The organism is Niabella hirudinis (assembly GCF_051201075.1).
Classification (GTDB): domain Bacteria; phylum Bacteroidota; class Bacteroidia; order Chitinophagales; family Chitinophagaceae; genus Niabella; species Niabella hirudinis.
Window position 1 is genome coordinate 230686 of the sequence record NZ_JBPEHJ010000002.1, and the last position, 57671, is coordinate 288356.

Below are 57671 nucleotides of genomic sequence, written 5' to 3' on the forward strand. Positions count from 1 at the left end.
ACGAAAAACAGGGGCTCTGGGATGCCTCTATCAACATCCACGAACGCAAGCTGCTCAATGACTCGGTAAGCATCATTGCCTATTCCAACTCTTATTATAAAAACAACCGCGATACACTTAAAGTGGTAAAAAAGGACGGAGCCTGGCTGGTAGATTTCAAATACCTGTTTGACACCCATAAATAAAACGCTGCTGATAAGGAGCCCGATAGAGAAACCTATTACTTTTAAAAAATTAATGAATACGATGGCAACAATTACACACCCATGGCACGGCGTTAGTTATGGAGCAGGAGCCCCCGAAATTGTAAATACAATTATTGAAATACCCGAAGGATCGCGCGCCAAATATGAAATCGACAAGGAAACCGGGCTATTAAAGCTGGACCGGGTCATCTATTCCTCCTTTCACTACCCCGTTAACTACGGATTTATTCCAAAAACGCTGGGGCAGGATCATGACCCCCTGGATATACTGGTGCTTTGTTCCCAGCCCATCCGTTCCCTATGCCTGGTAAGAGCCAAGGTTATCGGCAATATGCAAATGATCGACAGCGGCGAGCGGGATGATAAAATCATTGCCGTAGCCATCGATGACCCATCGGTGAACCATTACGAAAACATCGATGAACTGCCCCACCATTTTTTGTTGGAAATGCGCAATTTCTTTGAACAATACAAAGTGCTCGAAAGCAAAAAAGTAGAGATCGATACCTTCCAGGATAAGGAAACCGCTTTATCCATTATATCCGAAGCTATCGACTATTACAAAAAGAAATTTAAAGACATGGCTTAAAAGCTGCTGTTTAGGCATGAGATACCTGCTCATATTTCTATTTCTTTCAGGGCCGGCAAATCGCGCTGCCGCCCAGGAAGATTTTTATACGGTGGTGAAGGATTACTTCCGGGTAAACCCCTTTGCCGGGCAATTCTCAGCCTTTATAAACGCTGTTAAAACCGACCCCGGGTTAATCATTACCCGAAGTGCCGACAAAACCGACACCAGCCTGTTTACCATAGAAGGCGAATACCGGTCTTTTAACCCTTTCAGTATCCGGGCCAACAAAGTGGAGATGGCACTTGGCGAAAAGCAGCGGGTATATGGCGCCCGGCGGCAGGTAGCAGACACCATCATACTCTACCAGATAACCGGCTTTTTCGACAGCACTGCACAAACAGTAAAAGCGCTCAAAAAAGAATATAAACGCATCAATAACAAAATAAAAAGAGGGCTCGCCGTACAAAGCGAAGTCCCGCTAACCGGAATCAACGGCATCCGGGAAGGGGCCATTACCAATCATGCAAGACACGAGCGCCTGAGCGCCCCCATTTCCGTGGTATGGTTTATACGGGAAGATGGCAAGCTGGGGCTGCTGGTTGCCCTTCGCATGAAATATGCCAATAACCGGGCCATTCCAAGCGGACTGCTAACAGAATACTATTACCTCAATCGCGTGCTCCGGTAGCCGTGAGCTGCGGCATCCGTTTAATGAGCTTGAGCCGGTGTGTACGCTTGCCCGTATCGCCATTAACGATTCCCTTTTTATCGATGGTATCTATACGCACACAGCCCGAAGCATGAATAATCTGATCGGGTCCAAGCAGGATTCCTACATGCACGATCTCCTCCTGATCATCAAAAAAAGCAAGGTCGCCGGGTTGGGCATCCTGCAGGTTTTTGATCACCGCTCCATGCTGGGCCTGCTGCCAGGCATCCCGCAGCAGCGGAATCCCCGCCATTTTAAATATGGTTTGTGCAAAACCACTGCAATCAACGCCCAGTATGGTTTTGCCACCCCACAAATAAGGCGCATTGAGCCATTGCCGGGCATATTGTTCAATGGCCGCCCGGATTGCCGCCGGTTCCCCAATGTCTTCCGCCAGGGTACCGGTATAGTGGTACTCCCGGCCTCCCGTCACCATTACACCATTTTCTGCCGGCCAAATAAAAGAGCCCATAGGTATATGCATGGGCAGGCCATCTACCAGCAGGGTATTTAATAATGCCCCTGCCAGCTCCGGACGGGCATTTTTTGGAGTTTCTTTACCCTCTTCCAGGATCATGTGCCGGGTAACCCATCCCTTGTAACCATCGTACAGACTTTTTACTTTATACCAGCCCTTTTTTTTAACCGAAAGGATGGTCACTTTTTCTCCAAACAACAGCTGGTTAACCATTTCATATTTATGATGCGGTTTTTTTCGAACCGGTACCGCCGGCATCACCGCCATTCCCTGCTTCATAGCCATACTTTAAAAAAGAATAAAGATAATACCCCTGCGGGGAATGAAAAATGAGAAATGTAAAATATTAAATGCAGAAGTCAAAGATATCATTTCCTAAGGCCGGGGACCCGTTCTCTAACAACGACTCAACATTTTTATATTCCCTGCAGGGGCTATGGAATCCTTAGTGTTTTGCGTCTTAAATCAAAACGTTTTCAAACTTTTTAAGAAAGTTCAAACGGATCTATAGTTTTAAATATCTTTATTTGTGTGAACAACGGCCGTCATGACCATATCGATGACCAGGAATTACTCCGGCGCTACCTGCAGGAACAGGATCGTTTATGGCTGGGCATTCTTCTGGAACGCTATACGCTCCTGCTTTTTGGGGTGTGTATGAAGTACCTGAAAGATGAAACACAGGCGCAGGATGCCGTTCAGCAGGTGTTCCTGAAAGTAATCCAGGAAGTACACAAGTACCGGATCGATTATTTTAAATCCTGGTTGTACACAGTAGCAAAAAATCATTGTCTTACGGTGCTGCGCGATAAAAAGCGGGCAATACCGGTGGAGTTAACAGATCACAGTCCCATTGCTGCCGTACAGGAAGAAGCGGAACCGGAGGAGGAAGCGGTAAGCCCCGAACTTTTAAAAGATGCGCTGGATGCATTGAGCGCGGAGCAACGGCAATCTGTAATTTTGTTTTATCTGCAGAAAAAAAGTTACCAGGAAATCAGCGCATCAGAAGGCTATAGCCTGTTGCAGGTAAAAAGCTATATCCAGAACGGGAAAAGAAATCTCAAATTGCTGATTCAGAAAATGCTTAAAAAAGCAAAAAACGAGAATGGCTGAAGATTTAAAAGACATATTATCCCATTTAAATAAAGAGGTAAGCCAGGAAACCCTGCTTCGGTATCTCCGGCAGCAACTGGATAAAGATACCGCGCATGAAGTAGAACGTAAATTATTGGAAGATCCTTTTTATAATGATGCACTGGAAGGCTTACAGGATATGGAGCATCCGGACCGTCTGATGCTGATTGCAGAAGCCCTGAACCGGGATCTGAAAAAACGCACCGAAAAGAAAAGAAAGGAGCGCAGCAAACATCATTTAAAGCCCCAGTGGTGGCTCTATTTTTCCGTACTTATACTCCTGCTGCTGATGGTATTGGTATTCCTGCTGCTTCACGGCAGGATGGCTCCTTAACAGCTTCTCAAAAAAACTTCACCCCGTGAAAACCCAGCCCATCCAACTAAAAATATGAAAATCAACAAATTAGAAGATTTCTATTTACATTGTGCATCAATTGTGCAAAAAACAACCCCTGGATTAAGTTTATATTAAGTTTACATTAATTCTTTATGAACGATACCGGATCCCCGCCGGTGCGTGTACCTTTGCAAAATAAATTTTTTGTTATGCAATGGAAGACTATTACATCCAGCATTGGCAACACCGCGTTTGGATTGTGGTACAATGGTCAAAAAATGCTAACCCTCGCATACAAACCGAAGTCCGATTCGGTTTATCTGGAATCAAAAGACGGGGAAAAGCGGCTGTTTCATTATAAAAAGAAAGGCCTTTTTAAAAACAAACAGGTATTAGAAAATGAGTATGGTGCGGAACTCGGAAAAATTACCCGTGAAGGGCGCCAGCAATACATTGAGGTGGACGACAAACGCTTTTACCTGAATTTCAAAAACGACAATAACAACCTTATTGAAATTATTGATGAGGCTGGTCAAAATCCGGTGGCTGTTTGCTCAGTTGAAGGCGACAACCCCAATGATGCCACCAACTATAGCCTGCTGATGGTTATGTGCTTTTATCTTTTTCAACCAAAGAATTACAGCCAGGTTCTTACAGCTACAGCAGGGGCAGCCATCTAAAGCGCGCGATAGATCTCCCGGGCAAACTGCTCCAGCGAGGGATCCCGCGCACCCATCAACAGCAGGGTAACACCGGCTTGCAGATGGGCTTTCACCTCTTTAAGTAATTGCCCCCTGTCTTCCACAAAATAGGCATTCTTACCCAGGGCCCTCAGATCATTGACGAGGTCGCCGGCCGAGATATCTTTTGTAGTGGTTCCTCCTGCATAAAATATCTCGCTCATCCAGATCTCATCCTGCAGTCTTAAGGCCTTGCCAATCTCTTCTACAAATTCTTTACGCAAAAACTTGGTAGGTGTATACCCGTGCGGCTGAAACCAGGCGATCACTTTTTCAGACACTGGCTGACAGGAACGGATGGCGGCTGCGCATTTCACAGGGTTGTGAGCAAAATCGTCCACTACCCAAACTCCGTTCTTTTCTCCCAGCACCTGGCTCCTGCGGTAAATGCCTTCATAATTTGCTAAAGCAACAGCAGCATCTTCCAGCGAAGCACCTGCAACGGCTGCAGCAGCTGCAGCAGCCACGGCATTCTCCATATTATGTTGCCCCAGTATCCGGATCCCAAAGGGCTGACCATTTATTTTAAATGCAATGTGGAACCCGTTCTGCACAAATTCCGTAGCCTGGAACCCCGCACCCGCACAGGCTCCGTCCACACAAAAATCATACGCCGGGTTAACGGATAATCCGGCCGAATGTGTGTTGGAACGGTTCACACAAAACAGCCTGCTGTTGTTCCGGAAAGTTTCAAATACCCGCATCAGTTCATCCAGCTCTTTATGATCCTTTTCAATATTCAGCAGCACACCGATTTCGGGCCTGTATTGCACAATAGAACCATCGCTTTCATCCGCTTCAATCACCAGCCATTCACCGGAGCCAACAAAAGCATTGCCGATCTTTCCTTTTTTGATGAGGCTTACCAGGCCTGCCCCGCTGATCACGGAAGGATGCATACCCGCCTGCTGCAGGATGTCGAACAACATACCGGTAGTGGTACTTTTACCACTGGTACCGCCAATGGCGATGGTTTTTTTGCTGGCGGCTATGAGGGCCAGCAATTCAGAGCGGCGGATAACCGGGATATTCAGCTCCCTTGCCCGCTTTATTTCACCAACAGTTTCCTCAATGGCCGTGGATGCCACTACCAGGTCTGTTCCCGGTGTGATCCCCTCCCCGTTTTGTAAAAAACACCGGATCCCCTCCGCTTCCAGTTTTTCTTTAATGTCGCCGGCCTTTCCCTCATTAAAAAAACGGTCACTTCCGGAAACATTTTTCCCGGTACCCTGTAAATACTGCGCAATGGCACTCATGCCGGCACCGGCAATACCAATAAAAAAAGGGTTGTTGATTTTTTGCAAATCAATATTCATGTTGTTTGGCTTAGTTGGTACAAATGTCGGTAAAGCAGGTGTTCTGACAAAAGAGAATTATCGGGGCCGGTTGTCAAATTTATACAAGCACATTCCAAATTCTCATTATGATTTCAACCGCTGGGAACGCAAGGGTTTCGCTCAGTTCGCAAGGAAATTCAACAGCAGGACTCACCATTGCGATCGTTGCGGATCCATCGCGCACTTTGCGTTAAAATAAAGAATAAAAAAAGCGGATAGCATGGTGGAAGCGCTATTTAACCAGATCATAAAAGAGTATAGCGGAGATCCGGACTTTGTGCAGCAAATAACAAAGTCGCAGCACCTATGGCTCGAAATGCGGGCGGCCGATTTAAATACCATCTTCATCAGTAAAGAACGGACGGCATACGGCGGCGCAGCAACTGCCTGCAAGTGCGATATGCTGGCAGATGCAGCCAGGGAACGGATCAGATTTTTGAGCGGATGGACGGATGGTATTCCGGAAGGCGATGTTTGTATTGGATCAAGAAAGATAAAACGATAATATTTTGATCAGGAGGATACTTCTGTCAAATGACTTAGCGAACCTGGCGAAACCTTAGCGGGCCTTACGGTTAAGATTCTGCAGGAAATAAAAGCCAATATGATCATTGCTCCTTAAAATACCGCATCATCAGCCCATAATCCCATTTACGCTGTAAGCTATAAATACATCTTGCTATGCGGGTTGCTTTTGTGGCATCCGTTTTTGCGGCATCCACCCATTTGCTGAAATAATTCTGGCGCGATGGCGGCAGGGACCGGAGATAAGCAAGCGCCTCCGGCTCTTCGGCCAAACAGTCCAGCAGGTCTTTATTAAGCTCATATCTTTGGGTGTCCAATTGTAACTGCAGTTCAACCATTGCTCCTTCTTTTTTACGAATACCCTTTCGCATGGCAGCATTTACCGGCAGGATAAACATACCGTTCCCCACGGGCAGCAGCGAAGCTCCGGCGATCTTATGATCGTCGATAGCACCCTTTACATGAAAGGTTTTTTTATTGCCCGGCAACAATTCCTGCGCAAGATCGGCCGGCACCTCAATATAGGTCCAGCCGGTTTTATCCCCATTTTCCGCAAACTTCAGCAACCGCGCGGTTAAAGAAACAGCAACCTGCTTTTTCATAGGCATAAAGTTCCGGCATCTGCCGTAAAAATTTCATTTCTTTGTAAAAATTTTCCGGATAAAAATCGGACATTATGCAGCAGACCATCACCCTTCGCGTTCAGCCCGAAGAGGCCGGGGACGCAGAACGGCTTCAACCCCATATCGCCCGGGCCCTGGGTACAAACCCCGGTTCCATTTCGGGTTATACCATTTTAAAAAGTTCTATTGATGCCCGGGGGCGCCAGCCCATGATCCAATTACAATTACTGGTTTATGTAAACGAGCCGGCAAAGGAGCGCAAACGGATCCTACCGGCTTATAAAGACGTGCACACCGCCGCTAAAAAAGTGATCATTGTAGGAGCTGGCCCCGCCGGGCTTTTTGCCGCCTTGCAGCTCATCGAAAAAGGCGTCCGCCCCATCCTGCTGGAGCGTGGCAAAGATGTACGCACCCGCAGGCGCGACCTGGCAGCCATCAATAAACAGGGCGTTATGAACCCGGAAAGTAATTATTGTTTCGGGGAAGGCGGAGCGGGTACTTACAGTGACGGAAAACTGTATACGCGCAGCAATAAACGGGGTGATATCAACAAAATACTAAACACTTTTGTACGCTTTGGTGCCGAGGAAAAAATATTATACCAGGCGCATCCGCATATTGGCACCAATAAACTGCCGCAGATCATTACCGCCATGCGCGAGCAGATCCTTGCAAGCGGGGGCGCCGTTCATTTTAATAAAAAAGTAACCGGATTTATCACTGATAAAAACGGGCTTAAAGGTGTAACCACCGCCGATGGTGATGCTTTTACAGCCGCTGCCGTTATACTGGCAACAGGCCATTCGGCCCGCGATATTTTTCACCTGCTGCACAATGAAGGGTTGCTGATTGAGGCCAAACCCTTTGCCCTGGGAGTACGGGCCGAGCATCCGCAAACCCTGATCGATCAGGCGCAGTACAAATGCGCATCCCGCGGTGAATGGCTTCCCCCCGCTTCCTATAGCCTGGTACAGCAGGTGGGCGATCGCGGCGTGTTCTCCTTCTGTATGTGCCCCGGCGGCATCATTGCCCCGGCAGCAACCGGCCAGGGGGAGATTGTAGTTAACGGATGGTCGCCCTCCAAACGCAATAATCCCTATGCCAACTCCGGCATTGTGGTACAGGTAGCCGAAAAAGATGTGCATGCAGTTCCCGCATTTAAAAAAGAATATGGCGCAACCCTCAACAGCCCCCTGTTCCTTCTTTATTTTCAGCAATGGGTAGAGCAGCTTGCCTTTAATGCCGGCGGCGGCAAGCTGGTGGCACCTGCCCAGCGGATGGTGGACTTTTGCGAGGGCAGGCAGTCCCGCTCGCTTCCGGATTGTTCCTATTTGCCCGGAATTCATTCTGCGCCCCTATGGGAGGTATTGCCGCCATTTGCAACCACCGCCCTGCAAAAGGGTTTTCAACATTTTGGTAATAAAATAAAGGGCTACTACTCCAATGACGCGGTAATTGTAGCCACGGAGTCCCGCACTTCCTCACCGGTACGGATCCCCCGAAACAAGGAAACCCTGGAGCATCCCCAGCTTAACAATCTTTATCCCTGCGGTGAGGGGGCCGGCTATGCAGGTGGCATTGTAAGCGCCGCAATGGACGGCGAGCGGGTTGCGGACAGCATTTGTTCCAGGTTCAAGGTTTAAAGTTCCAGCTTGGATCCTGTTTCATTCTCGCAGATCCATTGATTGCCAAATCTTCAAATTGCGGAATTATAGATTTGTCCTTTTGTATTGAGTATTAGGACGGAATCCAACCTGAAACCAGGAACATGAAACATGGAACTTGAAACAGCGTTCAACTTCCAGTTATCAGCATTGCGCATCAAGTATAAAAACAGGATCTAACGTTGAACCTTGAACTTTAAACCTTGAACTGATCTGCCCCCGAACCTGGCCCCTGAAACAAATTTTCCCCATAGTGTTTCCTGTACGCAAACGATTCGTTAACTTGCGCCCACAAATCAAATTTTAAAAAATTTTTCAATTTTTTCCAATGAGTTACATTTCAGAGGTATTTGCAAGACAAATTTTGGACAGCCGCGGTAATCCGACTATCGAGGTGGATGTACTAACCGATGAAGGCGCCCTGGGCCGCGCCGCTGTTCCAAGCGGAGCCAGCACCGGCATCCACGAAGCCGTGGAACTACGCGATGGCGACAAGAAAAAATACCTGGGAAAAGGAACATTAAAAGCCGTTAAAAACGTAAATAATACCATTGCCCCCACATTGCTGGGCTATGATGTAGCGGACCAAACCGGTATTGATCAGCTGATGATTGAACTGGATGGTACGCCCAATAAAGGAAAACTAGGCGCCAACGCCCTGCTGGCGGTAAGTATGGCTGCTGCCAAAGCTGCTGCCGAAGAAGCCGGCCTGCCTCTGTACCGTTATGTAGGTGGCACCAATGCCAAAACCCTGCCCATCCCCATGATGAACATCCTCAATGGTGGTGCACATGCGGATAACAAGATCGACTTCCAGGAGTTTATGGTAATGCCCATCGGCGCTTCTACTTTCAGCGAAGGACTGCGCTGGGGTGTGGAGATTTTCCACGCACTGAAATCAGTTCTGAAGAAAAAAGGCTTCAGCACCAATGTGGGTGATGAAGGTGGCTTTGCCCCCAATATCCAAAGCAATGAAGAAGCTATCGAAACCGTACTGGCAGCTATCAACGCCGCAGGTTACAAAGCCGGCTCACAGATCGTAATTGCCATGGATGCCGCCAACAGCGAACTCTGGGATGCCAAAAAGAAAAAATACGTATTCCATAAAAGCAGCGGCAAAGCTGTAAGCAGCGATGAGCTCGTAAAATTTTGGGAAAGCTGGGTAAAGCAATACCCTATTGCCAGCATTGAAGATGGCATGGCTGAAGACGACTGGAAAGGATGGGCAGCCCTTACACAAGCGGTGGGCGACAAATGCCAGCTGGTAGGCGATGATCTGTTTGTAACCAACGTAACCCGCTTACAGCAGGGCATCGACAAAAGCATTGCCAACGGCCTGCTGGTAAAAGTAAACCAGATCGGTACCATTACCGAAACCATCAACGCGGTAACCCTGGCACAGCACAACGGATATAACACTATTATGAGCCACAGAAGCGGTGAAACTGAAGATACGACCATCGCCGACCTGGCGGTAGCGCTGAATTGCGGACAGATCAAAACCGGTTCTGCAAGCCGTACGGACCGGATCGCAAAATACAACCAGCTGATCCGCATCGAAGAACAACTGGGCGAAAGCGCGGTTTATCCAAGAGGAAGTATTAAATTTGGTAAGAAATAGAATTGTCAGATCATGCTTATGGCCCCCGGCCTTGTGTCACACCCTTAAACAGTGTGCAGCTATCTGCTGGTTTTCATTAGCATATTTTCAAATTTTCAAATTACCACATTTCCATGGAAGAATTTGTTGACTTTGTCCCGGAAAAGGAACCCGTGCAGGAAGCTACCCCGCAAAAGCCCCGTAAGGCGCTGGGTAAAATTTCCCGGTTCCTGACCAATAAATTTTTTCTGGCTACGGTTGGTTTTTTTGTGATCATGCTCTTCCTCGACAAGAATGACCTGTTCTCCATTATAGAGCGCCGCAAGGAGCTTAACGACCTGGAGCTAAGCAAGGATCACTACAACAAAGAACTGATTGAGCTGCGCAAGATCAGGACCGACCTGGAAACAGATCCCGCTATTATCGAAAAACTGGCCCGGGAGAAGTACCTGATGAAGCGGAGCAACGAGGATATTTTTCTTACAGAAGATCAAACCAAATTAAAACAGGCTGAATAATCTTTCAGACTTTATATAAACACCCGGAGCCTCAACTCCGGGTGTTTTTTTATGGAGTTACGTTACCCAACAACCCCTCGCCATTTTTGGCTACCTGCAATCTTTCCCCGTTTTGTAACTTTACTTGCAAGCAGTATGTACACCAGCTTGCAGTTGTACCCGTGCCTTGCCATTATTTTTTAAGCCTACAAAATTATCAGCATGAATTATCCTGTTTTTCTATTTGCCATACTACTATTGTTGATTGCAGGTTGCAAAGAACCCGGGAAAAAAGCGGATACTACCACCGTTACCCCGGAGAAAGAGCGGATCGGGTGTGCACCAGCTACCACGGATAAGGCATGGTATACGGCAGGCACCAAAGCGCCCCTGTTTAAGGGATTGGAGGGCATCCGGTTCAAGATCTCCACATCCAGCAAAGAGGCCCAGGACTACTTCAACCAGGGTATGATGCTGGCTTACGGGTTCAACCATGCAGAAGCTGCCCGTTCTTTTTTTGAGGCAGCAAGACTTGATTCTAATTGTGCTATGGCCTACTGGGGTTTTGCCTATGTATTGGGGCCCAACTATAATGCCGGAATGGAAGACGACAACTATCAGCGGGCCTACGAGGCAGCTCAAAAAGCAATTTCACTAGCCCCTGGTTGTACACCAAAAGAGCAGGCCCTCATCCGGGCCCTGAGCCACCGGTACACGGAACAGGCGCCTAAAGAGCGAGGGCACCTCGACAGTGCCTTTTCCGCGGCCATGAAGAACGTTTATAACGCCTACTCCAACGATCCGGATATTGGCGCGCTTTACGTCGAGTCGCTGATGGACCTGCACCCATGGGACCTGTACGATAAAAAAACAGGAATGCCCCGGCCCTGGACCCCGGAGATCGTAACCATACTGGAAAAACTGATACAGCAATATCCCAAACATCCCGGAGCGCCCCATTTTTACATCCATGCTGTGGAAGCTTCAAAAACACCCGAAAGAGGATTGGCACAAGCCGGCCTCCTGATGCAACTGGTACCCGGCTCCGGCCATTTACTGCACATGCCTTCCCACATCTACATCCGAACGGGCAACTACCACCTGGGCTCACTGGCCAATCTCAATGCTGTAAAAATGGACAGTGCATATATAACCGCCTGCCATGCCCAGGGAGCCTACCCGCTGTCCTATTATCCCCATAACTATCATTACCTGGCTGCTACCGCTACTTTTGAGGGCAACTCCAAACTAGCCTGGATGGCCGCCAAAAAAGTACAGGAAAAAACAGCCCGGGATATTATGACACAGCCCGGCTGGGGCACGCTGCAGCACTATTATACGATCCCTTATTTTGTGGCGGTCAAATTTGGATTATGGGATAGCATCCTGGCTATCCGGCAACCGGTAAAGGAGCTTGTATACCCCTGCGCCGTACTGCATTATGCCAGGGGCATGGCACTCCTTGGAAAAAACAATATCGCAGGTGCCGGGCAGGAACTTACTCAGCTGAACACGCTTATTACCAACCCGGCATTGAAAGATATGACCATCTGGGATATTAACCCTGTTACCGACATTCTGCAGATTGCGGCACAGGTACTCACTGCAGAAATATACCGGAATAAAAAGGATTACAACAAGGCTATCATTTCCTTTAATAAAGCCGTTGCGATCGAAGATGACCTCAATTATAATGAGCCTCCCGATTGGTTTTTTTCTGTGCGGCACCATTTAGGAGCAACACTGCTGCAGGCCGGAAAATACAGCCAGGCAGAAACTACATACCGCGAGGACCTGGAAACCTGGAAGGAAAACGGATGGGCATTGGCGGGATTGCAACAGGCATTGCAAAAGCAGGGAAAAGCACAGGATGCACAGCTCGCGGGTCAGCGGCTGGCCAGGGCATGGCAGTATGCCGATTTTGACCTGGCGGCATCATTCAACCCTTAGCCGGCCTCTGTTTCGGGTTTCATGTTTCACGCTTAATATTGGATCCGTTTTCATCTTCAATGGATTGTCAACTACCCCTATTTTATCGTTGGACGTTCGGAGTTTTATGTCAGAACAGGCCTTACAGATGGTGCTCCATTGACCATTGACTATTCACAATTTCAGTTTGATGTTGGATGTTAGACCATTAACCGAACCTCTCTATCGTAGTAAGTTTGCCGGAAATCAGACAAATTACCGCCACACTACCTGCAGCGCGCTGCGCTTTTTTACCCGGTTATTTTTAAATACCGAACGGGTTACAAAATACCCCAGACTGGCACCAACCCATACATCGCTGGACCAATGCCGGTTGTGATAGATGCGTGAAACACCGGTAAGCCCGGCAATACTATAAGCCACCCAGGGAATCCACCGGTATTGTTTGCCATAGGCTTCGGAAACGGCTGTGGCCAATGTCATTACCGTTAAGGTATGGCCGGAGGGAAATGAGGTATGATAGCGATCGCCTGAAAAGGGCGGATAAAAATCCAGGCTATTATCGGTATAAGCAGGCCGGTTACGCCGGATCACCGATTTTGTAAGCAAATACAGGGAAGTTGAAATAGCATAGGACTTAAAAGTAAGCAACGCTGTATTCTTTAATCCCGGGTTCTTTATGGCAGCCCCGGCTACATACATTCCAGCCATGATGTAGGGGGAATAGCGGTTCCCGAAAGGCTCCACGATATTGGCCACCCTGCCGGTAAACGGGTTTTGATTTCGCTGAGCAATCCGTTTGATCCCTTTATCAGCCAGCAACAGCGCCCCGGTTGTTCCCATTACAATACCCAGGGTTCTGAAATCGCGTCCCTGCCAGTAAGCCGGCCGGGTAACCACATACTGCGCGTCTGAAAAGATACTTTTTAAAAAAGTGCCATTCAGCTTGTATTGGACCAGACTGTCGCTCTCCGGGGTTCCGGCACCTGCCGGCGCTGCTGCCGCATTATCAGCACTATCTGCAGGGGAAATCGCTACCACAGCCTGTGCTCCACACCGGGCCGCCAACGCCAGAAAAAGCCAACAGCAGAAAAAGTACTTTACAGCTTGCAGATAAAATTCCTTTCTTACAAAAATAGGGGAATGAGGCCTGTTATACGATGAGTACCAATAACGGTGCGGCACAGCCGGGGAACGTTTACCCCAAAAGCGGCCAGCGTTTCAGGTGGAGCACTTCCTTCCGGAATCGCGCAATTTCATCTGCAACATTGATAACCAATGGCTCCCTGTGCCCGGGACAAATGCCCTTAATACTCCTTCCGGATAATAGCTTAATAATGGATGCCCGTGCGCGCTCCTTATCCGGCGTAACAGGCCCCGCCATTAAACGCAGTCTTTGACGGATAACCGCCAGCGCATCACCGGCAAAAAGGAATCCGGAACTGTGGTCATAGATCGCAATATGCCCATTTGTATGCCCGGGTGTTTTTATGATCTCCAGGTCATCCAGGATCCTGTCGCCATCTGCTACAAAATGATCGATCTTCACTCGTTTTGGCACCACATCCCCGATCAGCCCTTTAAATAAAACCAGGATGCCTCTCTCGGGTATGAAATCCGCAAGCCTTCTGAACCCGGAGCCAGGCTCTTTCTGAAAATAACCCGCTTCATCTACATGACAAAACGTTTGGCAACCCGAAAGTTCCTTTAGTGCTGCCGTACCGGCAGAATGATCATTGTGCCAATGCGTTAAAACAATTGCTGTAATGCACTGTACAGAAATCCCCACCTGCTCCAGCGCGCTCCGGATATCAGAGGCATCCGATCGCATCCCTGCGTCAATCAGGATCGTATCTGCTCCTCTTTTTAAAATATACGTGCAGTTATAATAGGATGGTGTATACACCCAAAAAATATCCTTATGGATCTCCTTTACGATAACACTCATAAGATTAAATTAAAAATAACGCGGGGTCAACAAAACAGCTCCGGACTACTCAAATTCCAGTGAGAACAATCGCTCCTTCTCTGCCCTGCCCTTCAGTTCCATTTCACCGATCCCTGTTATCTTATAGGCAAAGGGTTGATGAAAATCATTCATAAAACCCCCTGATAAAATAAAAGATTGCTGCAGCTCATGGCACTTTCCCCGAAGCCGCGCGGCAGTATTGAGTGTATCGCCGCTGTAAACAAGGTCTTTTTTTACAATGCCCACCAACCCTGACGTTACTTCCCCGCTGTGGATCCCCGCTTTAAATGTGGGTGCCGCTGTATATTGCCGGGTGTAATATCGTTCTCTCCGTTTTAAAATGTAGAAGGTCTGCCGGATAAACCGCAATGCGTAGATCTTGTTTTCCGGGGACTCCTTCCATGAAAGAACCACCTCATCGCCCACATACTGGTAAATTTCCCCGCCATTGGCCAGCACCGGGTTGGTAATATCCGAAAAAAAATCTTTGAGTAGCAAAAAATACCGTTCATGCCCGATCCTCTCTGCAATGGTGGTAGCATTATTAATATCCAGGAAAATAAAGATCCGGCGTTCCTTCCTGGGCCGGTGATATTCGCCCCGCATCATACTCCAGAACCCACCGGGTCCGTATTTATCGGTAACTTCCAGCAACACCAGCGAAATGAGGGTTAGCAGCCCAAGGTCTGCCATCAGGATCAAAAACCCCTTTGTAAAAAAAACATCCCTGAAAAACCGGGTAGCAAACTGCGGCAGGCTTCCGTGATAACCGAAAACAAAATAGGCGGCCAGCATGGAAAAAGCCACCAGCACAAACAATCCAAAAGCCAGGGCCAGTTTCAGCAGGAATGCCAGCCATAACGGATACTTCCGGAAAGCCGCCTTTAAATAGAAGGTCAGCGCCGAAGCGATCACCAGCCCCATTACCGCAAACGTAAAACAGAAAATAGCGGGAGACCGGTTACTCAGCAATTGCTTTTCTATTTCCAGGATATTGAACAAAAAGAGAAATCCAAACAGGATCCAGATCATCGAAAGGGTCAACAGCATCTTCAGCCGGAAGTATAGGATACGTTTGGAAAGCATGATCGTTACGGCCTGTTAAATACGCCTATACAAAATTAAGGCGAAACAAGATGCAACGCCCCTCCTGTATGATCAGTCCCTCCTTCACTTAATTTCTTTGCCGCCTCCACGATAACCTGTTTCAGATCTTTATTGATACCGGTCAGCGATGGCAAGCCATCCTTCATTTTGCTGCAGGGCAGTGCGAGGAATCGCTTCCATCCCTCCAGCCCGTTCTTTTCATAGATCAGTTTTGCAAGGATACCACCGGTTGCATACAACCGCGATACATCATCATCTGTACGCACATCCTTAAACAACAGATCATCTACAGGTATATCGGGATATTTCAAAAGATACCGGTAAAGTGACCGGACTGTTTCTTTAAAGGATTTTGGATCGCTTCCGCCAAAATACGTAGCGATCCCCTCGGAGGCAATGGTGCAGGCGGCACTGCTGCCCTCGAGCTCCGGAATATAAAAATGAGCGATCTCGTGCGGATAATATTCCGCATTCCGGGCCGAATACAGCCCGTTGCCAATGCGCATTCCTCCCGTCCTGGATAAAAACATTTCATACCGGAAATCATAACCCATCAGGTTGAACATCTGTACCGGATCCTTACAGGAATAATAAATGATTTTTTTAGGAGGCACCTTAAAAAACGTCGCAATGCTGTCATTGTATCGATTACAGGCTGTTGCCTGCTGCAGATCAAACGCGTCCTTACTTTCTTTATAAAACAGGATGCTACCGATTTTCTGTTTGTACCAGTCACGGATAAAATAATTGGTATACCGCTCAAATGTAAATGCATCATTGCCTTTATGGTAGTTGGCAATCAGATTGAGGACCCAGCCCATATTCCCTTTTAAAGAATCCGCTGCTGGCAAAAAGGCCATTTTTACCAGATATTTCTGCTGTGGCATAACGTCGATGGCGCCCAGAAAAACGGGCGTCAGAAAACTTACTCCTTTTCCATTGTACCCATACGTTCCAAGATCGAAGGGATAGCCGAAAAGTTTCAGATCGTCCCTATCCCAGTATTTACCGCATCGTTGCTCATCCCACCCGTAAGTAAAAAAAGAATCCAGGGTCCGGATCAACAGGTCTTTTTTATAAAGCGGATTGATATTGTATTGATCCGAAAGATTAACGGTTAGCCGCTGGGCATTCACAAAATAAGTGAAGCTCAAAAGAAACAATAGCAGAAGTGGGCGATTCATAAACTAAATATATTCAAAAACGAGCAATCTTAAAAGATAACGAAAATCGCTGCCTTTGTTGGTGTTGCGTGCAGAACTGCGCGGTGGCCCTACACCAACAAAGTCTCCCACCTGCAGCAACACCGCTACTAGATACCAAACAGACCGTTCATAAATGATATTTATCCTGCTGCACAAGCGAGCGTGGCAAGGATGCTGATAGAAGCACACCGGATGACCCAGTAATAAACCGTTATATTATGGTTCTTAATTCCGCACCGGCTTCCCTGTTTTGATCACACTTTGCAAGCGCTCCAGCGTTTTACGTTCACCACAAAGCGATAAAAAATTTTGCCGCTCCAGGTCCAGCAGGTATTGTTCAGAAACCAGTGTAGGCTCACTCAGGTCGCCACCACACATCACATAAGCCAGTTTTTTAGCTACGAGGGCATCGTGATCCGTGGCATAGTTTCCTTTCTGCATGCCGTTAATGCCCGCCAGCAACGCACCCAGCGCACTGCGGCCCAGCACTTTGATATCTGTTCTGGGAACCGGCGCCACGTAGCCACTGTCGTATAACTCAATTACACTTCGCTTTGCTTCTGCAATACGGCGGTTCTGGTTGGCAACCACCTCATCAAGCCCCCTCCGGTAGATACCCAGTTCAAGGGCTTCCGCTGCCGAAGTGCCCACTTTTGCCGTAGCGATGGTCAGAAACCGATTTTGTAATGGAATATTTTCCGGCTCCCCATTCTGTACCTCATCCGCAGCCCGCAATGTAAACTCCTTGGTTCCGCCGCCTCCCGGAATAAGGCCTACCCCCAGTTCCACCAGCCCGGTATAGGTTTCCGCTGCTGCACATACCTTATCTGCATGCAAGCTCAGTTCGCAACCTCCACCCAGGGCCAGGCCGTGCGGGGCCAGAACCACAGGTACTGAAGCATAACGCACACGCATGGAAGTATTCTGGAAGAGACGCACCGCCATATCCAGTTCATCGTACTCCTGCTCTATCGCCAGCATAAAGATCAGCCCCACATTAGCCCCTGCCGAAAAATTGGCGCCCTCATTGGCAATCACGAGGCCTTTAAAATCCTGTTCCGCTTTTTCAACAGCGGTCTGGATGCCACCCAGCACATCTCCGCCGATGGTTCCCATTTTGGTATTCCATTGCAGGGCCAGCACATCATCGCCAATATCATACAACCGGCAACTGCTGTTTTTCCATACGGTCTTGTCGCTATAATTACTTAAAATAATAAATGCATCGCTTCCGGGTAATAATTTATAGGTTTTGGTTGCAGGATCATACGCCTTACGCTTTCCATTTTCAATGGAATAAAACGTCTGGTTGCCCGCTGCCAGCATCTCTTCCACCCAGGCGGCCACAGTAAAACCCGCTGCCTTCATAGCCTCCACGGTTTTGGCTACGCCCACTGCGTCCCAGCTTTCAAAAGGACCGATCTCCCAGCCAAAACCGGCTTTCATCGCATCATCAATGCGATACAGCTCATCAGCGATCTCCGGTATGCGGTGACTTACATACGCAAACAACCGGTAATGAAATTGCCGGTAAAATTCACCCGCCTTATCCTGGCCGGTCATCAGCATCTTCAATTTTGCAGGCAATGTTTCAATCAGCTTTGCCGTTTCAAGACTTGCATACTTTGACTTTACCCGGGGGCCATATTCAAAGGTCTTCAGATCGAGTACCAGGATCTCGGAAGCACCCTTATCATTCTTTATCTTCTTAAAAAAGCCCTGGCCGGTCTTATCTCCCAGCCATTTGTTTGCAACTATTTTATCCAGCCATGCGGGAATCACAAACAGCTGTTTTGCCTCATCCTCCGGGCAATTCTCAAACACGCCATTGGCCACTTTTACCAGGGTGTCGATCCCCACTACATCTGCGGTACGGAAAGTAGCAGATTTGGGCCTCCCGATCATGGGGCCCGTCAGTGCTTCGATCTCATCAATGCCCAGTCCCAACTGGTCCATCAATGAAAAGATGGCCATGATACTGAATACGCCCACCCGGTTGGCAATAAAAGCCGGCGTATCCTTGCAAAGCACTGTTGTTTTCCCCAGTATATGATCGCCAAACTCCATCAGGTAATCAATAACCGCCGGATCCGTATCCGGAGTAGGAGTGATTTCCAGCAGCCGCAGATAACGGGGGGGATTGAAAAAATGCGTCCCGCAGAAGTGTTTCTTAAAATCTTCACTTCGCCCCTGGCTCATCAGGTGGATGGGTATGCCGGAGGTATTTGAAGTAACAAGAGTACCGGGCTTCCTGTATTGCTCTACCTTTTCAAATAATTGTTGCTTGATGTCCAACCGCTCCACCACCACTTCAATTACCCAATCGCAGGATGCGATCTTCCTGAGGTCATCATCAAAATTACCGGTGGTAATCTTCTTTACCACGTCTTTAGTATACACCGGGGAAGGGCTGCTCTTAACGGCCGTTGTCAACGCCTCTTTTACGATTTTATTCCTGTCGGGTCCCTCTGCCGCTATATCCAGCAACAATACAGGAATGCCTACCCCTGCAAAATGACAGGCGATCCTCGACCCCATAACCCCGCTTCCCAAAACAGCAACTTTCTTTATGATCCTTTTCATGCCTAAGATATTTTAGCAGCAATTTTTTATCAACATTACACGAACGATAATTAGTTAGATAAACAACTATTTACTGTGAAGGTAAGGAGAAAAAAAGCAAAATTCAAAAAACAAAACACCGGCAGGATCGCTTCCCTGCAGGACCGGATCTGCTTTGTCTGCATATCTTTGATGGTAGTATTCCGCCCCTCTTTCGGGCAACAGGCGTTGCCGGCCGGTTACAGCGTCCCCCGCATGGCGGCACCGGGCGTTCACCTGTATCAGACGTGGTTTCGCCGATTTTATTTCTTGTGCAGAATCAATTAATGATACTTTTGAGTCCGACAAACCAAACCAGGTATGCATATATTATCAACCAACGGGCTTTCCAAGACCTACGGTACCATACAGGCGCTGAACCATGTAAACATTGAAGTGCCGGAGGGGGCTGTATATGGGATCCTGGGGCCAAACGGCAGCGGGAAAACCACGTTGCTGGGGATTGTAATGGATGTGCTCAAAGCCAGTTCAGGCAGTTATTTATGGAACGGCAAAGCCGGCGATGAAGCGCAGCGAAAACGGATCGGTACCCTGCTGGAAACCCCCAATTTTTATCCTTACCTAAGCGCAGAGCGGAACCTCGAAGTTACGGCAGCAATTAAGGGCCGTGGTATTGATGATATTCCAAGAGTACTGAGAAGGGTGAACCTGTTTGAACGCCGGCATTCCGCCTTCAGCACTTATTCTCTTGGGATGAAACAGCGCCTGGCCATTGCAGCAGCACTGCTGGGCGATCCTGAAATACTGGTGCTGGACGAACCTACCAATGGCCTGGACCCTGCAGGGATCGCAGAGATCCGTGAGCTGATCCGGCAACTGCATACATCGGGCAAAACGATTATAATGGCCAGTCATATACTGGATGAAGTGGAAAAAGTATGCACCCATGTAACCATTATCCAAAAAGGAACCATAAAAGCAAGTGGTACCGTAAACGACGTGCTGCATACCGACGGGCCAAAAGGATCTGTGACCATTGAAATAGCCTCCAGCAATCTGCAGGAGCTGCAAAATGTTATCGGCAAAAGAAAGGAGGTAAAAGAAAGCGAGCTGAAAGCGGGTCTGCTCCAACTCACCGGAGATTCCTCATTAGACCCACAGCTGATAAACCGGTATTGTTTTGAAAACGGGATCACGCTTACCCATCTGGCGCTCAAAAAGCAAAGCCTCGAATCCCGGTTCCTCGAGATCACCGGTTCCACCAGTGATCGCTGATCTGCTTTATAACCATCCGCATTATCCCAATAACTACTCCCTGTATGCTACAACTTTTTAAAACCGAGTGGCTGAAAATAAAGAACTACCGCACATTCTGGATCCTCTTTGGCTCCTTTTTTATCTTTCTTCCATCGATGTTCCTGATGACGGCAAACCAGTTTATGCGCCAGTTTGACCAAATTGGCGATAAAAGTATTGAAGCAGCCATGCTGAAACGGATGTTCAGCTCTCCCTTTGTATTTCCCAATACCTGGCACGGTGCAGCGTGGTTTGGCGGTATGTTTTTTATCATCATCGGCATGCTCTTTATCCTGCTGATCACAAACGAAGTGCAATACAGAACACACCGGCAAAACATCATTAATGGCTGGAGCCGGATGGATTATATCAAAGCTAAAATAACCCTGCTGCTCTTCTTTGTGATCACCACAACCATCATGGTCTTCCTGTGCGGGCTGGTTTGCGGGCTGCTGTTTACACCCGACCTTTCATCCATATCCTTTTTTGAGAACGTTTACTATGTGGGTTATTATGCTGTAATGGCGACCCTGTACCTGTTAGTAGCCCTCCTGGTGGCAGTACTTGTTAAACGTACGGGGCTGGCAATTGTTCTTTATTTTGGGTATGTATTCATTATTGATAACCTGCTGTGGCTGGCATTAACCTTTCGCAAAGGCCAGGCAGGTTACTTTCTTCCACTGGAGAGCAGCGATTCGCTGGTGCCCAACCCGTTTAAGCCGGGTATGGTAGAAACCCGCACCGTGTCCGATGGCAGCCTGCTGGTAACGGTTGTTATCTATGGAGCATTAATGACCTACGGCATTATCCGCTATTACCGGCATACAGATCTGAAAAACTGATTTGGAGACTCTTTTGCCTATTTCTTCCCGGAGTCTCCTAATGGCTTCTTTGGCAAATGCGTGTTCGATCCTTTCAGCGGCGTAGCAGCATGGCGCGCATCCTTATCAATATCAGCAACCTCACTCAATTCGGAGGGCTCCATAACAGGGGCGGCAATGATGGGTTCGCCCAGCGTTGAGAAGATTGTTTTTACCATGTGAAGATCCCTGTGCGCTGGTTTCAATGGCTTTCGCACCTTTTTAGAAGCGCTCTTTTTTGCTGCCGGTTTTGCGGTTTTTTTTGCGGGCACCTTTTTTACCGGCTTTTTCGGAGCAGCAGTTCCCGTGGCTGCCTTTTCATTTGTTTTTAATTTTTTCGCCGTTTTTTTCAACTCCCCATTTTTTTGTCGGGGTTTGCCGGTCGTTTTTGAGTGGGCCCTTTTAGTGTTCTCGCCGGAAGACCTTCCTTCTGCTGATGCGGATGCCATACTCATTTATTTTATAATGAATATTAAAGAGCCCCAACAATTATACCATTAAAAAAATCCCCATTCTTTCGAATGGGGATCTATAATCCAATTAAGTTTAGCCTCGTTGTAGCGATCGGTTATTCACTTACCTGGAAGGTGATGGGCTGTTTCCGGTATGCTTTTACCTCACGTCCGTTCTGGATAGCAGGTTTCCATTTACCAGATCTTTTAATTACACGCACTGCTTCTGCACCCATTCCAAATCCGGGATCCTTAATTACTTTTACATCGCTTACATTACCTTGTACGTCCACAACAAACTGTACCACCACCTGGTAATTACCGGTAGTTGCACCGTTTTCCACGGGTACTTCACCGCGCAGGTTGGTTTCCAGGTACCTTGGCCAGTTACCATTGTACTCGGCATCTTTTTCAACTTTGGTAAAAATTTCCGGTTCCTTTTCTACGGGTTTGGTTTCCACAATCCCTTTACCTCCATCAACGCCTGCAGGAGGTACAACAATACCCAGGTCTTTTACACCTTCCTGGTTAATGGTACCGATTTTTGTATCCTTTAACTCTTCCTGTACCGGAGGCGGTTCTTTTACTTCCTCATCTTTTACGATCTTAGGAGGAGTAAACGCTTTGGTTTCAATTTTGGGAGGTGGCTCCTGCTTGGGAGGAGGAGGAGGCGGCGGCGGCAGTGGCTCTTCCTTCTTCTCCTCCGGTTTAATTTCCTGGATGGTTACTTCCTCCATTTTTACTTTTTCCTTAACAGTGGACTTCATCTGGCTTTTTAAGACCACCAGACCAGCAATAACCACCGCGGCTACCACTGTTATACCCAGTGCTTTCCAGACACGTTTATTGTAGGTGCGGCGAAGCTCGTATGCCCCGTATTCTTTGTTCCGCCCATCAAACACGATATCCAGAAAATCGGAGGATAAAATTTTATTGGCTTCCATTATCTAATTACTTTTTTAATATGATGCATGATTATAAAAATTCCACAAAGAATTTTTATTTAGCAGGCGGTGTCGTTGCAGCACCACTGCCCAATGACAGCTTTGCAAATTCCAGGTCGGCATCAAAGGGTTTTACCAGTGCATACCTCGACACTTTGTTGATGGTCATTTCATCCAGCATATCCACTACATCTTTATATGTAGCATCATCTGTGGGCTTGATCACCACAAAAAAATCTTTTTGCTTACAATCATCGATCGATTTTCCTTTTTGCCGGGCCTCGTTTTCGCAGGCTGGATCCGTTACGTAACGGGAAATAACTTCCCGTTTTTTGCGGATGATCTCATTGCGGATCTCCTTAAAGGTTGCGCTCTTAAAGTTTGCACCGTCAGTAGCCAAATCCCCTTCATACCAAAACACGGTATGGTCCTTTGCCAGGATAACGCTCAGCGAGCCCGATTGCTTGATCTTTGTTTCCTCATCCTTCTTATCGGTATCCTTCGGCATATTCAGATCCATCGTTGTTGGATTGCTCATTGTAGCCGTAAAAATAAAGAAGGTAATCAGCAGGAAGCCGAGATCCACCATTGGCGTCATATCTACCCGGGTATTCAGCTTCTTGGCCTTCTTGACCCCCGGGCCTTTTTTCCCTTCTTCGCCGCCAGTATCTAAACTTGCCATAATTTTTTCTTTTTACTGGTTATAGTAAATAATTGAATTTAATTTCCTTTTAACCGATCCTGGTACAGATCCGTTCCCACAGGGGCATCCTGTGGCATGGTTACCAGGTTGTACTTCTGCTCATCATTACGCTTCATTGCATCGATAATCGCACCGAAGGTTGGGTACTTGGAGTCGTTATCTCCTTTTACCAGGTACTTCAGCGACTCACCGGAGAAAACATATTTTGCAGCGCCAATCCAGTTCACCAGTTCACTGGTTGCCGAATCCTTAACAGGGATACCATCCTGGGCTACTTTTGCCCGCTGGGCTGGAGGAAGCGCCAGGTATCCTTTTATTTTAGTAAAAGGCATCCCGATCATTTCTCCATCCTGGTAATTCTTCAGATCTGCATCCGAAAGTTCAACCCCTGCTCTTTTAGCGGCTTCCTTTATGATATCCTTGCCCTTTTGAATGTCAGACTTGGACATGATCGAAAAATAGACCTTGTTGTCCTTGTCAATGCTCATCATAACAGCATTGTTATCAGGCATTACCTGCGATGCAACAGAGTTCGGCGTTTTGATGGGAACCGGCTCAGTAGGCTTGAACTTTGTAGCCATGATAAAGAAGGACAGAATCAGGAATGCCACATCCACAAAGGGTGTCATATCCGTATCCGTTGACTTCTTTTGTATTTTTGCTTTTGCCATTATTGACTCTATTTTGATATAAGACGAAAAATCTGCTTTATTCCATAAAAATCTCCTGTTCCTGTATAAAATTATTTATACAGGGAAGCAAAGGATTGAGTCAGGGTAAAACCAGATTCATCGATACCATGTGTAATGCTGTCAATACGGGTTGTAAGCATGTTATAGATGATGAGCGCCAGGGCAGAAGTACCGATACCCAATGCGGTGTTATAAAGGGCCTCAGAGATACCGATCGCCAGTTCTGATGCGTTACCGCCGCCGCCTTCACCCAGGTTAGAGAAGGATTTGATCATACCCATTACCGTACCTAATAACGCGATCAGCGTACCGGTAGATACGATAGTTGATAAGAACACGAGGTTTTTTTGAAGCATCGGAAGTTCCAGAGCAGTTGCTTCTTCTACTTCTTTTTGAATAGCTGCAATCTTTTGCTCGGTTTCTAAACCGGTTTCGCTAACCATTTCTTTGTAGCGACGCAGACCTGCTTTCATTACATTACCTACAGAACCTTTCTGTTTGTCGCACTCAGCCAATGCTGCATCCACATTTTTATTAGCCAGGTGATACTGTACTTTGCGGATAAAATTGCTGTTGTTTCCTTTACCCAGCGCTTTAGCAATAGTAAGGAACCTTTCGATAGCAAAAACGATTACCATTAACAACATACCGATCAGTAACGGTACGATAATACCACCTTCATAAATACGGTGGAATGCACCTTTGGGGCCTTTATGGCCGGGCCAGAAGCCTCCCGCTTTGTCAGGCTGGTCAAACCCACTGTCTGCACCAATTACAAAACGCCAAATGCAATACCCGGCAACAATACACAAAATGGGCGCAACCCACGAAATCAAATTACTGCTTTTTTTAGGTTGAACAGAAGTAGTAGCCGTTACGGGCTTCGCTTGATTTGTCTCAGCCATGATCTTAGTTTTTTAGTTTTTTAAATATTGAACAAGTTTATTTGAGTGTACAATTCTAACAAAAAAAATCAAACAACAAGGTTTTTCATCATTATTTTTTTTTAATCGTTGGAAGATAATCTTTTTTCACAATTCATCAAAAAAAACAAAAAATTGTTGACATAATTTTATTTAAACCCATTATTATTTTCACAGCATTCAATGAAATTGGCTCAGGATTATTTTTTTTATTCATAGCGCAAAGCCTCTATCGGATTCAGCCGGCCCGCTTTTATCGCCGGGTAGATCCCTGCACCCAATCCAACAATTGTGCAAATGACAATTCCATACACCACCCAATCCCACGGAACCACAAACCCCGTATGCAATACCAATGAAAACAGGTTGCCGATAATAATCCCCAACAGGATCCCCAGTAAGGCGCCCAGCACGCTGATAATAATGGCTTCCAGCAGAAACTGGGTTTTTATCGCCCCCCTTTTCCCCCCTAATGCTTTTACCAGTCCTACCTCCTTTGTTCGCTCAGACACAGCAACCAGCATAATATTCATCAGCCCGATGGCGGCTCCCAGCAAGGTAATAATGCCAATCACAATGGCCGCCCACCGGATATAACGCAATACGTTCATCGCCGTTTGTACAGCACTGTCGCTTTTATCCATCGCAAAGTTGCTGGCTTCCGTAATACCGTTCTTTCGCACCGACCGGAAAAAGCTTTCCGCCTCTCCCATGGCGGCATCCAATTGTTTGAGCGCTGCTACTTTTACAGCAATCACGTAGGAAGTTCCGGGGTTGCCGAAATTGCGTGCCCAGTTCTGGTAGCCGGTTACTACCATATTATCCCGGCTAAAGCCAAAGGTTGACCCCTTGCCTTCCAGGATACCCAATACCCGGTAGGGCAGGTTATTGATGCGCACTGTGGTATTAATTCCCTTGTTCATGCCCTCTCCAAAAAAACTTTTGGCTACATCAAATCCCAGGATACAAAGGTTTTGTCCGCCATTAACCTCCCCCGCAGTAAAATTGCGGCCATACAGGAGCTTATAGGCATTCAGATCCAGGTAGTTTTCATCACCCGCGAGGAGTATTACATTCGGGCTGGTTTTTTTATCGCTAAATGAGAGGATATTACTTCTGCCGCCAAACACGGAGATGCCGGCAACCGCTCCGGGAAACCGGTAATGCCGGATAAAATATTCGGCCTGTTCCCGTGTAATGGGCTTGTTGAGATTGGATTGCTTTTCTTTTTTTCCTTTTTTTGAAACAGCAAGATCCCCTCCTCTTCCGCCGCCAAAGTTCATATTCCGCTCCTTGAACCGGATGGTAAAACCATTGGCGCCCATGGAAGAAAAACTTTCGGAAAACTTCTGGTTCATGGCCTTTATAGCGGTAATAATTCCCACCAACGCCATAATACCAAATGCGATAATGGTAACGGTAAGCCCCGTCCGCAGCTTATTGCTTTTAACGGTTCGGAACGACAGCAGCAATGTGTCTGTAAATTTCACCTGGCTAAGTTACAGGTTTAAGGGAAGTTTAAAGTTTAAGGTTAAAGCTGGATGCTGGATACTGGATACTGGATGCTCGATGCTCGATGCTGGATGCTCGATACCATTATTAACCATGAACTATTGACTATTCAATGTCGTTTCCTTTAGCACATAAACGTCTGATGTATTGCTCACTCCCGATCGCTATCGGGACACAGATTTTCACAAAACCGCTGCATCATTTAGCTGGAGATTTTTGGGTCCCCTTCTTAAGGAAACGGTATTAAAGGCTGAATGCTGGATACCATTATTAACCATGAACCATTGACATTTTCACAACCTGTCCCGCTCTGCGGGATTCCCACATTCCCACATTTCCAAATTATCAAATTGTTCTAAAAATACAGCCAGCCGAAAATCACATTGGGAAACAAGCCTGTAAAAATGATCAGCACGCAGATTCCAACCAGCACGTATTTTTCAAAACTGCTGATACCAGCGAAATGGTTGGGGCCTTCTTTAAAATACATGGCCTGAATAACACGGAAATAATAATAGGCGCTCACAGCAGCCATGAGCACACCCAGTATTACAAGCCACATATACCCGCCCCCCTGGATTACGGCCTTCAACATGTAAAATTTAGCCAGGAAGCCAGCGGAAAGCGGTATGCCCGCCAGTGACAGCATGAAGATAGTTACACATAATGCCACCAGCGGCTGATGATTGGCCAGGCCATTGAACCCATCAAAAGAATAATCCGACATTTTGCTGATAACCCCAAATATGCCGATGGTTGCCAGGGAATAGGCGATTGAATACAGTAATAACCCCTCATGGGCCGTTTCATTCATGGCAACCAGGGCAAACATCATAAAGCCGGCCTGGGATATACTGGAATAAGCCAGCATACGCTTTACACTTTGCTGAAATACCGCCGTAACGTTTCCAACCAGCAGGGTAAGCGCCGCTAATATGGCCATCCACAATTTCCATTGAACGGACACCGGCTCAAAGGCGCTGTAAAACAAATGAAGGAACCCGACAAAAATCCCCACCTTAACAATGGTGGCCATAAAAGAGGTAAATACGTTGGGTGCGCCGTCATATACATCCGGCGTCCAGAAATGAAAGGGAGCCACCGAAACTTTAAAACACATGGAGAACAATAACATCAGCATGCCGCCGGTAAGCAGGTTCGACTTCTGCAGTGCGGCCACATTCATTTTCCCGATCTCAAAAGTACCGGTGGCGCCGTAAATCAGCGCTATGCCCATTAGCATAATACCGGTTGAAAAAGCACCCATCAAAAAATATTTCAGCGCCGCCTCATTGCTTTTCAGATCTTTTTTTGCAGAACCGGTAAGGATATACAACGGGATGGAAATGATCTCAATCCCGATAAAAAGAATCAGCAAATTGGTAAACGCCGTTACCAGGAAGATGCCGGTGAGAATAAAGAAGATCAGTGCGAAATACTCTGCATAGTGATTTCCGACCCGCTGCATGTCTTTTGAGGAAATAAGGAAAAAGACCAGCGTACAAGCGATAGCAATGGAATTAAAAAACAATGCATAGTTGCTAAAAGAAAGAAAGGCGGCGGTATCTATATGAAAAAAATGGATGCCCTTTGTTTCGAGGACATTGGCAACCAGCAGCACCGCTGTACCCAAAATAGCCAATATCCGCACCGGGGCCTTTGTCCGGAACAAAAAGCTGGCGAACATCATCACCACACCTAACAAACCTGATAATAATACTGCGTTCATATTGTTTCTCTTAATGCTTCTGCTTCATCAACATCGGAAGCACATCTGAATTTTTTAAAATGGATTGACTGATCTTATCGAATGCATCCAGGAACGGCTGGGGGTAAATACCGACAATTAAGATAGCCCCTACAATAATGGCCAGGATCGCTTTCTCATGAAAAACAATATCGGTTCCCTTTTCAGTAAGTGCATTGGTTGCCCCAAAAAACACTTTACGTCCCATACGCAGGGTGTATACGGCCCCGAGGATAATTCCGAGTCCGGCGGTTGCCATAATCAGCACCCCGTTCTGCGAAACTTTTGAGCTTACAATACCTTTAAACATCAGGAACTCTCCTATAAAAGCATTGGTGAGCGGCAAGGCAATATTGGCAAAGGCAATGATCACGAAAAAGAAGGTGAGCGCCGGCGCCTTCTGTGCAATTCCTCCCAGTGCGGATATTTTTACCGTTCCAAACTTGCGTTCGATGATCTCTACCACGATCCACATACCCAGGATATTGATCCCGTGAGAGAACATCTGTATCATGGTGCCTTCCATGGCACTTTTATCTTCAGCAAAAACAGCGGCGCACATCAGCCCGATGTGGGCTATAGAGGAATAGGCCACCAGCCGTTTCATATCATCCTGCCGCATAGCAATCAGGGAGGCATAAACAATGCCCGTAACGGCCAGCAGGGAAATGGTATCGCCATTCATATAAGAAGCAATCGGGAACACCGGCAGCAACCAGCGCAACAATCCCAACACCCCCATTTTCACCATCAGCGCGCTCAATACCATTGTTGCGGCGGTGGGCGATTGCTGATAGGTATCCGGTTGCCAGCTATGAAAAGGAAACACCGGCATTTTGACTGCAAATGCCACAAAAAACAGCCAGAACAGCCAGGCTTGCTCTTTAGGAGAAAGGCCTGCCTGGTAAAACGCCGAAATGTCGAAGGAATGATCCGGGGTGCGGGTATACACATAAAGAATACCTACCAGCATCAGCAAAGAGCCTATAAAGGTATAGACGAAAAATTTGAACGTAACCGCAATCCGCTTTTCCCCGCCCCATTGAGAGCAGATAAAATAAACGGGAATAAGCGCCAGCTCCCAGAAAAAATAAAAAAGCAGTGCATCCATTGCCAGAAACACTCCCATAAGACCGGCCTGGGTCAGCAGCATCAATCCAAAAAAATTGTGCACCTTCCGGTAAGCGGTAGTCCAGGTGGAAAGGAAAATAACGGGGTAGGCCAGGGCTGTCAGCAGGCATAGCATGATGCCCATCCCATCGCCTTTTAAGGAGAAACTGCTATTCAGCAATCCCATCCAGCCAGCCCGGAATGTCCAGCAATCAGGGGCGGTACAAACCGCTACACCGAGGATGGCAATGATAAATGTGATGATGGCTGCCAGTAACGACCAGGTTCTTACCTGTTCCTCCTTTTTTATTAAAAAGGTAGCCAACCCACTCACTAAAGGCACCAGTATCAACAACAATGCGATCATATTTCAAATTTCAAGTTCCAAGTTTCAGATTTCACGTTCGGGTTGCAGGTTATTTTCTCAAAAAGAACTGCACAATAAAGATCAGCACCATCCCTAACACCATCATTAAAATATAGGAGCCGGTTTGTCCACTCTGCAACCAGCGCAGCTGGCGGCTGCCATAGCTTACCAGCCGTCCTACACCATTCACTGCCCCGTCCACAATTTTCCGGTCCACCACATTACCTAAGAAGGAGCCGAGGGCATTGAGCGGCCTTACAATTATTGCATCGTACAGCTCATCAACATACCATTTGTTCTCCAGTACTTTTCCCAGGCCGGTTGCCGGCTGCAGGTCCGGTTTTTTGGCAAACCGGCTCCAGGCAACGACAACCACAACGATCACCAGTATGGAAGAAAGGCCGGCCAGCGTCCATTCGGTATTATGAGATACCTCATGTGCCGGCAGCACTGCATAGGAATCTTTGAAGATAGGCTGCAGGAAATCCGATAAGGTATGTGCCCCGTGTGCCATAAATTCCGGCACCCCTACAAATCCCCCCACAACCGAAAGAATAGCCAGAACGATGAGCGGTACGGTTATTGCCGCAGGGCTTTCGTGCAGATGATGTTCCTGCTCCTGTGTGCCCCGGAAGCTGCCTTTAAAAGTGGTAGCATACAAGCGGAACATGTAAAAAGCGGTTAATAAGGCTCCCAGCAGCCCCAGTGCATACAACACCGGGGATTTGGCAAAGGCCCCGGCCAGGATCTCGTCTTTTGAGAAAAAACCGGAGAAGCCCGGGATACCGGCAATAGCCAGACAGCCCAGCAGGAAGGTGATATTGGTCACTTTCATGTATCTGGATAATCCGCCCATCTTACGCATATCCTGTTCCCCTCCCATAGCATGGATTACACTGCCGCTACCCAGGAAGAGCAGGGCCTTAAAGAAGGCGTGGGTCATCACATGGAACACGGCTGCTACATAAGCACCGCTTCCCAGGGCCAGGAACATGTAGCCCAGCTGGCTTACGGTAGAATAGGCCAGTACTTTTTTAATATCGTTCTGTTTCAATGCAATGGTAGCTGCCAACAGGGCGGTGGCAATACCAATAATGGCAATCACATTCAATGTTGCCGGCGCCATGGAGAACAGCAGGTTGGCTCTTGCGATCATGTAAATACCGGCAGTAACCATGGTAGCCGCATGGATCAGCGCCGATACCGGTGTAGGACCTGCCATCGCATCCGGAAGCCAGGTGTACAGGGGAATCTGCGCGCTTTTGCCGGTGGCGCCTACAAACAACAACAGGGTAATGGCTGTAATTTCCCCGCCTGATAATTTTGCCAGCGAAGCACTGGTAAAGATTTCGCTAAAAGTAGTGGTACCCAGTCTATTGATCAGCATGAACAGTGCGATCAGGAATGCAAGGTCCCCGATGCGGTTCATAATGAAAGCTTTGTTGGCCGCCTTACTGTACTCTTTTTTCTTAAACCAGAAGCCGATCAGCAGGTAGGAGCACAGACCAACGCCTTCCCAGCCAATGAACATGATCACAAAATTGGCGCCCATCACCAGCAGCAGCATCGAAAAAACGAAGAGATTCAGATAGGCAAAATACCTTCCGAAATGTTCCGCCTTTTCATCATGCATATAAGAAGTGGAATACACGTGGATCAGAAAACCTACGCCGGTAATGACCAGCAGCCATATAGCTGATAACTGATCGATCTGGAAGGCAAAGGGTATTTTCAGGTTTCCTACATTAATAAACGGGAAATACTCCGCCGTGTGCACATTCCCCGCCCGAACCTGGAAAAATGCCCACAGACTTAGTATAAAAGAGGCCAGGATCACACCGCTTCCAATAACTCCGATAGCTCCTTTTGATAAGCTTTTTCTTCCCAGCCCGTTTATGATACAACCCAGCAATGGCAGCAGCGGGATCCAATAAACGATATCTAACACATTATTCATAATAAAAAGAATGCCGGCGCAATTAATGTTTCAGCCTGTTTAAAAAATTAATATTTATGGAGTGTACGTTCCGGTACATCATCACAATAATGGCCAGTCCTACGCTCACTTCTGCGGCGGCAACCACCATAATAAAGAATACAAACAACTGCCCGTCTGTTCCCGCCGTAGCGGCCGCCCCTTTGGCAATATGGTGCATTTTTGAAAAAGCAACCAGCAGCAGGTTCACAGAATTCAGCATCAATTCAACGCACATAAAAACAATAATGGCGTTTCTGCGTGTTAATACCCCTACCACGCCAATGGCAAATAAGCAAAGCGCAAGGGTGATGTAGTAATTTATTGGCATGTAAAAAGTTTCAAGTTTAAGGTTCAATGTTTCAAGTCCCGGGTACCTGTAAGATGCACCCGCTCCGGCCGAAAGAAAAAGCTATTCTTTTTTACCGATCACCACGGAGCCGATCATGGCGCTTAAGAACAGCACGCTGCTGATCTCAAACGGGATCACAAATGTGGTGAACAACTCGCGCCCCAGGCTTTTTACCAGGCCGATATCGCCGGTTCCCATTTCCACCAGGTTCTTCTTTATTTCCGTATTTTTTAAAGCAGCAATCAATACCAGAAACAGGCAGCTTCCGGCAATGGCCCCCACAATCTGCAGCCATTTGTTCTTAAGGGTTTCTGTGGCCTTGCTCAGGTTCATTAACATGATCACAAAAAGGAACAACACCATAATGGCTCCCGCGTAAACAATAATGTTTACAATGGCCAGAAACTGCGCATTCATCAAAATATAATGTCCCGAAATAGCAAAAAAGGTTACGATCAACCCAAGCACACTGTACACGGGGTTTTTGCTGGTAACAATCGTCAGTGCGCTTCCTATTGCGATCACTGTTAATATCCAGAAGAGTAGTTGCGTAATATTCATTTCGTTTCTTAATTAACCCTTAAACACCTTCTTTTTCCCTGCTGATGGTTCCCAATGCTTTTTTGTAACCCTCCGGATCGGTCACCGGGTTGGGGATCAGCAGATCCTCTTTTTTATAAATAAAGCCTTTGCGCTGGTAGTTGGCCGGCGTAAAGGTTTGTGAAAGATAAATGGCGTCCTTGGGACAGGCTTCTTCGCAATAACCGCAAAAAATACAACGCAGCATGTTGATCTCGTACTTTGCAGCATATTTTTCCTCGCGGTACAACTGCTCTTCTCCCTCCTGGCGTTCGGCGGCTTCCATCGTTATTGCCTCAGCAGGGCAGGCCACAGCACAAAGCCCGCAGGCGGTGCACCGTTCACGCCCCTCCTCATCCCGGTTGAGGATGTGCAATCCACGAAACACTTTGCTAAACGGCCGCGTTTCCTCCGGGTATTTGATGGTTACCTTCTTTTTAAAAAAATGCTTTAATGTGATCAGCATTCCTTTAAAAATATTCACCATATATAACCGCTCCACCCAGTTCATCGGTCTGCGATCAACGGGCTTACTCCTGTTTGTTATTTGCACACTCATGTTTCTTCTACAGCGTTTTACTTTTTTATTTTTTTTGTGCCGGCCTTCGCCTATATCCCGGCATTGTTGCGTCGCACTCCTGTACGCCTGCACTCCTGTCATCCACCCCTGATAATGATCAGGGACTACATCTGCTTCTTACATACGCCATCAACTTCTCACTAACCACTATCCACTTCTCACTATTTTTCATCATTTCTTCAACCACAATATCACCAGGGCCGTTATCACCATATTGAGCAATGCCAGCGGAATCAGCCGTTTCCATCCAAGATGCATCAGCTGGTCGAAGCGGAAACGCGGAACGGTCCAGCGGATCCACATAAATACAAATACAAAGAACAGGGCCTTTGCCATCAGGGTAAGAAAAGTAAGCAGGGCTACCCAGTTTTCTCCTATATGCTGTGCCAGGCTGGCCTCGTTTACAAACGGAATATCATAGCCTCCAAAGTAGAGGGTAGCCATGATGACGCCGCTTATAAACATATTGATATATTCCGCAAACAGGTAAAATCCCAGTTTCATACTGGAATATTCCTGGTGGTATCCAAAATTGAGCTCGTTTTCTGCCTCCGGAAGGTCAAAAGGTGTGCGGTTGGTTTCTGCCAGCGCACAGATAAAAAAGATGATGAAACCGATGGGCTGGTAAGCGATGTTCCAGATGCCATTATACTGCTCACCCACAATAACGCTCATCTGTAAGGAGCCTGTAAGCATCAGTACCGCGATCAGCGACAGCCCCATCGCCAGCTCATAGGAAACCATCTGGGAAGCCCCGCGGACAGCCGCCAGCAGTGAAAATTTATTATTAGAAGCCCACCCACCCAGCATGATCCCATACACGCCGAGGCTCACCACGCCAAATACATAGAGGATACCAATATTTACATCCGCCACCTGCAGGGGAACCACCCGGTCGCCGATATTCATGGAAGCCCCCCAGGGAATAACGGCGCTGGTCAGCAACGCAGTTACCATTGCCAGCAGGGGACCCAGGATAAACAGGAACCTGGATGATGCCAGGGGAATGATCTCTTCTTTAAAAAAGAGTTTACCCCCATCAGCCAGCGGCTGCAGCAGCCCAAAAGGTCCCGCCCTGTTGGGGCCGATCCGGTCCTGGATAAAAGCCGCTACCTTCCGCTCCCCATAAGTAGCATACATGGCTACTACCATTGATAAGGTGACAATGGCTGCGATCAGCACCAGTTTCTCAATAATAAAAATCCAATCTATAGCCAGTAAATACATGTTATAAAATAATATAGCTTGTTAATCTTTCTTTTCTTCTGTTAATTTTTTCCGGTTAAACACCTCACCTGTTGCAGGGCCGGGGATCTTGCTCAGATCAACCCCCGGATCATTTACCTCACTGATGCTGTGGATATCCATGAGCAGTTTGGGTGCTCTTCCCCCCATTACCGCACTGATCGTTTCTTTTGGACGGTCCAGTACTTCATAGTGATTGGCGCCGATCACGGAATGCCGGGCCACTTTCATCGGTCCCTCTATTACCCAGTCATTGATATCTTTCTTCTCAAAGCGGCATTCATTGCAGATCCAGCCGGTCTTGCCATCTTCCGCGGGCAGTATCTCTCCCCATTGATCTTTACGCGCTGTAACACGCAACACTTCATTGCCCCGCTCCCATAAGGTCACTTTACCGCAGCAATTCGGACAATCACGGTGCGCATCTACCGGTTTGGTAAACCATACCCGGTTCTTAAAACGGAAGGTTTTATCAGTCAGCGCCCCCACCGGACAAACATCGATCACGTTACCTATAAATTCGTTGTCCAGCGATTTTTCAATATAAGTGGCTATCTCCGCATGATCGCCCCGGTCCAGTATCCCATGCTGCCGTTTATTAGTGAGCTGATCGGCAGTAAATACGCAACGATAGCACAGGATGCAGCGTGTCATGTGCAGCTGGATGTACTTTCCCAGGTTATGTTTTTTAAAGGTGCGTCTTTTAAACTCATACCGGGTTCCGGCCTTACCGTGTTCATAACTCAGATCCTGTAAATGGCATTCCCCGGCCTGATCGCAAACCGGGCAATCCAGCGGGTGGTTGATCAGTAAAAATTCCACCACACTATTCCGCGCATTAATGACGCGCTCGCTGGTAATGCTTTTTACCTCCATCCCGTCCATAACGGTAGTGCGGCAACTGGCCACCAGCTTTGGCATCGGGCGCGGATCCTTTTCTGATCCCTTGCTTACTTCTACCAGGCAGGTACGGCATTTACCACCGCTTCCTTTCAGGGGTGTATAAAAGCACATGGCCGGGGGTGTTACATCCCCTCCTATTAATCTTGCAGCCTGCAAAATGGTGGTGCCGGGCGGCACATCCAGGGTAACATTATCGATGGTTACCTTAAAATTTGCAGGTGGTTCTTGTTTTATTTCGTCTGCCATATTTATTTCTCGCAAAGACGCCAGGACTTCGCCAAGACGTCAAAATTTTATAAATTATTCACAATACGATGCATCCCATTTTTGATCAACGGTACATTAAAGTTGATCAACAGCCCTAATCTCAAATCTGTTAACTTTAAATATGTTAACACCTGCTTATAATGTACATCTGCCAATGCCTCGATCGATTTAAATTCCAGAATTACCTTACCTCCTATTATCACATCAGGAATAAAACCAATTCCCATATCTATCCCCTCATGTATCAATCGCACACCCTCCTGCCTTTTAAACGCAATTCCCGTTTTTTGCCACTCGTAACAAAAGATCTCCTCGTAAACGCTTTCAAATAATCCCGGCCCATATAGGCTGTGAATTTTGAAACATCAATCAACCGCAATTCTCGCTAATTCATTTTCCGTCATACCTTTTACTCTTTGCGTTGACTTTGCGACGTTGCGTGAAACAATGGTCTACACCGCAACTGGCTCCGGCACAGGCAGCGGGTCTGCATAATGTGCCAACCCAAAGTTCCGTGTCTGCGCTTCTGCGGCGTTGGTAATGTGCCACTCAAACTCATGGCGGAAGTGCCGGATGGCGGCTGCCACCGGCCATGCGGCTGCATCGCCCAACGGACAGATCGTATTTCCTTCGATCTTGCTCTGAATATCCCACAACAGGTCTATATCACTGAGCTTGCCCTGTCCCTGGTCCAGGCGCAACAATAATTTTTCCATCCATCCCGTACCTTCACGGCAGGGCGAGCACTGTCCGCAACTTTCATGACGATAAAAGCGGGCCAGCGTATACGTATGTTTTACCACGCACTGGTCTTCATCCAACACAATAAAACCACCGCTCCCCATCATGGTACCTGTTGCAAATCCACCATCAGAAAGGCTTTCATAATTCATGATCCGCGATTCCCCTTTTGCTGTTTTCAACAACAGGTTGGCGGGCAAAATAGGCACTGATGAGCCGCCCGGGATACAGGCTTTTAACCGTTTGCCATTTTTAATACCGCCGCACCACTCCTCACTATAAATAAATTCCTCCACGGAAATGGTCATGTCAATTTCATATACCCCCGGCTTATTGATATTGCCACAGGCAGAGATCAGTTTGGTGCCGGTTGAGCGGCCCACGCCAATTTTTGCATACTCCTCTCCCCCTATATTGATGATCGGTACTACGGCCGCCAGGGTTTCCACGTTATTTACCACAGTTGGACGGTCCCAGGCGCCTTTAACCGCCGGGAACGGAGGCTTAATGCGTGGGTTGCCCCGTTTTCCTTCCAGCGATTCGATGAGGGCCGTTTCCTCGCCACAGATATAGGCCCCGGCGCCCCGCTGTACATAGATTTCGCAGTCGAACCCCGAGTTCTGAATATTTTTACCGAGAAAGCCATTGGCTTTTGCCTCTGCAATGGCCTGCTCCAGAATGTCCGGGATCCAGGCATATTCTCCCCGGATATAGATATATGTAACATTGGAGCCCAGTGCATAGCTGGATACGATTAATCCTTCAATAAGCAGATGCGGCAAAAACTCCATCAGGTAACGGTCCTTAAAAGTACCGGGCTCGCTTTCATCCGCATTACATACCAGGTGACGGGGAACGCCTTCCGGTTTGGCGATGAAACTCCATTTCATACCTGTAGGGAACCCCGCTCCGCCACGGCCCCTGAGACCGCTTTTCTTTACTTCCTCTACCACTTCATCCGGCGTCATTTTCAGGGCCTTCTCCACGCTGCGGTAGCCTCCGTTCTTACGATAAACATCATAATAGCGGATGCCTTCAATATGTGCGTTCTCTAAAAGTAATTTTTTACTGCTCATTGTTTTTTTATCCTTTTCCAAAAACCGGCTGCAGGGCAACTAATTTTTGGGCGTATCGTAGTTGAACATCCAGTGAATACCAAACTTATCCTTGATCATTCCAAACTTAGCTCCCCAAAAGGTATCCTGCAAGGGCATAGTAATTGTACCGCCTTCAGCAATAGCCTCAAATGCTTTTGCAATGGCTTCCTCACTGGTAAAATTCAGCGCCAGGCTAACGGCATCTCCGGAGGAAACACTCACATCGGGCGGGCAATCGCTGACCATAAACTTCAGGTCGCCGGCAGCAAATAACGCATGCATAATCTTATCCTTATGGGATTCAGCCACGGGATAATCACCCTGTGTATCGCCAAAAGTTTGTTTATGTACAATTTGTCCGCCAAAGGCCGCCGCATAAAAATCCAGCGCTTCTGCTGCATCGCCGTTAAAATTCAGATAAGGAGTGACTGCCTGCATCGCTGTTTCTTTTAATTATTAACGGACGCATTATTCCTGCATTCAGCAATAATGACGTCTACTTTTTCTTTTGTAAGATGCTCTTTGTAAAACTTACCCATCTGCATCATTGGCGCATACCCGCAGGCGCCAAGGCACTCGGCCGCTTTCAGCGTAAAGAGTCCATCTGCTGTGGTTTCACCGGGTTTGATATTGAGCCGCTCACCGATATACGCAATGATATCATCGCTTCCCTGGATCATGCAGGGGCCGGTCTGGCACACTTCAAATACATATTTCCCCACCGGCTTCAGGTTGTACATCGTATAAAACGTTGCCACTTCATATACTTCAATGGGCTCTATCTGTAAAAGTGCAGCCACGTAGTCCATGGTTTCCGTACTCAGCCAGCCAAACACCTCCTGTGCCAGGTGCAATACCGGCAGCAGGGCGCTTTTTTGCTTACCCTCCGGGTACCGGGCAATGATCTGGTTCACTTTTTCTAATTGTTCCTGTGAAAACTGTATCATTATCTTTTGCTCCATTATTAAATCCATTAGGCATCCATTTCGCCTGCAATCAGGTTCATGGATGACATTACAACAATTGCGTCGCTCAGCATGGCTCCCTTTACCATTTCGGCGTAGGCCTGGTAGTAAATGAAACAGGGCCTCCGGAAATGCACCCTGTAAGGCGTACGCCCTCCATCGCTGATGAAATAAAAACCTAATTCTCCGTTTGCACCTTCAACTGATTGGTATACTTCTCCTGCCGGCATATTAATTTCACCCATGATGATCTTAAAATGCCAGATCAGGGCCTCCATCTTCGTATAAACATCTTTTTTGGGCGGCAGGTAATACTCCGGTACATCCGCATGATATATGGTGGCCTCTTCTCCTTTCAGATCATTTAACTTTTGCAGGGCCTGCTCAATAATGCTCAGGCTTTGCCACATTTCGCCGTTGCGCACCAGGAAGCGGTCATAAGAGTCGCCCGTGGAACCCACGGGTACTTCAAAATCAAACTCCTCGTAACGGCTATAGGGGGCTACTACACGCACATCATAGTCTACACCGGCGGCCCGAAGGTTGGGCCCTGTAAACCCATAGTTCAATGCCCGGTCAGCACTGATAGGTCCGGCTCCTATTGCCCGATCCATAAAGATCCGGTTACGGGTAAACAGGTTCTCGAATTCTTTTAATACGGCGGGATATTCCTTTAAAAAGCGTTCGATCTTTTCAAAGGCAGTATTGGTAAAATCTCTTTCAAAGCCACCGATGCGGCCTATATTGGTAGTAAGCCGGGAACCACAGATCTCTTCATAGATCTCGTAAACCAACTCACGGTATTGCATTACGTATAAGAAACCGGTATAGGCGCCGCTATCTACCCCCATAATGGAATTACAGATAAGGTGGTCTGTGATCCGCGCCAGCTCCATGATAATCACCCGCAGGTAATCGACCCGCCGGGGCACCTGAACCTTTAATAATTTTTCGCAGGTAAGGTGCCAGCCCATATTATTAATAGGAGCCGAGCAATAGTTCAGGCGATCGGTAAGCGGCGTAATCTGATACAGGGGGCGGCGCTCCGCGATCTTCTCAAAAGCCCGGTGAATATACCCTACCGTGGAATCAGCGGCGACAATTTTTTCACCATCCAGTTCAATAATGTTCTGGAAAACCCCATGGGTAGCCGGATGCGTAGGGCCCAGGTTCAGCGTAGTTGTTTGTTTCTCTATACTACCACTTGGCAGTAATACATTGTCGCTCATAATCGATATTCAAAAATTAACCTGTTTTAAAAACCTGTTCTGCCAAACATCTCATCATCCTTGTCAATCCGGCTCTGGTCTTCCAGCGGGTATTCTTTCCGCATGGGAAAGTAGTCCATCTCTTCTACATTCAGGATCCGCTTCAGGTTGGGATGGCCAACGAAGTTTACACCATAAAAATCGTAGGTTTCCCGCTCCATCCAGTTGGCCCCGGCAAATAACCCGGTTGCCGTATATACATCCGGCTGCGCAATATCGGTAAATACTTTATACCGGACCCGCACATTCTCCCTCAGGTTGTGCAGGTGGTACACCACTGCAATTTCCTGCCCCTTATTATCGGGGTAATGCACGCCGCAGATATCTGTAAGAAAGCCGAACTGCAAAGTATCTTCCTCCACCAGGAAATTCAATACTTTGAGATTCAATTCCTTGTCGGAGCGAAATGTCAGCAGCCCATACGGCTCCTCAAAATCCGTAACCTGGTCTCCAAATTTCTCTACCAGCTTTTCCCTTATATATTCGTTGGTCAATGCCATTGTTAATTTGAAAATTATAAATTTGAAAATTTGAGAATGTTTTGAGGAGCTATTTATTAATTACCCTTCGCCGTATTTTCAAATTTTCAAATTGAATTATTGTATCCCGTAGCTTTCCAGCAATGCCTTATACTGTTCCCCGTTTCTCCTGCGCAGGCTCTCCCGGCCTACCAGGTCCTGGATGCGCATCAGTCCGTCTAAAATAGCTTCTGGCCTTGGCGGGCAGCCCGGAACGTAAACATCAACCGGCACCACCTGATCGATTCCCTGCAATACGCTGTAGGTATCAAAAATACCGCCGCTGCTGGCGCAGGCGCCTACGGCTATCACCCAGCGGGGCTCTGCCATTTGCAGGTAGACCTGTTTTACTACCGGTCCCATTTTTTTTGCGATAGTGCCCATTACCATCAGCAAATCGCACTGCCGGGGCGAAAATCCTACGCGCTCACTGCCAAAACGGGCAATGTCATAGTTGGCTCCCATCGTTGCCATAAATTCAATACCGCAACAGGAGGTTGCAAATGGGAGTGGCCAAAGGGAGTTCTTACGCGCAAGTCCTATAACACTGTCCAGCGTTGTTGCAAAAAAACCCTGTCCCTGGTGCCCCTCCGGCATGTTCGCCATGCTGATATCGGCTTCAAGCGGTTTTTTCTTAATATTAAATGATACCGGTCTCATAAAAATTTATGATTTATGATTTACGATTTATGATTGAAACATGCGCGAGCAAGTCCCAAATCAGAAATCCAAAATCAGAAATATGTTAATCCTCCCACTTCAGGGCCCCGCGTTTGATGATATAAATAAAGCCACAGAGAAAGAACGCCACGAACATCAGCACGGCATAAAACCCGGCCCAGCCAAGGTCCCTGAAATTTACCGCATAGGGGTAAAAAAAGATTACTTCCACATCAAATAACACAAAAAGAATGGCGGTGAGGAAATATTTGATCGCGATCGGCTGCCGGGCATCACCATGCGATTCAATACCGCTGGCAAAGTTTTGGAGCTTATCCGCCGTCTTTCTTTTGGGGCCCAGCAGGTGGGTAACGCCCATCAGGGTAACAATCATTCCTGCTGCAAATAAGATCTGTAATCCTATGGGCAGGTAAGAACCGGAACTGTCTAAATTCGTCTGTATCGCTAAGTTAACCATCTCAATTATGCAATAAGCAAAAATAAGGTAACCATTTAACAAATCCTTTTTTTAAGGGTTAAAAAGCAAACAGCCCCGAAAAAATCCGGAGCTGTTTTATAAGATACAAAATATGTTTTGCTATTTCTGACCACCCGTAGTATCCTTTTGGGGGGGCGCAGCACTTGTGGTATCCTTGGCTCCTGCCGCCTGGCCCGTCGGTTTGGCATTCATTTTACTTACCTGGTCAATTAATCCCTGAACCTGCTGTTTCACATTGTCATCGGGTGCATTTTGCAGCGCTATGTTCAAATATTTCAATCCGGCCTCGTAGTCCTTTTTCTCGTTTACAAAATAAGGGAACAAAACGGCCGCCGCACCAAAGGCATTGCTTTTTGCATTGGCAGATGTATCTGTTTTAGAGAATTCAACCAGTTTTTCCGCATCCGGAATCTTGATGTTTTTCGCATTGGTAGAATCAAAGAACGAACTGGTCCTGAAGGTCATAAAATAACCATAGGGGTGATTGTACTTCGTACGCATTACATCAAAATCCTTCCAGGCTTTTTCGTATTCTTTTGCCTGCAGAAAAGCATTTCCTGGCAACCAGAAATCATTTACCGTAAGTGACGCTGCGGGTTTAATTTCAGCAATTTTATTCAGCATATCCCCCTGCAAGCTGTATTGTTTTTTATCCGCAAAGAACTTAGCGGCTTCCTGCAGCATTTTTATCCTTCCGGAAACAGTGGTATCAGCTTTCAGGCCGTCTTCGTACGCCTGCATTACTTCAGCTTCCTTACCCGGAGTAGCTGCATAAACGGTTGCCTTCAGGTTATAGTCCATCGGGTCCATATCATCTTTATCTACTTTTGCAAAGTATTTTTCCATATAGGGCAGGGCCGATTTGGGATCGCCTTTGTCTACATAGCTCCAGGCCAGCAATTTATAAAGATTGGGTTTCGCCAGATCGCCCATTTTTTGCTCAATGCCGGTTGCGGAAGCAATTGCCTGGTCATATTTTTTGTCCAGGTAAAAGGTTTGTGCCTTATAATAATCATTCCAGGGGCTGGGATCTGAATTGGCGATGATTTTATCGGCCACTTCATTGGCGCCCTTGAAATCAAATGTACCTATCTTATACTCATACAATGCATCATAAGCAGGTACATAGGCCGGGTTGGCGGCAATCGCTTTATCAATATTCTTGAGATAAAGATCGTAGTTACGTTGCGATTTAAAGATCATCCCGTTTCTCAGGTATGCTTTTGCAAATGAGGGTTCTGCAGAAACGGCATCGCTGTAAGCGCTGAATGCAGCCGTACCATCGCCTGGTTTTGCCTTGCGGTAGGCATCACCCAGGTTGGTAAGAATATCGGCCCTTAACCAGTTGTTCTTTGTTTTTTCGGTTTCGGCCTTTGCCTCTTCCAGTTTTTGAACGGCATAATTGATATCACCGATCTTATCAATATTGTTATATTCTTTGGCAATAGCAGCTCCTACGGCATTCAGAATCTCCGGGTCGTTCCCCTTCCGGCCCTTGCTGGCGGCTAATGCTGCGTCAAAGCTTTGTTTTGCTTCATTGGCTTTCCCTGCCATCAGCTGTAACTGACCTTTTGCCACCAGCAGCCAGGCATCATTGGGTTTTGCCGCCAGGGCTTTGTCCAGCGCCTGCTGTGCACCCGCTTTATCCTGATTATCGATATTTGCACGAACAAGCCAGTAGGTAGCTTCCGGCTTATCGCCCTGCTTTTCAAAAATTGTTTTTGCCCCCAGCACTTTTCCCGAGTACAGTTCTTTTACACCATCCTGTATGGACTGCGCATTTACTGCTACCCCCAGGATTACGGTAAGTGCTAAAAGACGGAGTTTTTTGTTGATCATTTTCCTAATTTTATTTTACCAGTAAATAATAGATTTGTAAATATAGCCTTTTTTGACTTTTATTCTTTTGTTTGCGCCGGGCGAATAAGAAAACTCCGCCGCCCCGGCATTAAATAGGCCCGCTTAAAAATCAGCTGCCCGATCTCCCCCCCCACAAATTCTGCAAACCCTGTACCCAACCCCCTATGCCCTTCTTTTAATATATATACCAGGTTGCGCGTCATCGGATAGCGGCTCGTATAAATATTTGCCTGCACCGGTAAGACATACCTCCCCGGTTTATCGCTGCTTTCCAGTTGTACAATCTTCACTTTTTTTAAAAAACTTAACTGTTCCGCATCATCTTTATTCCCGATCCAGCTTACGCCGATAAAACCAATGGCATCGGGATGGCTGGCAACATATTCAATTACCGAATCGCTGGTATTGGCTCCCATTGCTTTAGCCGTCACTTTTTGTCCTCTTAATACGCTATCCAACAGGAAGCGCACCGTGCTGGTGGCAGATAACCCATCCAAAACAGGAGTCAGCGGCTTGGTATAAGTTCCGGTAAGAACCGCTTTTACCTCCCCCATTGTCAGCAGGCTATCCCTGGATGAAGGGTGAACAATTACGGCCACCGCATCCCGCGCAACCGGCAATTGCTTTACAACCAGGTGCAAGGAATCTACCACAGACCGAAGCTGCTCATCCGACAGCTCCACGGTAGAAATCACCATCCGGATGCTGTCGTTAAACAAATCCTTCATACACTCCGACTCCGGTTTATACTGAACATGGATCTTTGTACTGTCATTATTCGATTCGTATACCTGGATCAATGCATCTACAATGGGCCGGAATGACTCATCGGCACTGATGGTGATCGTTCCTTTTTTTGGGGTGTCCGTAAACTGCCGCACCGGCTCGCTTCCCGATGAACAGGCAACAATCAACATCAGCACCAACCCCCATATTACGAAACTGAACCTGCTCATTTCTCTATTTAAAATAATTTTTCCGGTACCCCCTGTAAATCCGCCAGGCTCCATAAACAACAAACAACGCACCTAACAGTATATCTATTGTGTCTGGCGGAAACCGTTTATTCAACGCCAGGTTAAACCGGTGCCGCACCAATAAAAATACGCCCACAAAAATAATCACAACGCCCATCGAATAATCCAGCACCGATCGCATTCCGGCAACCTGTTTGTGCCTCCGCCTTTCATAATCTTCGTTTGATTTTACAGTCATATCGTTGATGAGGAGCGGCAATTTATTGATTTTTCTAATTAGATACAAAATTTTAAAATTCCATAATACAACAACGTGGTGAAGAACTAAGTTCCTGTTAAAAACCGGTGCAGTCTGAATTAAACGTTATATTTATTGATTGTATGTATTTTGTAAAAACCCCCTGGCTGTTAAAACGTATTTATCCCCATTATACCTGGGATCAGCCGGCGTCCAAAAAAAAGATTTTCTTAACATTTGACGATGGACCACATCCGGTTGCCACCCCTTTTGTGCTGGAGCAACTGCGATTATGGGGAGCAAAAGCTACTTTTTTTTGCGTTGGCAAAAATGTGGTTGCGGAACGGCTGCTCTACGAAAGGCTCCAAAAAGAGGGGCATAGTATTGGAAACCATACACATAACCACCTCAACGGCTGGAAAACCGACACAAATACCTACCTTGAAAATGTGCAGCTGGCGGCTACTTATATTAACTCGGGCCTTTTTAGGCCGCCATACGGGCGCATCCGCAGGGAGCAGGGGCGCCTCTTGATACAGGGAGCGTTGGGCACCAGGTTCCGGATTATTATGTGGGATGTGCTGAGCGGTGATTTTGACAGCAGCCTGCAGCCGGAAAAATGCCTGAAGCATGTGCTGCAACATACCCGGTCCGGGTCGGTAGTCGTTTTTCACGACAGCGAAAAGGCATTTAAAAATATGTCTTTTGCACTTCCAGGGGTGCTGAAATACTTTTCTGAAAGGGGATTTACGTTTGAAGTATTGCAAGACGGACTTCAAAAATAAACAGGGCCTGGGTGAATACCCAAGCCCGATTTTTAATCCGTACCCTATGAAAACTTAGGGATGAAGATATATTGTTTTCAACACTTTGTCAAAAAAATATTGGCTAATATTGCCACTTTAACAAACCCGGGCAGTTATGCTTATTGATACGCATTCTCATATTTATAGCAAAGAATTTGATAACGACCGGGCCGAAATGCTCCGGCGTGCGTTTGATACTCCGGTTTCCACCATCCTGATGCCGGCCATTGACGGCGCAACCCATCCTTTGATGCTGCAGTTGGAGCAGGATTATCCCGGCCAATGCAGGAGCATGATCGGGCTGCATCCCTGTTCGGTAAAAGAAGATTACGAGGAGGAGCTCCATCAGGTTGAAGTCCTTTTAAAACAGCGTTCTTTTATTGCTATTGGCGAAACGGGGCTCGATTTCTACTGGGATCTGAGCTTTAAAGAACAACAGATTGAGGCCTTCGAGCGCCAGATCGCATGGGCGCTTGAATATGAACTCCCACTGGTGATTCATAGCCGGGAGTCGACGGATGCCTGTGTTGAGATCATTAAAAAATATACCCCCCGGGGACTGCGTGGAGTATTCCATTGCTTTGGGGGAAATATTTCCCAGGCAAAGACGATCATTGAGGAAGGATTTTACCTGGGCATTGGAGGGGTGCTGACCTTTAAAAAGTCGGGGTTAGACCAGGTTATGAAGGAGCTTCCCCTGGATCATGTTGTTTTGGAAACAGATGCACCTTACCTTGCGCCGGTCCCCTACCGCGGCAAAAGGAATGAGCCGGCCTATATTTTAAAGGTAGCACAAAAACTTGCCGAGGTAAGGGGGATGACCGTTGATGAAATTGCAACGATTACCGCTGCCAATGCAAAAAAATTATTCGCTTTATAGCAACAGATCCCGTATTTTTGCAGCCCTTATGATAAAAAGGGGGGATTACTGATGTACCCTCTAAATTTATCAGGATCTTTGGCAGAGAAAAATTGAAGTTCATATAAATGGAGACGTGTCCGAGTGGTTGAAGGAGCACGCCTGGAAAGTGTGTATACGGGAAACTGTATCGCGAGTTCGAATCTCGCCGTCTCCGCAACTTGAAAAACAACACCTGTTTTGTATACATTTTGCAAAGCAAGAAAGACGGATCTTTCTATGTAGGACAGTGCGAGGATTTGGACAGACGCATGTCCAGGCATTTTGATGGATTCAGTAAATACACCGCAGCTAAAAGCCCCCTCATACTGGTGTACTTTGAAGTTTTGCCCTCCCGTTCCGATGCCATTAAACGGGAACGCCAAGTCAAGAAGTGGTTGGCATTATAGGATGGAGGCAGGACCAGGATCATTATAAATAAGAAGCTTTTCATATATGGCCCGGGCCTAAAATTAAGAAAATTCACAACCTACTACCCCGGTAGGTTGCTTTTTCAAATGGGCTATTCTTCCGATATTGCAAAAATTTATCGTTCGAATTGGAAGTCATTGGTTATATATGTTCCTTGTTGATTGGTGTGTCGCTGGGCCTTATCGGTAGCGGTGGCTCTATATTGGCTATACCCATACTGGTCTATTTTTTCAAACTGACGCCGGAGCATGCCACAACGCACTCCCTATTTATTGTAGGCGTTACTGCCGCTATCGCAGTAAGAAACCATTACCGGTTTGGCAATCTTAAAATGAAGGAAGCGCTTTATTTTGCCATTCCTTCTATCATCAGCCTGGTGCTTTCCCGGAAGTACCTGCTGCCCTCCATTCCCGAAGTTATTGCATACCGGGGAGTACATATTACCAAACAGATGCTGATGATGCTGTTATTTGCGGTGCTCATGATTGCGGCGTCATTTTCAATGATCCTGCGTACACGATTCCGGCAGGCGCCGGGAAAAATATCGGTGATCCGGTTAATGCTGTTAGGTTCCGTAATCGGTATCGTTACAGGCTTTTTGGGCGCCGGCGGCGGGTTCCTGATCGTGCCTGTGTTAATCTTTTATGCTGGCATGAACATGCGGCATGCCATCGCTACATCGCTGCTGATCATTACCATCAATTCGCTGAGCGGATTTATTGGCGACCTGGTGAACAATGTGGCATTTGATAAACGGATCCTCGTAACCGTTGCAGCCACGGCCATCACCGGCATGTTTACCGGACTTTATTTTTCGCGGAAGATTGATGGCGAAAAATTAAAACCGTTGTTTGGCTGGTTTATTCTCCTGATGGGGCTTTTTATATTGGCTAAAGAATTATTCTTTAGTCGCTGATGGCTCTATTTTTGCCGGCTGCCTTACCACACAAGATCCGGCACTTGCCAGCAGCAAAGAACCTTTTTGAAAACATTTCATTTTTTGCGGGCCTTACCGGCTCATTACGCCTCGTCCGGCCAGTTATTTCTGTAGGTGGAGTCGTTTAGCTTTATTTCTTTGGCGCTCAATTTCATGGAGATTTGCATCGGGTAGTCTCCATCATGGTTATACGCCTCCTGATAATCGATGCAATGGGCATCACTGAATTTCAGGGTTTTCAATTTGCTCATACTGTCCCGCCGGTAAAAGACCACTTCTCCACTTTTGGTTTGTGTGGAACTGATCATCCAATCGAACAGGTTGGTATTCCCATTGCTTTCGATTGTAATATCAATAACGCCTCCCATTGGGATGGAGGTGGGGCGGTTGGTGCGGTCTGTTTCCTGGGAAAAACGGAAACGACAACTCAACACCATTAATTCCTCGCCATCGGCTGTAAATTTTGCTAGAAAAGACATAGATTACAGTTTAAATAACCCGACCCATACACTGGACCGGGTTATGATTCAAATTGAGGTAAAGGCTGCATCAGCCTTAGGAATTCTGGCCGGTATTAAACCGCCCATTGGTTTACATGAGAAGCATTACCCATTGAAATTTCTTTTGCAGAAATCGTAAAGGTTTCTGTGATGGGATTATCGCTGGTGGAATTAAAGTTCTCACGATACTGTACCAGGTATCCCTCCTTGAAGTTCAATTCCTTCATGGTCGCATCCGAGTCTCTTTTCGTGAAAACGATTTTACCGTCTTTTCTTTCGAAATTGTTGCACATCCATTCGAAGAAATTGGTTTCTCCGGTAGACTCAACGGTTAGCGTAATTTTCCCTCCGCGGGTGATGGATGACGGGCGACCCGTCGCATCTGTTTCCTGGTTAAGGGCATAGTTCATGTCAAGAACATTCACCTTTTTACCAGCCACGTCTAATTGTGCTTTAAATGACATAACTGTACATTTTAGGTTAAAAAATAAAAAGTATAAAAACTATAAATAAAAAAAACATGGTCTGGACGGGTGCATTTCAAATTGTCGCTGTCATGCTGAATTTATTTCAGCATCTAATACATATTGTCGTTCAATGGACCCTGAAACAGAAATAGATCCCGGGACAAGCCCGGGATGACATCTTGGGCGACATTGCGTTTATGGGAGTGCGACAATTTGAAATGCACCTATCTGAACATACAACAACCTCCTTCCGCTGCACTTCTTTGTTGTATGCGGTTTTGTTCCTTCTGGTAGCTCCTCAAAATTTCCTGCAACAATTACTTACCTTCCTGTTCGTACTTTGACATCCATTCAACACCATCGGGGTCTTCACCCTTCTGGCCTTCCAGCTTAATAAGGAACGTTTTAGCCGGAAAATAGGGCTTTAAGTGTATATCCAGGTGAATCCGGTCTTTTTGCACCGGATCCTGTTCAAATCTTTTGATGGTAAAATTCTCGATCAACTTACTGGGCCCTGTAATACCATCAAGGAACTTCACAATTTGAGAATTGAGCTCCTTACGGGTATTGGCATTAAAGTTTTCAAAGGCCCGGCGGTTCAGGAAGTCCATCATTACTTTGGCTACATAGTCAAATACCCGGACAACCGAATAGGTCTGCAACCCGATATTATCTCCGTTAAACAGGGTCTTCGCAGAAAAGGCCATTACCTTTCCATACTCTTTCGCCATTGGAATCAGGCCCAGTTTCTCCAACGATGCTATTTCGCTTTTTTTAAGATCAAATTTTACGCCATCCACTTCATTCATACTTCCGTATTTCTTCCCGGCGGTTACCTGCGACATCAGGGTATAATAAATTTTACCGGCCAGCGAGCTTGATGGCGGTACATACAGATGATCCTCTTCACCCACAGCATCTGCCTTTCCGCGGCCTACCAGCCAGTTGCAAGCCATGATCACGTTGGAGCGGTAAGGATCGCCTCCCGTCAGGTTAGCCGCCTCAAACAGCTCCATCACATCATCCGGCGTATCCAGGTTTTCAAAGTCGGTTACCAGCATCACTTTATTATCATGTGCAATCTTGGCCCATTTTTCCACGATCTTGTTGGAGCCCAGGTACCCCGGCAGCACCAGGATGCCATAGTTATTGCGCAGATCCAGCCGGTCGTAATTGTTAACCAACTCCGCCTGCACGTAGTCAATGAAGCGGGTATTGTCCAGATCCTTTAACTGATCCAGTTCCGCGTTCATGATCGAAATATTTTTAACCTTTTGATTTTCGGTATTCTTGTAAAAAAGGGCTACGGACCTGTACGACCGCTCCAATTCCCGGCTGCGTTCCAGGGCCTTTTTCAGGTTGGATTTTAATGTATTTTCAGCCGTCTCGGCTTTGTGTTCACAATCGCTCACCATTTCGCTGAGATCATCGGTTTTGCCCATGACATCGATCCACCACTCCAGTGTTTTCTTCAACTCGGCCCTGTCGGCTTTTTTTGAGGATTCTTCCAGAAAAATTTTTTTCCGCGCTTTACGTTCGGGGTTCAGATTCTGTATACTATCGATTGCTGATTCCAGCAGGTCAAAGCCACCCAGCCGCGCCAGGGCCTGTAAATGGGAATCCAGCGAACCCGGTTCCCGGCTCTCCGGTTGTTTATATTCTTTCTGAAGGCTTTGTTCCTGCGGCGTTAGATTATTTTGTGCAGTTGTCATATAAGTTAATCAAAAAAAGGTCAATAAAAAATCATTATTTTGAACCATCCAACTCCTGTATCAGCACATTTAATGCGGCCAACAGGTTTTGCTTGGTTTCTTTATCGGCCAGGGCCTGTTTTAATAATTTATTGGTCTTAAGCTGCTTTACAATTTTCTGATACTGCTGGCGCTTCATATCCAATTCACTCAGGTAGGCGCTCTGACCGGTGATACCATTGGCGCCAAAATCGCTCAGGCCCTTAAAATGCAGCTCTTCCCGGCGGGTAGCCCCTTCTTCGGTTTCAAAGTCCATGGAAACAGCTGGTGCAAAATGATTGAACACTGCATCAATATTGGTTAGCCCCTGCACAATTTCAGGTTTAACAGGAGGTAGATCGGTCAGTTTTTCCGCTAATAAAACACGGTTTTGAGGTATATCTGCAAAAGCTTCAAATGCGTCTGTTTTTACTTCCGTACCACCGATACCATAAGGTTCTAAAGGCATAGCTATGATTTTTACAGGTTCATAAATTTTAATCTGTTAAAAGGGCACTGCTCAAAATTTACATGGCTGGTTTACAATTGACGTATTTTTCTGAGTCAGCTCTGTTCAAAAATAATGATAAAATTCAAAAAAAATCAAAAAAAATAATGATAATCTGGTAATAAATAATTATTAAATATCATCTACCCCGGCAGGTTTTCCCATACCAGCTCCTCTTGCATGAGCGTTAATCTTGCTCCGGTGCCAGGCGGCAGATCGCCTGAAATAATTTTTTTTGACAGGGGTCTCCGGATCTGGGAGCGAATGACCCCATGAAGCGGGCGCGCACCATATTCGGGGGTAAAACCCATTATTGCCAGTTTCTTTTTAGCCTCGGGCGAGATCTCAATGCGGATCTGCTGCTTTTCAAGCGCTGCATACAATGATTTGAGGTTGATATTGAGGATGCGCTCCACCATTTGCTCCTTCATAGGCGCAAACGGCACAACCTCAGTAAGACGCCCCAGAAATTCGGGCCTGAAGTGGTTACTCATAATATTAAGCAAGCTTACCGGGTCCGGCGGAGCCTGGGTAGTATCAAAGGCATCAACCACATGTTTACTGCCGATATTGGAGGTAAAAATGACCAGTGAGTTGGAAAAATCGCCCTCTTTGCCCAATTTATCGTGGATCTTTCCTTCATCCATCAGCTGGAGGAAAATATCAAAAACAGACTGGTGCGCTTTTTCGATCTCATCAAACAATACTACGGAATAGGGTTGCTGCCGGATCTTATTGACCAGCAGGCCCCCTTCTTCGTAACCTATATATCCCGGAGGAGCGCCGTACAGCAATGCCGCAGAATGTTCTTCTTTAAATTCAGACATATCAAACCGGATGATATTGGTTTCATCCTGGAACAGGAAATCGGCCAGCGCCTTGGCCAGCTCCGTTTTACCGGTTCCTGTGGGCCCTAAAAAGAAAAAACAGCCGATGGGTTGCCCGGGTTTGCCCAGGCCCGCCCGCGATTCCAAAATGGATTCGCTGATGATCTTTATCGCATGATCCTGGCCCACTACCCGCTGCCGGAGGATTTCTTCAATATTCAACAACCGCTCCTTTTCCTGCGCCTGTATCTTTCCGAGGGGGATGCCTGTTTTATCGGCTACAATGGAGATTACATCATTTTTATCCAGTTCTGTACGATCCTGTTCTACCAGAGGTTTCAGTGTTTCATATACCCGGTTCAGATAAGTTTGAATTTCTTCCGTGGTTTTCATGACCATGGGGTCATCTGATGTAGGCACGGCACTCCAGATCACCGGGCTCATTCCGTGCTTCAGCTGCTGGTAATGCCACTGGTATTCCGTCAGTTCCCCCGGCGTCTCTGCTGCTTTCAGGGCTTCATATTCCGCTTTGCGGTGGTCCAGCAGAGATATACCGGTATCTTTTACCAGGCGCAGCGCTGCCATGGACCGGTCGGCCAGGTCGATGGCGGCATCCGGCAGGCGGCGATCCTTGATGTACCGTTTTGCCAGCCGGATAGATTCATGCAGGGTTTCATCCGGGGCGCTGATCTTGTGATGGGCTTCGTACAACGGCATTACCACTTTCATCATCCGGAAGGCAGTAAGGGGATCCGGCTCCTCTACAGTAAGTGTTTCAAACCTTCTTGCAAAAGCCTCATCGCGCTCAAAATTTTTCCGGTATTCATCGATGGTGGTAGCACCGATAATGGTAATGGCCCCCTTGGCCAGTTCGGGTTTGAGCAGGTTGGCCGCTCCCGAAAAAGGTCCGTTCTTATCCAGCAATACATGAATCTCATCGATAAACAAGATGCCTTTTTCAAATTGTTTTATTTCACTGAGTACTGATTTCAGACGTTCTTCAGTTTCTCCTTTATAGGAGGCTCCTGCCGCCATAGCACCATTGTTCAACTCAAAAACGCGGGCATTTTTCAGGAAGGCAGGTACCTGACCCTGCTGAATAGCAATGGCAAAACCATCTACCAATGCGGTTTTGCCCACTCCCGGTTCGCCCACCAGCAGCACATTGGGTTTGGTGCGCCTGCTCAGAATTTCGGCCATCATTCGTATTTCCTGCTCCCGGCCAATGATGGGGTCCAGCTTGTCCTCAGCAGCCATCAGGGTCTTATCGATACAGTACTTTTGCAGTGCCTGCCGCTTTCCTGCCGTGGCGCCCTCTGCGGGATTCTGTGCGGCCTGCTGCAGTTCATTGAGCAGCCGGGCACCCCCGGCAGAAACGGTAGCCAGATCAATCACTTGCTGCCGCTGCAGGGGAAACGTTTTCAGCTGGTCAAAAGAGAAGGCGATTCCAGGTGTGCTTACAGAGGCCAGCACATGGACCGGTTCAACCCTGTCATTGCCGGTTTGCAGCCGGATATGATCCGCATCATCCAGCACAGCTGCAATATCATCTGCGGCCGGAATGTCGTCCCTCAGGGTGGCTGATTTCGGACAGGCTTCGATACGGACATCCGCCCAATCGGCAAGGTAATAAACATCCACATCGGCCTGTACCAACAGGGGATCCAGCTCCACATCCTTGTGCAGCAAGGCCTTCAGCAGGTGTGCTCCCGAATAGCGATTATGCCTGTTTTCCTTAGCAATAGCCCTGGCAATCTGTGTTGCTCTTTCAAGCGTTTTTGAGAGTTCCATTGGGTTGGTTAATTTGAAAAAATATTTTAAAGATCCCTCCAGGACATGCCCAGCATACCCGTCTTCACTTTCCCGATTACGTCTATCTTATTTACGCAATTGTTCTGTTTGTTTTTGTACAAGGTAGTGGTCAATGACAGCTTATCGCCTTTTTTAACCGCCGCCACTTTTTGGAAAAATTGCTGAAAGGTAGTAGCCTTCCCGTTCAGAATAACGGTTGTGTTCATATTGCCCTCACAAAAATATTTGCTAAAGGCGCCAATCGGCCGTTTTCCTCCGGCAGAACTCCGGAGCAGCTGGTTAAAGTCTGCCGCGGCCACATCGGGGTACATAACCACCGGTTCGGGGGTTGGCGTTGGAGCAGACTGTACCGGTGTACCGGGATTGAGCTGTTGTGGCAGGGGCGCGGTTTGCGGATCATCATTTACCCGGGGCCTGATCACCGGACCCGGAGTGTTAGCTGCCGTCCTGGGCAGCTCCGCCGGTGCTTTGGGCGTTACAAAAATTTTTCGCACCAGGGGTGTTTTCATATTGCCATTGATAACCACGGAAATTGTCTTCCAGCCAGGCGTTTTATAGGTATAATACTGGTTGCGGAGGTTGCCATCCACATTTGCGGTTTCGCCAAACCGCCACTCCCAGCTGCTGGCTCTTGAAGAAGTGTCTTTGAAGAGTACCGGCACATCCACCTCTGCGGTAGCGGGCATTACTACTTTTGCAATTAATGTGGAATCAATGATCTCCGGGGCATCATAAATGGTAATGGTCTTGTATTCCGTGCACTTCCCGTCTGCAATCAGCGTAATGGTATAATCGCCGGGGCTGTCGAAAGAATGCATCACGGAGGCAACTTCGGTAACGCTTCGCTGGTTATCGCCAAAATCCCAGTGCAGCCGTTTAAAATCGCTGGCATCGGTTTCAAACCGTACAATGGCACCTACACGAAGGTTGGGGCCTACTGTCTTAATCATGAAATCCGTACAGGGCTTGTAATTTTTAAACCGCACCACAAAAGCCAGAGAGGCCAGGATGCATACCGCTAAAAGCGTGATGATCACATTATCATCCAAACGAAAAACCATAAATTGTTTTTTCTGCATAAAAATGGTTTTGCGATTTTCAATTTTTTTTTAATTTAAGGACTTAATTTTGCTACATGTTACCACGAAAAATATTCGGCACCTTGTTAATCACCCTGATCCTCTCCAGTTGTTCACTTTTCAAAAAGCCTGTTGCCCCGGACTACAGCACTTCCCTGTACATCAACAACAACCTTCCAGACCGCAATAGCTCCGGTACGGTCAGTGCAACACCAGTAAACCATGCGGGCAAGCCTGCGGTATCAAGGGCTGACTCACTGCTGAAAGATAAATATGCCCGGTACCTGCAGGTGCCGGCAGACAGCATCACCAACCTGCGTCTTTACCGCTTTATTGATGAATGGCTGAATACGCCGTATCAGTGGGGCGGCACAACAAAGCGGGGGATCGACTGTTCGGCGCTGATGCAGCGCCTGCTCGCAGAGGTATATGATATTTATATCCCCCGGACTTCCTATCAACAATATTTTACTGATAATGTAGAACGCTTTGCCCGATGGGAATCATTGGCAGAAGGCGATCTCATCTTTTTTAAAACCATACCCGGCAACCCCATCACCCACGTGGGCCTGTATTTGGGCAACGGCCGGTTTGTAAACTCGGCATCGAGGGGGGTTACCATCGAAAATCTTCGCAAACCTTACTGGACGGAACGCTATGTGGCATCCGGCCGGTTAATTGTTAACAGATCCCGGAAAGTAGCAAAAAATTAAGTCAAAGAACAGCCCCGCGTTTAACGGGGGGTAGTTAATAAATTATTCATCTGGGTGCGGCAATCTGTAAGATCCCGGCTCAGTTGTGCATTATCCGTTTTGAGCTTTTCCAGTTCGGCCGGCATATCACCGATATCCGTTATTTTGTTGGTAGCCTCCAGGTAACGCTGAAATACATCAATTACATTCGTGTTTAACCGGGAGTACATGCTGCTGTCTTTATACTGCAGGTTATTTAATGTGCGGATCTTTTCCATGATAAGAGAGTTCAGATATGCTTTCTGAACACCCGGCTTTCTTAATGAATCGATCAGGTTCTTTGTTTCATCCATCGTTTGTACAAACCGATCCTGTGCCGCCTCCTGCAGTTTTAAATTATTCAGCTGCTGCCGCATCATCCGGTTATCTTTTGTTGGCACCGTGGTATCAAAATAAAAGGCCAGCAATACCAGCCCTATAGCCAGAATAAACAACAACAAAAACTTCCAGAAAGCCTGCTGGCGCTCCTTTGCATTGATAACTATTTGCGACATTTTTCTTCTGTTTTTAAATTCCAGTTAATGATAAAGGATTAGTCCGCCAGGAAAAAACCGCGTTTTCTTGCCTGCACTTCTTCTTCGGGTACCACCAGTTTTTCTTTTACAAAAATTCCGGTTTCTTTTTTCTTACCGATATAATCCAACGCGGCAAGATTGGTGAACAACTGCAAGATCAACGCACAGAATTTTACATTTTTATCGATACCCTGCCGGATGTTCAGATGATCATAGCGGTAGTTGGTGATACCGGTAATTTCGTCTTCCAGCTCGCCCTGGTTCACATTGCACCATTCCGTAAAGTAATTGATCATTTCTTCTTTTGCCGAGCCGGTATAGATATCAATGGCATTCTTGATGGTCCGCGCCAGCCCCGAAACCGAAGCCACCAGGTTCACCGGCGGCCCGTACAGTACATCATGCCGGTAACTGCCATAGATCCGGGAAACATAGAACAATACTTCCTCGCTTAGTTTGCGCACGGGCTCAATCAGTTCATTTTGCTGATTTTTTTGCAGGATCTTTTGCAGGATCTGCAATGCATTCAGCTCCATGCGGCCAAAGAACTGTTCCGTTTCCGCATGATGCTGAATCAGGCTTTCATGGCTGTTTACCGCCGTACAGGGAGGCAGATAATCCTCCTCCAGTGATACGGACTGATCATGAATAAGCACTTTGCCTACCGGAAGCTGAAATTCGCCCAGCGTATTGAGCGATGTATCGGCTACCGGGAGCAGCGATACCGTATAGGCGGGATCAGTAAAAGGCAGCCTGATGGGCTGTTCTTCCGGATTGGCCGCTCCATAGGGCACCGGGTTATACGGATCCAGCGAGAGGATTACATAGAAGGCCTCCGATTTTCCCTGCAGTTCCTTAAACGGCACGCTAAGCCCGGGAATCTTTGCGCCGAGCTGGTTGGTACTGCCGGCAGAATCAGCACTTAACCTGATCACATAGCCGCCCCGCGTTACAGCGGTGCAGGACATGACACGCACGTTTACATGCTGCATATTGTCAACGCTTACCCATATCCTAGGCGGTTCAATTGCAGTACTCATGGGCAGCAGGCCGTAATTATGATCATTTAAGAAAACGGTATTGCTGAGTGCCTGCTGAAAAACAGTGGCATAGTGCTGGGCAATAAAGTGATTCTTGTTGATCTTCATCCCGTTTACCCAGTTTACGGGTTTGTATTCTTGTGTGCGATTCATATCCTTTATATTTTATCAGGAAACCCTGGAACAAATAATAATATCGTTTTCTTTTACTTTATTAATAAATATGGTCCGTTCGGGGTCTATATATTTTGTAAATAAGGTATACCATCTGGGCTTTTTAAAAAAAATCCAACCGGAAGATTCGCCTTTATCATTGATATAGACGATACTGGAGCCGGGGTGGCGTTCATTATAATCATTGATAAAATAATAGAACAGCTCACCAAACTCCATATCAACAGGCGCCTTGGCCCGAAAGTTGGTAAAATGCTTATCGGTTCCTTTTTTATAAAATTCAAAACTGATGACCAGCAGGTTGCGCAGTTTCTTTTCATCCACCTCCGCAATTTCCATGTGGGCGGGATACTGCCATTGTTTGAGGATCTTGAACGGAATGGCAACGGCCTGCCGGTAGGTATAATAAACGATCAGCGGGATAAAGAAGATGACACCCGAGGTCACCATGGTAACATCCATATCATCTTTGCGGAACAGCCGGTACGTCATCATAAAACAAAGTCCTCCTATAAACAGGATAGCAAGTGTAAGGAAAACTTCTGCCCAGCAGGTCTTTTCATTCACCCATTTCAACCTTGTGGTCAGCGTGTATACATGAAGGATCCCCAGCCACAGGAAGAAGAACTGGAAAAAGAGGAATTGCTGTGTATTGCTTTCAAGAAACCGGA

At 47.0% G+C, this 57671-nt stretch carries 60 protein-coding genes and 1 tRNA gene (2 of these 61 only partly in view); 19 read left to right on the top strand and 42 right to left on the bottom strand.

From position 1 onward, the window contains the following. From GGU45_RS04365 to GGU45_RS04375, 3 genes are all read left to right on the top strand, one after another. Positions 1–185, top strand: partial view of a hypothetical protein gene (locus GGU45_RS04365; RefSeq protein ID WP_435222367.1) — the 3' portion only. 226 nt of this gene lie to the left of the window's left edge; the window shows 185 of its 411 coding nt (coding positions 227–411); its start codon lies beyond the left edge, outside the window; the stop codon is at positions 183–185. A gap of 61 nt (positions 186–246) precedes the next feature. Next, complete coding sequence (locus GGU45_RS04370; protein ID WP_435222369.1) at positions 247–795, top strand: inorganic diphosphatase; 549 nt, start codon at positions 247–249, stop codon at positions 793–795. Between the two features lie 16 nt (positions 796–811). Continuing rightward, positions 812–1465 (top strand): hypothetical protein, encoded by a 654-nt coding sequence (locus tag GGU45_RS04375; RefSeq protein WP_435222370.1) that lies wholly within the window; start codon positions 812–814, stop codon positions 1463–1465. Here GGU45_RS04375 and GGU45_RS04380 read toward each other — a convergent pair. Next, positions 1446–2243, bottom strand: coding sequence for a C40 family peptidase (locus GGU45_RS04380; protein WP_435222371.1), 798 nt, complete (start codon positions 2241–2243; stop codon positions 1446–1448). The genes GGU45_RS04375 and GGU45_RS04380 overlap by 20 nt on opposite strands. A gap of 252 nt (positions 2244–2495) precedes the next feature. Here GGU45_RS04380 and GGU45_RS04385 point away from each other — a divergent pair, with 252 nt between their 5' ends. The 3 genes from GGU45_RS04385 (at position 2496) to GGU45_RS04395 (ending at position 4115) form a co-directional block, all read left to right on the top strand. Next, entirely contained in the window at positions 2496–3077 is a 582-nt protein-coding gene (locus GGU45_RS04385; protein ID WP_435222373.1) for an RNA polymerase sigma factor, read from the top strand. After that, positions 3070–3432, top strand: a complete 363-nt coding sequence (locus GGU45_RS04390; RefSeq protein ID WP_435222375.1) for a hypothetical protein — start codon at positions 3070–3072, stop codon at positions 3430–3432. The genes GGU45_RS04385 and GGU45_RS04390 overlap by 8 nt, the downstream gene beginning before the upstream one ends. Positions 3433–3644: 212 nt before the next feature. Continuing rightward, positions 3645–4115 (top strand): hypothetical protein, encoded by a 471-nt coding sequence (locus GGU45_RS04395; protein ID WP_435222377.1) that lies wholly within the window; start codon positions 3645–3647, stop codon positions 4113–4115. Here the strand turns inward: GGU45_RS04395 and GGU45_RS04400 are convergent. Further along, positions 4112–5491 (bottom strand): UDP-N-acetylmuramate--L-alanine ligase, encoded by a 1380-nt coding sequence (locus GGU45_RS04400; RefSeq protein WP_435222379.1) that lies wholly within the window; start codon positions 5489–5491, stop codon positions 4112–4114. The genes GGU45_RS04395 and GGU45_RS04400 overlap by 4 nt on opposite strands. Positions 5492–5714: 223 nt before the next feature. Between GGU45_RS04400 and GGU45_RS04405 the strand changes: the two genes are divergently transcribed. Beyond that, the gene (locus GGU45_RS04405) at positions 5715–6017 is read left to right on the top strand and encodes a lysozyme inhibitor LprI family protein (RefSeq protein WP_435223120.1); all 303 of its coding nucleotides are present in this window, start codon (positions 5715–5717) and stop codon (positions 6015–6017) included. A gap of 103 nt (positions 6018–6120) precedes the next feature. Here GGU45_RS04405 and GGU45_RS04410 read toward each other — a convergent pair whose 3' ends face one another. Continuing rightward, positions 6121–6639 (bottom strand): DUF1905 domain-containing protein, encoded by a 519-nt coding sequence (locus GGU45_RS04410; RefSeq protein WP_435222380.1) that lies wholly within the window; start codon positions 6637–6639, stop codon positions 6121–6123. 74 nt (positions 6640–6713) lie between these two features. Between GGU45_RS04410 and GGU45_RS04415 the strand changes: the two genes are divergently transcribed. The 4 genes from GGU45_RS04415 to GGU45_RS04430 all read left to right on the top strand — a co-directional run bounded on the left by GGU45_RS04415 (position 6714) and on the right by GGU45_RS04430 (position 12371). Next, entirely contained in the window at positions 6714–8303 is a 1590-nt protein-coding gene (locus GGU45_RS04415) for an NAD(P)/FAD-dependent oxidoreductase (RefSeq protein ID WP_435222382.1), read from the top strand. Positions 8304–8652: 349 nt separating this feature from the next. Further along, positions 8653–9945: a phosphopyruvate hydratase gene (gene eno / locus GGU45_RS04420; RefSeq protein ID WP_435222384.1), complete on the top strand. Its 1293-nt coding sequence runs from the start codon at positions 8653–8655 to the stop codon at positions 9943–9945. A 113-nt stretch (positions 9946–10058) separates the two neighbouring features. After that, positions 10059–10442, top strand: a complete 384-nt coding sequence (locus tag GGU45_RS04425; protein ID WP_435222385.1) for an FtsB family cell division protein — start codon at positions 10059–10061, stop codon at positions 10440–10442. 201 nt (positions 10443–10643) lie between these two features. After that, the gene (locus tag GGU45_RS04430; protein WP_435222386.1) at positions 10644–12371 is read left to right on the top strand and encodes a tetratricopeptide repeat protein; all 1728 of its coding nucleotides are present in this window, start codon (positions 10644–10646) and stop codon (positions 12369–12371) included. Between the two features lie 234 nt (positions 12372–12605). On the opposite strand, the gene GGU45_RS04435 is transcribed toward GGU45_RS04430, so the two are convergent. From GGU45_RS04435 to GGU45_RS04455, 5 genes are all read right to left on the bottom strand, one after another. Continuing rightward, entirely contained in the window at positions 12606–13391 is a 786-nt protein-coding gene (locus tag GGU45_RS04435) for a phosphatase PAP2 family protein (protein WP_435222388.1), read from the bottom strand. A gap of 157 nt (positions 13392–13548) precedes the next feature. Further along, positions 13549–14298, bottom strand: a complete 750-nt coding sequence (locus GGU45_RS04440; RefSeq protein WP_435222389.1) for an MBL fold metallo-hydrolase — start codon at positions 14296–14298, stop codon at positions 13549–13551. Between the two features lie 45 nt (positions 14299–14343). Beyond that, entirely contained in the window at positions 14344–15405 is a 1062-nt protein-coding gene (locus GGU45_RS04445) for an adenylate/guanylate cyclase domain-containing protein (protein ID WP_435222391.1), read from the bottom strand. A 35-nt stretch (positions 15406–15440) separates the two neighbouring features. Continuing rightward, positions 15441–16610: a hypothetical protein gene (locus GGU45_RS04450; protein WP_435222393.1), complete on the bottom strand. Its 1170-nt coding sequence runs from the start codon at positions 16608–16610 to the stop codon at positions 15441–15443. A 246-nt stretch (positions 16611–16856) separates the two neighbouring features. Beyond that, on the bottom strand, positions 16857–19214 hold the full coding sequence (locus GGU45_RS04455) for a 3-hydroxyacyl-CoA dehydrogenase/enoyl-CoA hydratase family protein (RefSeq protein WP_435222395.1): 2358 nt from the start codon (positions 19212–19214) through the stop codon (positions 16857–16859). Between the two features lie 339 nt (positions 19215–19553). Between GGU45_RS04455 and GGU45_RS04460 the strand changes: the two genes are divergently transcribed. Both GGU45_RS04460 and GGU45_RS04465 read left to right on the top strand, forming a co-directional pair. Beyond that, positions 19554–20468, top strand: coding sequence for an ABC transporter ATP-binding protein (locus GGU45_RS04460; RefSeq protein ID WP_435222397.1), 915 nt, complete (start codon positions 19554–19556; stop codon positions 20466–20468). A gap of 44 nt (positions 20469–20512) precedes the next feature. Beyond that, positions 20513–21331: an ABC transporter permease gene (locus tag GGU45_RS04465; protein ID WP_435222399.1), complete on the top strand. Its 819-nt coding sequence runs from the start codon at positions 20513–20515 to the stop codon at positions 21329–21331. Positions 21332–21348: 17 nt separating this feature from the next. Here GGU45_RS04465 and GGU45_RS04470 read toward each other — a convergent pair whose 3' ends face one another. The 25 genes from GGU45_RS04470 to GGU45_RS04590 form a co-directional block, all read right to left on the bottom strand. After that, the gene (locus GGU45_RS04470) at positions 21349–21798 is read right to left on the bottom strand and encodes a hypothetical protein (protein WP_435222401.1); all 450 of its coding nucleotides are present in this window, start codon (positions 21796–21798) and stop codon (positions 21349–21351) included. Between the two features lie 119 nt (positions 21799–21917). After that, positions 21918–22745: an energy transducer TonB gene (locus GGU45_RS04475; protein WP_435222402.1), complete on the bottom strand. Its 828-nt coding sequence runs from the start codon at positions 22743–22745 to the stop codon at positions 21918–21920. A 55-nt stretch (positions 22746–22800) separates the two neighbouring features. After that, a complete protein-coding gene (locus tag GGU45_RS04480) occupies positions 22801–23427 on the bottom strand; it encodes an ExbD/TolR family protein (protein WP_435222404.1) in 627 nt (208 codons plus the stop codon). A 38-nt stretch (positions 23428–23465) separates the two neighbouring features. After that, positions 23466–24119: an ExbD/TolR family protein gene (locus GGU45_RS04485; protein WP_435222405.1), complete on the bottom strand. Its 654-nt coding sequence runs from the start codon at positions 24117–24119 to the stop codon at positions 23466–23468. Positions 24120–24190: 71 nt separating this feature from the next. After that, on the bottom strand, positions 24191–25045 hold the full coding sequence (locus tag GGU45_RS04490) for a MotA/TolQ/ExbB proton channel family protein (RefSeq protein WP_435222407.1): 855 nt from the start codon (positions 25043–25045) through the stop codon (positions 24191–24193). A gap of 227 nt (positions 25046–25272) precedes the next feature. After that, positions 25273–26553 carry an ABC transporter permease gene (locus GGU45_RS04495; protein ID WP_435222409.1) on the bottom strand — a complete coding sequence of 427 codons (1281 nt, stop codon included), beginning with the start codon at positions 26551–26553 and terminating at the stop codon, positions 25273–25275. A gap of 377 nt (positions 26554–26930) precedes the next feature. After that, a complete protein-coding gene (locus GGU45_RS04500) occupies positions 26931–28304 on the bottom strand; it encodes an NADH-quinone oxidoreductase subunit N (protein WP_435222411.1) in 1374 nt (457 codons plus the stop codon). Positions 28305–28314: 10 nt separating this feature from the next. Continuing rightward, entirely contained in the window at positions 28315–29799 is a 1485-nt protein-coding gene (locus GGU45_RS04505) for a complex I subunit 4 family protein (RefSeq protein WP_435222413.1), read from the bottom strand. A 49-nt stretch (positions 29800–29848) separates the two neighbouring features. Next, complete coding sequence (nuoL, locus tag GGU45_RS04510) at positions 29849–31756, bottom strand: NADH-quinone oxidoreductase subunit L (protein WP_435222415.1); 1908 nt, start codon at positions 31754–31756, stop codon at positions 29849–29851. A 22-nt stretch (positions 31757–31778) separates the two neighbouring features. Next, the gene (gene nuoK, locus GGU45_RS04515) at positions 31779–32105 is read right to left on the bottom strand and encodes an NADH-quinone oxidoreductase subunit NuoK (protein ID WP_090391414.1); all 327 of its coding nucleotides are present in this window, start codon (positions 32103–32105) and stop codon (positions 31779–31781) included. Positions 32106–32186: 81 nt separating this feature from the next. After that, positions 32187–32687 carry an NADH-quinone oxidoreductase subunit J family protein gene (locus tag GGU45_RS04520; RefSeq protein ID WP_435222416.1) on the bottom strand — a complete coding sequence of 167 codons (501 nt, stop codon included), beginning with the start codon at positions 32685–32687 and terminating at the stop codon, positions 32187–32189. Between the two features lie 19 nt (positions 32688–32706). After that, positions 32707–33264, bottom strand: a complete 558-nt coding sequence (nuoI, locus tag GGU45_RS04525; protein WP_435222418.1) for an NADH-quinone oxidoreductase subunit NuoI — start codon at positions 33262–33264, stop codon at positions 32707–32709. 192 nt (positions 33265–33456) lie between these two features. Next, entirely contained in the window at positions 33457–34512 is a 1056-nt protein-coding gene (nuoH, locus tag GGU45_RS04530; RefSeq protein WP_435222419.1) for an NADH-quinone oxidoreductase subunit NuoH, read from the bottom strand. A gap of 21 nt (positions 34513–34533) precedes the next feature. Then, complete coding sequence (locus GGU45_RS04535; RefSeq protein WP_435222420.1) at positions 34534–35679, bottom strand: NADH-quinone oxidoreductase subunit G; 1146 nt, start codon at positions 35677–35679, stop codon at positions 34534–34536. 47 nt (positions 35680–35726) lie between these two features. After that, positions 35727–36056 (bottom strand): GxxExxY protein, encoded by a 330-nt coding sequence (locus tag GGU45_RS04540; protein ID WP_435223122.1) that lies wholly within the window; start codon positions 36054–36056, stop codon positions 35727–35729. 96 nt (positions 36057–36152) lie between these two features. Continuing rightward, a complete protein-coding gene (gene nuoF, locus GGU45_RS04545; RefSeq protein ID WP_435222422.1) occupies positions 36153–37517 on the bottom strand; it encodes an NADH-quinone oxidoreductase subunit NuoF in 1365 nt (454 codons plus the stop codon). A 39-nt stretch (positions 37518–37556) separates the two neighbouring features. Then, on the bottom strand, positions 37557–37976 hold the full coding sequence (locus GGU45_RS04550) for a VOC family protein (RefSeq protein ID WP_435222423.1): 420 nt from the start codon (positions 37974–37976) through the stop codon (positions 37557–37559). Between the two features lie 11 nt (positions 37977–37987). Then, positions 37988–38500: an NADH-quinone oxidoreductase subunit NuoE family protein gene (locus GGU45_RS04555; RefSeq protein WP_435222424.1), complete on the bottom strand. Its 513-nt coding sequence runs from the start codon at positions 38498–38500 to the stop codon at positions 37988–37990. A gap of 11 nt (positions 38501–38511) precedes the next feature. Beyond that, entirely contained in the window at positions 38512–39732 is a 1221-nt protein-coding gene (locus tag GGU45_RS04560; protein WP_435222426.1) for an NADH-quinone oxidoreductase subunit D, read from the bottom strand. Between the two features lie 26 nt (positions 39733–39758). Continuing rightward, positions 39759–40271, bottom strand: a complete 513-nt coding sequence (locus GGU45_RS04565; protein ID WP_435222428.1) for an NADH-quinone oxidoreductase subunit C — start codon at positions 40269–40271, stop codon at positions 39759–39761. 96 nt (positions 40272–40367) lie between these two features. Next, a complete protein-coding gene (locus GGU45_RS04570) occupies positions 40368–40949 on the bottom strand; it encodes an NADH-quinone oxidoreductase subunit B (protein WP_435222429.1) in 582 nt (193 codons plus the stop codon). A gap of 85 nt (positions 40950–41034) precedes the next feature. After that, positions 41035–41427 carry an NADH-quinone oxidoreductase subunit A gene (locus GGU45_RS04575; RefSeq protein WP_435222430.1) on the bottom strand — a complete coding sequence of 131 codons (393 nt, stop codon included), beginning with the start codon at positions 41425–41427 and terminating at the stop codon, positions 41035–41037. Positions 41428–41547: 120 nt separating this feature from the next. Continuing rightward, the gene (locus GGU45_RS04580; RefSeq protein ID WP_435222431.1) at positions 41548–43287 is read right to left on the bottom strand and encodes a tetratricopeptide repeat protein; all 1740 of its coding nucleotides are present in this window, start codon (positions 43285–43287) and stop codon (positions 41548–41550) included. A gap of 59 nt (positions 43288–43346) precedes the next feature. After that, positions 43347–44264, bottom strand: a complete 918-nt coding sequence (locus GGU45_RS04585; RefSeq protein WP_435222432.1) for a PstS family phosphate ABC transporter substrate-binding protein — start codon at positions 44262–44264, stop codon at positions 43347–43349. A gap of 4 nt (positions 44265–44268) precedes the next feature. Next, positions 44269–44571 (bottom strand): hypothetical protein, encoded by a 303-nt coding sequence (locus GGU45_RS04590; protein ID WP_435222434.1) that lies wholly within the window; start codon positions 44569–44571, stop codon positions 44269–44271. Positions 44572–44666: 95 nt separating this feature from the next. Here GGU45_RS04590 and GGU45_RS04595 point away from each other — a divergent pair, with 95 nt between their 5' ends. The 5 genes from GGU45_RS04595 to GGU45_RS04615 all read left to right on the top strand — a co-directional run bounded on the left by GGU45_RS04595 (position 44667) and on the right by GGU45_RS04615 (position 47575). Further along, entirely contained in the window at positions 44667–45308 is a 642-nt protein-coding gene (locus GGU45_RS04595; protein WP_435222436.1) for a polysaccharide deacetylase family protein, read from the top strand. Between the two features lie 136 nt (positions 45309–45444). Beyond that, positions 45445–46209, top strand: a complete 765-nt coding sequence (locus GGU45_RS04600) for a TatD family hydrolase (RefSeq protein WP_435222437.1) — start codon at positions 45445–45447, stop codon at positions 46207–46209. 109 nt (positions 46210–46318) lie between these two features. Then, positions 46319–46405: transfer RNA gene (locus GGU45_RS04605), tRNA-Ser, on the top strand. Between the two features lie 4 nt (positions 46406–46409). Beyond that, the gene (locus GGU45_RS04610; protein WP_435222439.1) at positions 46410–46637 is read left to right on the top strand and encodes a GIY-YIG nuclease family protein; all 228 of its coding nucleotides are present in this window, start codon (positions 46410–46412) and stop codon (positions 46635–46637) included. Between the two features lie 149 nt (positions 46638–46786). Then, positions 46787–47575, top strand: coding sequence for a sulfite exporter TauE/SafE family protein (locus tag GGU45_RS04615; protein ID WP_435222441.1), 789 nt, complete (start codon positions 46787–46789; stop codon positions 47573–47575). 104 nt (positions 47576–47679) lie between these two features. On the opposite strand, the gene tssD (GGU45_RS04620) is transcribed toward GGU45_RS04615, so the two are convergent. The 6 genes from tssD (GGU45_RS04620) to GGU45_RS04645 all read right to left on the bottom strand — a co-directional run bounded on the left by tssD (GGU45_RS04620) (position 47680) and on the right by GGU45_RS04645 (position 54519). Further along, positions 47680–48075, bottom strand: coding sequence for a type VI secretion system tube protein TssD (gene tssD, locus GGU45_RS04620; RefSeq protein WP_435222442.1), 396 nt, complete (start codon positions 48073–48075; stop codon positions 47680–47682). Positions 48076–48170: 95 nt separating this feature from the next. Beyond that, positions 48171–48560: a type VI secretion system tube protein TssD gene (gene tssD, locus GGU45_RS04625; RefSeq protein WP_090391434.1), complete on the bottom strand. Its 390-nt coding sequence runs from the start codon at positions 48558–48560 to the stop codon at positions 48171–48173. 320 nt (positions 48561–48880) lie between these two features. Further along, on the bottom strand, positions 48881–50275 hold the full coding sequence (locus GGU45_RS04630; RefSeq protein ID WP_435222444.1) for a DUF5458 family protein: 1395 nt from the start codon (positions 50273–50275) through the stop codon (positions 48881–48883). A 34-nt stretch (positions 50276–50309) separates the two neighbouring features. Then, on the bottom strand, positions 50310–50762 hold the full coding sequence (locus GGU45_RS04635) for a hypothetical protein (RefSeq protein WP_435222446.1): 453 nt from the start codon (positions 50760–50762) through the stop codon (positions 50310–50312). Between the two features lie 182 nt (positions 50763–50944). Continuing rightward, a complete protein-coding gene (locus tag GGU45_RS04640; protein ID WP_435222448.1) occupies positions 50945–53419 on the bottom strand; it encodes an ATP-dependent Clp protease ATP-binding subunit in 2475 nt (824 codons plus the stop codon). Positions 53420–53445: 26 nt separating this feature from the next. After that, positions 53446–54519: a PKD domain-containing protein gene (locus GGU45_RS04645; RefSeq protein WP_435222450.1), complete on the bottom strand. Its 1074-nt coding sequence runs from the start codon at positions 54517–54519 to the stop codon at positions 53446–53448. A 56-nt stretch (positions 54520–54575) separates the two neighbouring features. Between GGU45_RS04645 and GGU45_RS04650 the strand changes: the two genes are divergently transcribed. Then, positions 54576–55232, top strand: coding sequence for a C40 family peptidase (locus GGU45_RS04650; protein ID WP_435222452.1), 657 nt, complete (start codon positions 54576–54578; stop codon positions 55230–55232). 20 nt (positions 55233–55252) lie between these two features. On the opposite strand, the gene tssO is transcribed toward GGU45_RS04650, so the two are convergent. The 3 genes in view from tssO to GGU45_RS04665 are tightly spaced (at most 38 nt apart) and all read right to left on the bottom strand, a layout consistent with a single transcriptional unit that may run on beyond the window. Next, positions 55253–55765, bottom strand: coding sequence for a type VI secretion system TssO (gene tssO / locus GGU45_RS04655; RefSeq protein WP_435222454.1), 513 nt, complete (start codon positions 55763–55765; stop codon positions 55253–55255). A 38-nt stretch (positions 55766–55803) separates the two neighbouring features. Beyond that, positions 55804–56979: a hypothetical protein gene (locus tag GGU45_RS04660; RefSeq protein WP_435222455.1), complete on the bottom strand. Its 1176-nt coding sequence runs from the start codon at positions 56977–56979 to the stop codon at positions 55804–55806. Between the two features lie 15 nt (positions 56980–56994). Then, positions 56995–57671 carry the 3' portion of a TssN family type VI secretion system protein gene (locus tag GGU45_RS04665; protein ID WP_435222456.1) on the bottom strand. The gene runs 193 nt beyond the window's last position, so only the last 677 of its 870 coding nucleotides appear in the window; its start codon lies beyond the right edge, outside the window; it ends in the stop codon at positions 56995–56997.

Excerpts from the sequence above, each read along its gene's own strand:
- GGU45_RS04370 (WP_435222369.1), top strand. The coding sequence starts at position 247 with ATGGCAACAATTACACACCCATGGCACGGCGTTAGTTATGGAGCAGGA.
- GGU45_RS04375 (WP_435222370.1), top strand. The coding sequence starts at position 812 with ATGAGATACCTGCTCATATTTCTATTTCTTTCAGGGCCGGCAAATCGC.
- GGU45_RS04380 (WP_435222371.1), bottom strand. The coding sequence starts at position 2,243 with ATGAAGCAGGGAATGGCGGTGATGCCGGCGGTACCGGTTCGAAAAAAA.
- GGU45_RS04390 (WP_435222375.1), top strand. The coding sequence starts at position 3,070 with ATGGCTGAAGATTTAAAAGACATATTATCCCATTTAAATAAAGAGGTA.
- GGU45_RS04395 (WP_435222377.1), top strand. The coding sequence starts at position 3,645 with ATGCAATGGAAGACTATTACATCCAGCATTGGCAACACCGCGTTTGGA.
- GGU45_RS04400 (WP_435222379.1), bottom strand. The coding sequence starts at position 5,491 with ATGAATATTGATTTGCAAAAAATCAACAACCCTTTTTTTATTGGTATT.
- GGU45_RS04410 (WP_435222380.1), bottom strand. The coding sequence starts at position 6,639 with ATGAAAAAGCAGGTTGCTGTTTCTTTAACCGCGCGGTTGCTGAAGTTT.
- GGU45_RS04415 (WP_435222382.1), top strand. The coding sequence starts at position 6,714 with ATGCAGCAGACCATCACCCTTCGCGTTCAGCCCGAAGAGGCCGGGGAC.
- eno (WP_435222384.1), top strand. The coding sequence starts at position 8,653 with ATGAGTTACATTTCAGAGGTATTTGCAAGACAAATTTTGGACAGCCGC.
- GGU45_RS04425 (WP_435222385.1), top strand. The coding sequence starts at position 10,059 with ATGGAAGAATTTGTTGACTTTGTCCCGGAAAAGGAACCCGTGCAGGAA.
- GGU45_RS04430 (WP_435222386.1), top strand. The coding sequence starts at position 10,644 with ATGAATTATCCTGTTTTTCTATTTGCCATACTACTATTGTTGATTGCA.
- GGU45_RS04440 (WP_435222389.1), bottom strand. The coding sequence starts at position 14,298 with ATGAGTGTTATCGTAAAGGAGATCCATAAGGATATTTTTTGGGTGTAT.
- GGU45_RS04445 (WP_435222391.1), bottom strand. The coding sequence starts at position 15,405 with ATGCTTTCCAAACGTATCCTATACTTCCGGCTGAAGATGCTGTTGACC.
- GGU45_RS04450 (WP_435222393.1), bottom strand. The coding sequence starts at position 16,610 with ATGAATCGCCCACTTCTGCTATTGTTTCTTTTGAGCTTCACTTATTTT.
- GGU45_RS04455 (WP_435222395.1), bottom strand. The coding sequence starts at position 19,214 with ATGAAAAGGATCATAAAGAAAGTTGCTGTTTTGGGAAGCGGGGTTATG.
- GGU45_RS04460 (WP_435222397.1), top strand. The coding sequence starts at position 19,554 with ATGCATATATTATCAACCAACGGGCTTTCCAAGACCTACGGTACCATA.
- GGU45_RS04465 (WP_435222399.1), top strand. The coding sequence starts at position 20,513 with ATGCTACAACTTTTTAAAACCGAGTGGCTGAAAATAAAGAACTACCGC.
- GGU45_RS04470 (WP_435222401.1), bottom strand. The coding sequence starts at position 21,798 with ATGGCATCCGCATCAGCAGAAGGAAGGTCTTCCGGCGAGAACACTAAA.
- GGU45_RS04475 (WP_435222402.1), bottom strand. The coding sequence starts at position 22,745 with ATGGAAGCCAATAAAATTTTATCCTCCGATTTTCTGGATATCGTGTTT.
- GGU45_RS04480 (WP_435222404.1), bottom strand. The coding sequence starts at position 23,427 with ATGGCAAGTTTAGATACTGGCGGCGAAGAAGGGAAAAAAGGCCCGGGG.
- GGU45_RS04485 (WP_435222405.1), bottom strand. The coding sequence starts at position 24,119 with ATGGCAAAAGCAAAAATACAAAAGAAGTCAACGGATACGGATATGACA.
- GGU45_RS04490 (WP_435222407.1), bottom strand. The coding sequence starts at position 25,045 with ATGGCTGAGACAAATCAAGCGAAGCCCGTAACGGCTACTACTTCTGTT.
- GGU45_RS04500 (WP_435222411.1), bottom strand. The coding sequence starts at position 28,304 with ATGAACGCAGTATTATTATCAGGTTTGTTAGGTGTGGTGATGATGTTC.
- GGU45_RS04505 (WP_435222413.1), bottom strand. The coding sequence starts at position 29,799 with ATGATCGCATTGTTGTTGATACTGGTGCCTTTAGTGAGTGGGTTGGCT.
- nuoL (WP_435222415.1), bottom strand. The coding sequence starts at position 31,756 with ATGAATAATGTGTTAGATATCGTTTATTGGATCCCGCTGCTGCCATTG.
- nuoK (WP_090391414.1), bottom strand. The coding sequence starts at position 32,105 with ATGCCAATAAATTACTACATCACCCTTGCGCTTTGCTTATTTGCCATT.
- GGU45_RS04520 (WP_435222416.1), bottom strand. The coding sequence starts at position 32,687 with ATGAATATTACGCAACTACTCTTCTGGATATTAACAGTGATCGCAATA.
- nuoI (WP_435222418.1), bottom strand. The coding sequence starts at position 33,264 with ATGAGTGTGCAAATAACAAACAGGAGTAAGCCCGTTGATCGCAGACCG.
- nuoH (WP_435222419.1), bottom strand. The coding sequence starts at position 34,512 with ATGTATTTACTGGCTATAGATTGGATTTTTATTATTGAGAAACTGGTG.
- GGU45_RS04535 (WP_435222420.1), bottom strand. The coding sequence starts at position 35,679 with ATGGCAGACGAAATAAAACAAGAACCACCTGCAAATTTTAAGGTAACC.
- nuoF (WP_435222422.1), bottom strand. The coding sequence starts at position 37,517 with ATGAGCAGTAAAAAATTACTTTTAGAGAACGCACATATTGAAGGCATC.
- GGU45_RS04550 (WP_435222423.1), bottom strand. The coding sequence starts at position 37,976 with ATGCAGGCAGTCACTCCTTATCTGAATTTTAACGGCGATGCAGCAGAA.
- GGU45_RS04555 (WP_435222424.1), bottom strand. The coding sequence starts at position 38,500 with ATGGAGCAAAAGATAATGATACAGTTTTCACAGGAACAATTAGAAAAA.
- GGU45_RS04560 (WP_435222426.1), bottom strand. The coding sequence starts at position 39,732 with ATGAGCGACAATGTATTACTGCCAAGTGGTAGTATAGAGAAACAAACA.
- GGU45_RS04565 (WP_435222428.1), bottom strand. The coding sequence starts at position 40,271 with ATGGCATTGACCAACGAATATATAAGGGAAAAGCTGGTAGAGAAATTT.
- GGU45_RS04570 (WP_435222429.1), bottom strand. The coding sequence starts at position 40,949 with ATGAGACCGGTATCATTTAATATTAAGAAAAAACCGCTTGAAGCCGAT.
- GGU45_RS04575 (WP_435222430.1), bottom strand. The coding sequence starts at position 41,427 with ATGGTTAACTTAGCGATACAGACGAATTTAGACAGTTCCGGTTCTTAC.
- GGU45_RS04580 (WP_435222431.1), bottom strand. The coding sequence starts at position 43,287 with ATGATCAACAAAAAACTCCGTCTTTTAGCACTTACCGTAATCCTGGGG.
- GGU45_RS04585 (WP_435222432.1), bottom strand. The coding sequence starts at position 44,264 with ATGAGCAGGTTCAGTTTCGTAATATGGGGGTTGGTGCTGATGTTGATT.
- GGU45_RS04595 (WP_435222436.1), top strand. The coding sequence starts at position 44,667 with ATGTATTTTGTAAAAACCCCCTGGCTGTTAAAACGTATTTATCCCCAT.
- GGU45_RS04600 (WP_435222437.1), top strand. The coding sequence starts at position 45,445 with ATGCTTATTGATACGCATTCTCATATTTATAGCAAAGAATTTGATAAC.
- tssD (WP_435222442.1), bottom strand. The coding sequence starts at position 48,075 with ATGTCTTTTCTAGCAAAATTTACAGCCGATGGCGAGGAATTAATGGTG.
- tssD (WP_090391434.1), bottom strand. The coding sequence starts at position 48,560 with ATGTCATTTAAAGCACAATTAGACGTGGCTGGTAAAAAGGTGAATGTT.
- GGU45_RS04630 (WP_435222444.1), bottom strand. The coding sequence starts at position 50,275 with ATGACAACTGCACAAAATAATCTAACGCCGCAGGAACAAAGCCTTCAG.
- GGU45_RS04635 (WP_435222446.1), bottom strand. The coding sequence starts at position 50,762 with ATGCCTTTAGAACCTTATGGTATCGGTGGTACGGAAGTAAAAACAGAC.
- GGU45_RS04640 (WP_435222448.1), bottom strand. The coding sequence starts at position 53,419 with ATGGAACTCTCAAAAACGCTTGAAAGAGCAACACAGATTGCCAGGGCT.
- GGU45_RS04645 (WP_435222450.1), bottom strand. The coding sequence starts at position 54,519 with ATGCAGAAAAAACAATTTATGGTTTTTCGTTTGGATGATAATGTGATC.
- GGU45_RS04650 (WP_435222452.1), top strand. The coding sequence starts at position 54,576 with ATGTTACCACGAAAAATATTCGGCACCTTGTTAATCACCCTGATCCTC.
- tssO (WP_435222454.1), bottom strand. The coding sequence starts at position 55,765 with ATGTCGCAAATAGTTATCAATGCAAAGGAGCGCCAGCAGGCTTTCTGG.
- GGU45_RS04660 (WP_435222455.1), bottom strand. The coding sequence starts at position 56,979 with ATGAATCGCACACAAGAATACAAACCCGTAAACTGGGTAAACGGGATG.